The sequence below is a fragment of the Paenibacillus sp. FSL R5-0914 genome (assembly GCF_038004525.1).
Classification (GTDB): Bacteria; Bacillota; Bacilli; order Paenibacillales; family Paenibacillaceae; genus Paenibacillus_AQ.
This window is the reverse complement of sequence record NZ_JBBORH010000003.1, coordinates 922,743-980,413: the sequence shown is the minus strand read 5'-3', so window position 1 is coordinate 980,413 and position 57,671 is coordinate 922,743. Positions and strand designations below refer to the sequence as shown.

At 44.6% G+C, this 57,671-nt stretch carries 47 protein-coding genes, 1 riboswitch and 1 other annotated feature (2 of these 49 cut by a window edge); of the genes, 9 read left to right on the top strand and 38 right to left on the bottom strand.

Annotation, left to right across the window (positions count from 1 at the left end; genetic code table 11):
- From aroF to metA, 16 genes are all read right to left on the bottom strand, one after another.
- Positions 1 to 984, bottom strand: partial view of a 3-deoxy-7-phosphoheptulonate synthase gene (gene aroF / locus MKX60_RS27610; RefSeq protein ID WP_042186231.1) — the 5' portion only. Its footprint begins 63 nt before the window's first position; the window shows 984 of its 1,047 coding nt (coding positions 1-984); its start codon is at positions 982 to 984; its stop codon lies off the left edge, out of view.
- Between the two features lie 264 nt (positions 985 to 1,248).
- Positions 1,249 to 2,205, bottom strand: a complete 957-nt coding sequence (locus MKX60_RS27605) for a 4-hydroxy-3-methylbut-2-enyl diphosphate reductase (RefSeq protein WP_341061557.1) — start codon at positions 2,203 to 2,205, stop codon at positions 1,249 to 1,251.
- A gap of 60 nt (positions 2,206 to 2,265) precedes the next feature.
- On the bottom strand, positions 2,266 to 3,711 hold the full coding sequence (locus MKX60_RS27600; RefSeq protein WP_340968301.1) for a sensor histidine kinase: 1,446 nt from the start codon (positions 3,709 to 3,711) through the stop codon (positions 2,266 to 2,268).
- A 1-nt stretch (position 3,712) separates the two neighbouring features.
- The gene (locus MKX60_RS27595; protein WP_042125657.1) at positions 3,713 to 4,402 is read right to left on the bottom strand and encodes a response regulator transcription factor; all 690 of its coding nucleotides are present in this window, start codon (positions 4,400 to 4,402) and stop codon (positions 3,713 to 3,715) included.
- Positions 4,403 to 4,508: 106 nt separating this feature from the next.
- Positions 4,509 to 6,173, bottom strand: coding sequence for a S1C family serine protease (locus MKX60_RS27590; RefSeq protein ID WP_076284214.1), 1,665 nt, complete (start codon positions 6,171 to 6,173; stop codon positions 4,509 to 4,511).
- 652 nt (positions 6,174 to 6,825) lie between these two features.
- The gene (locus MKX60_RS27585; RefSeq protein ID WP_042186223.1) at positions 6,826 to 7,479 is read right to left on the bottom strand and encodes a response regulator; all 654 of its coding nucleotides are present in this window, start codon (positions 7,477 to 7,479) and stop codon (positions 6,826 to 6,828) included.
- A 3-nt stretch (positions 7,480 to 7,482) separates the two neighbouring features.
- Entirely contained in the window at positions 7,483 to 8,559 is a 1,077-nt protein-coding gene (locus MKX60_RS27580) for a HAMP domain-containing sensor histidine kinase (RefSeq protein ID WP_076284215.1), read from the bottom strand.
- Positions 8,560 to 9,639, bottom strand: a complete 1,080-nt coding sequence (gene liaF / locus MKX60_RS27575; protein ID WP_341061556.1) for a cell wall-active antibiotics response protein LiaF — start codon at positions 9,637 to 9,639, stop codon at positions 8,560 to 8,562.
- A gap of 246 nt (positions 9,640 to 9,885) precedes the next feature.
- Positions 9,886 to 10,029: a hypothetical protein gene (locus tag MKX60_RS27570; RefSeq protein WP_156114753.1), complete on the bottom strand. Its 144-nt coding sequence runs from the start codon at positions 10,027 to 10,029 to the stop codon at positions 9,886 to 9,888.
- A gap of 176 nt (positions 10,030 to 10,205) precedes the next feature.
- Entirely contained in the window at positions 10,206 to 10,772 is a 567-nt protein-coding gene (locus tag MKX60_RS27565) for a 3D domain-containing protein (protein ID WP_371915726.1), read from the bottom strand.
- Between the two features lie 415 nt (positions 10,773 to 11,187).
- On the bottom strand, positions 11,188 to 13,125 hold the full coding sequence (gene thrS, locus MKX60_RS27560; protein ID WP_076284419.1) for a threonine--tRNA ligase: 1,938 nt from the start codon (positions 13,123 to 13,125) through the stop codon (positions 11,188 to 11,190).
- Between the two features lie 498 nt (positions 13,126 to 13,623).
- Entirely contained in the window at positions 13,624 to 13,791 is a 168-nt protein-coding gene (locus tag MKX60_RS27555) for a toxin-antitoxin system HicB family antitoxin (RefSeq protein WP_042186214.1), read from the bottom strand.
- A gap of 11 nt (positions 13,792 to 13,802) precedes the next feature.
- A complete protein-coding gene (locus MKX60_RS27550) occupies positions 13,803 to 14,645 on the bottom strand; it encodes an SPFH domain-containing protein (protein WP_042186213.1) in 843 nt (280 codons plus the stop codon).
- Between the two features lie 206 nt (positions 14,646 to 14,851).
- Positions 14,852 to 15,988 carry a cyclic dehypoxanthinyl futalosine synthase gene (mqnC, locus tag MKX60_RS27545; RefSeq protein ID WP_042125644.1) on the bottom strand — a complete coding sequence of 379 codons (1,137 nt, stop codon included), beginning with the start codon at positions 15,986 to 15,988 and terminating at the stop codon, positions 14,852 to 14,854.
- A 267-nt stretch (positions 15,989 to 16,255) separates the two neighbouring features.
- Complete coding sequence (locus MKX60_RS27540; protein WP_076284218.1) at positions 16,256 to 17,428, bottom strand: aminotransferase class I/II-fold pyridoxal phosphate-dependent enzyme; 1,173 nt, start codon at positions 17,426 to 17,428, stop codon at positions 16,256 to 16,258.
- Between the two features lie 36 nt (positions 17,429 to 17,464).
- Positions 17,465 to 18,385, bottom strand: coding sequence for a homoserine O-acetyltransferase MetA (gene metA, locus MKX60_RS27535; RefSeq protein ID WP_076284219.1), 921 nt, complete (start codon positions 18,383 to 18,385; stop codon positions 17,465 to 17,467).
- A 113-nt stretch (positions 18,386 to 18,498) separates the two neighbouring features.
- Positions 18,499 to 18,629, bottom strand: a riboswitch (SAM riboswitch).
- A gap of 398 nt (positions 18,630 to 19,027) precedes the next feature.
- On the opposite strand from metA, the gene corA reads away from it, so the two are divergent.
- Positions 19,028 to 19,963, top strand: coding sequence for a magnesium/cobalt transporter CorA (gene corA / locus MKX60_RS27530; protein ID WP_042125638.1), 936 nt, complete (start codon positions 19,028 to 19,030; stop codon positions 19,961 to 19,963).
- Between the two features lie 82 nt (positions 19,964 to 20,045).
- Here the strand turns inward: corA and MKX60_RS27525 are convergent, their stop codons facing one another.
- The 11 genes from MKX60_RS27525 to MKX60_RS27475 form a co-directional block, all read right to left on the bottom strand.
- The gene (locus MKX60_RS27525) at positions 20,046 to 21,062 is read right to left on the bottom strand and encodes an HRDC domain-containing protein (protein ID WP_340974788.1); all 1,017 of its coding nucleotides are present in this window, start codon (positions 21,060 to 21,062) and stop codon (positions 20,046 to 20,048) included.
- A gap of 212 nt (positions 21,063 to 21,274) precedes the next feature.
- Positions 21,275 to 22,156 carry an ROK family protein gene (locus MKX60_RS27520; RefSeq protein WP_076284221.1) on the bottom strand — a complete coding sequence of 294 codons (882 nt, stop codon included), beginning with the start codon at positions 22,154 to 22,156 and terminating at the stop codon, positions 21,275 to 21,277.
- A gap of 264 nt (positions 22,157 to 22,420) precedes the next feature.
- Entirely contained in the window at positions 22,421 to 23,347 is a 927-nt protein-coding gene (locus MKX60_RS27515; protein WP_341061555.1) for a 5'-3' exonuclease, read from the bottom strand.
- 308 nt (positions 23,348 to 23,655) lie between these two features.
- Complete coding sequence (locus MKX60_RS27510; RefSeq protein WP_076284222.1) at positions 23,656 to 24,030, bottom strand: arsenate reductase family protein; 375 nt, start codon at positions 24,028 to 24,030, stop codon at positions 23,656 to 23,658.
- A gap of 179 nt (positions 24,031 to 24,209) precedes the next feature.
- Positions 24,210 to 25,199 carry an RluA family pseudouridine synthase gene (locus tag MKX60_RS27505; protein WP_341061554.1) on the bottom strand — a complete coding sequence of 330 codons (990 nt, stop codon included), beginning with the start codon at positions 25,197 to 25,199 and terminating at the stop codon, positions 24,210 to 24,212.
- 1 nt (position 25,200) lies between these two features.
- Positions 25,201 to 25,767 carry a cob(I)yrinic acid a,c-diamide adenosyltransferase gene (locus tag MKX60_RS27500; RefSeq protein ID WP_341061553.1) on the bottom strand — a complete coding sequence of 189 codons (567 nt, stop codon included), beginning with the start codon at positions 25,765 to 25,767 and terminating at the stop codon, positions 25,201 to 25,203.
- Positions 25,768 to 25,950: 183 nt separating this feature from the next.
- Entirely contained in the window at positions 25,951 to 26,139 is a 189-nt protein-coding gene (locus tag MKX60_RS27495; protein ID WP_262495626.1) for an aspartyl-phosphate phosphatase Spo0E family protein, read from the bottom strand.
- Between the two features lie 250 nt (positions 26,140 to 26,389).
- On the bottom strand, positions 26,390 to 27,610 hold the full coding sequence (locus MKX60_RS27490) for an aminotransferase class I/II-fold pyridoxal phosphate-dependent enzyme (protein WP_341061552.1): 1,221 nt from the start codon (positions 27,608 to 27,610) through the stop codon (positions 26,390 to 26,392).
- Between the two features lie 13 nt (positions 27,611 to 27,623).
- On the bottom strand, positions 27,624 to 28,124 hold the full coding sequence (locus tag MKX60_RS27485; protein WP_042125589.1) for an Lrp/AsnC family transcriptional regulator: 501 nt from the start codon (positions 28,122 to 28,124) through the stop codon (positions 27,624 to 27,626).
- Between the two features lie 259 nt (positions 28,125 to 28,383).
- Positions 28,384 to 28,773, bottom strand: coding sequence for a spore coat protein (locus tag MKX60_RS27480; RefSeq protein ID WP_076284224.1), 390 nt, complete (start codon positions 28,771 to 28,773; stop codon positions 28,384 to 28,386).
- Between the two features lie 30 nt (positions 28,774 to 28,803).
- Entirely contained in the window at positions 28,804 to 29,037 is a 234-nt protein-coding gene (locus MKX60_RS27475; protein WP_042186181.1) for a spore coat protein, read from the bottom strand.
- A gap of 177 nt (positions 29,038 to 29,214) precedes the next feature.
- Between MKX60_RS27475 and MKX60_RS27470 the strand changes: the two genes are divergently transcribed.
- Positions 29,215 to 30,438 (top strand): NAD(P)/FAD-dependent oxidoreductase, encoded by a 1,224-nt coding sequence (locus MKX60_RS27470; protein ID WP_341061550.1) that lies wholly within the window; start codon positions 29,215 to 29,217, stop codon positions 30,436 to 30,438.
- A 92-nt stretch (positions 30,439 to 30,530) separates the two neighbouring features.
- On the opposite strand, the gene MKX60_RS27465 is transcribed toward MKX60_RS27470, so the two are convergent.
- From MKX60_RS27465 to MKX60_RS27455, 3 genes are all read right to left on the bottom strand, one after another.
- A complete protein-coding gene (locus tag MKX60_RS27465; protein ID WP_341061549.1) occupies positions 30,531 to 31,073 on the bottom strand; it encodes a hypothetical protein in 543 nt (180 codons plus the stop codon).
- Positions 31,074 to 31,286: 213 nt separating this feature from the next.
- Entirely contained in the window at positions 31,287 to 31,706 is a 420-nt protein-coding gene (locus tag MKX60_RS27460) for a DUF350 domain-containing protein (protein WP_042125581.1), read from the bottom strand.
- Between the two features lie 31 nt (positions 31,707 to 31,737).
- Positions 31,738 to 34,104 (bottom strand): endonuclease MutS2, encoded by a 2,367-nt coding sequence (locus tag MKX60_RS27455; RefSeq protein ID WP_341061547.1) that lies wholly within the window; start codon positions 34,102 to 34,104, stop codon positions 31,738 to 31,740.
- A gap of 150 nt (positions 34,105 to 34,254) precedes the next feature.
- Here MKX60_RS27455 and MKX60_RS27450 point away from each other — a divergent pair, with 150 nt between their 5' ends.
- Positions 34,255 to 34,602, top strand: a complete 348-nt coding sequence (locus MKX60_RS27450) for a phage holin family protein (protein ID WP_341061546.1) — start codon at positions 34,255 to 34,257, stop codon at positions 34,600 to 34,602.
- Between the two features lie 75 nt (positions 34,603 to 34,677).
- Here the strand turns inward: MKX60_RS27450 and MKX60_RS27445 are convergent, their stop codons facing one another.
- Positions 34,678 to 35,739 carry a GGDEF domain-containing protein gene (locus MKX60_RS27445; RefSeq protein WP_341061545.1) on the bottom strand — a complete coding sequence of 354 codons (1,062 nt, stop codon included), beginning with the start codon at positions 35,737 to 35,739 and terminating at the stop codon, positions 34,678 to 34,680.
- A gap of 241 nt (positions 35,740 to 35,980) precedes the next feature.
- Between MKX60_RS27445 and MKX60_RS27440 the strand changes: the two genes are divergently transcribed.
- Positions 35,981 to 36,409, top strand: coding sequence for a cupredoxin domain-containing protein (locus MKX60_RS27440; RefSeq protein ID WP_256716343.1), 429 nt, complete (start codon positions 35,981 to 35,983; stop codon positions 36,407 to 36,409).
- A gap of 177 nt (positions 36,410 to 36,586) precedes the next feature.
- On the opposite strand, the gene MKX60_RS27435 is transcribed toward MKX60_RS27440, so the two are convergent.
- The 3 genes from MKX60_RS27435 to pheS form a co-directional block, all read right to left on the bottom strand.
- Positions 36,587 to 38,644 carry a hypothetical protein gene (locus MKX60_RS27435; RefSeq protein WP_076284229.1) on the bottom strand — a complete coding sequence of 686 codons (2,058 nt, stop codon included), beginning with the start codon at positions 38,642 to 38,644 and terminating at the stop codon, positions 36,587 to 36,589.
- A gap of 199 nt (positions 38,645 to 38,843) precedes the next feature.
- Positions 38,844 to 41,288 (bottom strand): phenylalanine--tRNA ligase subunit beta, encoded by a 2,445-nt coding sequence (pheT, locus tag MKX60_RS27430; RefSeq protein WP_076284230.1) that lies wholly within the window; start codon positions 41,286 to 41,288, stop codon positions 38,844 to 38,846.
- A gap of 343 nt (positions 41,289 to 41,631) precedes the next feature.
- Positions 41,632 to 42,666, bottom strand: coding sequence for a phenylalanine--tRNA ligase subunit alpha (pheS, locus tag MKX60_RS27425; protein ID WP_076300018.1), 1,035 nt, complete (start codon positions 42,664 to 42,666; stop codon positions 41,632 to 41,634).
- Between the two features lie 60 nt (positions 42,667 to 42,726).
- Positions 42,727 to 43,013 (bottom strand) — a binding site (T-box leader).
- Between the two features lie 269 nt (positions 43,014 to 43,282).
- Here pheS and MKX60_RS27420 point away from each other — a divergent pair.
- The 5 genes from MKX60_RS27420 (at position 43,283) to MKX60_RS27400 (ending at position 51,255) form a co-directional block, all read left to right on the top strand.
- Entirely contained in the window at positions 43,283 to 45,844 is a 2,562-nt protein-coding gene (locus MKX60_RS27420) for a hypothetical protein (RefSeq protein ID WP_341061544.1), read from the top strand.
- 58 nt (positions 45,845 to 45,902) lie between these two features.
- Positions 45,903 to 47,342 (top strand): efflux RND transporter periplasmic adaptor subunit, encoded by a 1,440-nt coding sequence (locus tag MKX60_RS27415; RefSeq protein WP_341061542.1) that lies wholly within the window; start codon positions 45,903 to 45,905, stop codon positions 47,340 to 47,342.
- Positions 47,339 to 48,037 (top strand): ABC transporter ATP-binding protein, encoded by a 699-nt coding sequence (locus tag MKX60_RS27410; protein WP_341061541.1) that lies wholly within the window; start codon positions 47,339 to 47,341, stop codon positions 48,035 to 48,037. Before MKX60_RS27415 ends, MKX60_RS27410 begins: the two co-directional genes overlap by 4 nt.
- The gene (locus MKX60_RS27405) at positions 48,034 to 49,206 is read left to right on the top strand and encodes an ABC transporter permease (protein ID WP_143764050.1); all 1,173 of its coding nucleotides are present in this window, start codon (positions 48,034 to 48,036) and stop codon (positions 49,204 to 49,206) included. The genes MKX60_RS27410 and MKX60_RS27405 overlap by 4 nt, the downstream gene beginning before the upstream one ends.
- A gap of 438 nt (positions 49,207 to 49,644) precedes the next feature.
- Positions 49,645 to 51,255: a diguanylate cyclase domain-containing protein gene (locus tag MKX60_RS27400; RefSeq protein WP_076284233.1), complete on the top strand. Its 1,611-nt coding sequence runs from the start codon at positions 49,645 to 49,647 to the stop codon at positions 51,253 to 51,255.
- 60 nt (positions 51,256 to 51,315) lie between these two features.
- Here MKX60_RS27400 and pulA read toward each other — a convergent pair whose 3' ends face one another.
- The 4 genes from pulA to ptsG all read right to left on the bottom strand — a co-directional run.
- Positions 51,316 to 53,655, bottom strand: coding sequence for a type I pullulanase (pulA, locus tag MKX60_RS27395; RefSeq protein ID WP_341061540.1), 2,340 nt, complete (start codon positions 53,653 to 53,655; stop codon positions 51,316 to 51,318).
- A gap of 414 nt (positions 53,656 to 54,069) precedes the next feature.
- Positions 54,070 to 55,782: a phosphoenolpyruvate--protein phosphotransferase gene (gene ptsP, locus MKX60_RS27390; RefSeq protein WP_149645821.1), complete on the bottom strand. Its 1,713-nt coding sequence runs from the start codon at positions 55,780 to 55,782 to the stop codon at positions 54,070 to 54,072.
- A complete protein-coding gene (locus tag MKX60_RS27385; RefSeq protein ID WP_042131974.1) occupies positions 55,775 to 56,050 on the bottom strand; it encodes an HPr family phosphocarrier protein in 276 nt (91 codons plus the stop codon). Before MKX60_RS27385 ends, ptsP begins: the two co-directional genes overlap by 8 nt.
- Positions 56,051 to 56,150: 100 nt before the next feature.
- Positions 56,151 to 57,671, bottom strand: the 3' portion of a protein-coding gene (gene ptsG, locus MKX60_RS27380) for a glucose-specific PTS transporter subunit IIBC (protein ID WP_341061727.1). The gene runs 543 nt beyond the window's last position; the window shows 1,521 of its 2,064 coding nt (coding positions 544-2,064); its start codon lies beyond the right edge, outside the window; its stop codon occupies positions 56,151 to 56,153.

Below are 57,671 nucleotides of genomic sequence, written 5' to 3'. Positions count from 1 at the left end.
TTCTAGATCCTTAAGCAGATTATCGAACTGCTCAGGGAATAACGATTGAACACCGTCACCTGTCATAGAATTGTCCGGATCTGTGTGCATTTCGATGATTAGACCATTTGCACCAGCTGCAACCGAAGCTTTAGCCATAGGTTCAACTAACTCACGACGTCCAGTGCCGTGACTTGGGTCAGAGATTACCGGAAGGTGGCTTAAGCTTTGTAGAACCGGAATAGCCGATAGATCCAGCGTATTGCGTGTGTAAGTCTCAAATGTACGAATACCACGCTCACAGAGCATTACATCCTTATTTCCGCCTGCCAAAATGTACTCCGCTGCATTGAGCAATTCATCATAGGTTGCACTGAAGCCGCGTTTCAGAAGGACAGGTCTTCCACAAGTACCCAGCTTGCGCAATAAATCAAAGTTCTGCATGTTCCGTGTACCGACCTGGAGGATGTCAGCATGCTCTGCACAAATATCCACATACTCTGGTGTCATAACCTCTGTAATGGTTAATAGGCCATGACGCTTTCCTGCTTCAGCCATCATAGTCAAACCTTCTACACCTACGCCTTGGAAGCTGTATGGACCTGTACGGGGCTTAAACGCGCCTCCACGCAGTACTTGAGCACCTGAAGCTTTAACCAGACGGGCAATCTCATCAATCTGCTCTGGAGACTCAACGGCGCATGGTCCGCCCATAATCACCAGATTCTCTCCACCAATCTTCACACCCTTGATATCGATAATGGTATCCTCTGGATGGAAATCACGGCTAGCTAGCTTATAAGACTTGGAGATCTTTACGACGTTCTCTACTCCCTTCATTTGCCGCAAATGCTCTGCAAGCTTAGGTGTGACACTTCCTACTAAACCGATAACAGTGTGATCTGCACCTTTAGAGAGATGTACCTGCAGACCCTCTTTTTCGATAACTGCAATAATATCTTTAACCTGCTCTTCTGGCGTTTGATTGGATGTAATGACGATCATTTTAATAACTTCCTCTCTACACTTAAAATTTATAATAATTCCGCTCAATACACTCACACTACGACGCGTGTTCGCTTTTAAGCTTTTAAGCTTTTATGCTTTTAACCGATAAAGCGATTTTACTCTAAAAATCCTTTACCGTCAATCCTATTTCCTGATTTATAATATGAACCCGCTTTTTCTAAATAGAAAAGCGCGTAACCTCGATAGACGAGGTTACGCGCTTTTGTCCTAACACAAATATATAAGTTCGCTTACAGCGCATTAAGTAGTGCTTGTGCTCTTATTCTTAACCGGAGGAAGTAATTTCGCCATATTCACAGTACGTTTGATCTCCCATGTCTCGGAATTCTCAGAATCGTACTGCTCCAAATAATTAATAACTTCTTTGGTAATAGGTGTAGGTGTAGACGCGCCAGAGGTAACCCCTACAATATTTACACCCTTCAGCCAGTCGGTGTTTAGTTCAGAGATATCAGAAATCCGATGAGCAGGCACACCTGCGATCTCTTCCGACACCTGTGCCAGACGATTAGAGTTGTTGCTTCGTGGATCGCCAACGACAATCACTAGATCGCATTGACCCGCCTGTTCCGCTACAGCCTCTTGACGCACCTGAGTAGCCATACATATCTCATTATGCACTTCAGCACCTGGGAAGGTCTCTAGTAGCTTTTTCATAATATTCTTAATGTCCCACTGGCTCATAGTGGTCTGATTCGTAATTACAATCCGTGAAGAAGGAATGGATAGAGTTGCAATCTCATCTTCTTTTTCAATTAAATGCACATGCTCTGGTGCAATGCCGACAGCACCTTCCGGTTCCGGATGGCCTTTCTTGCCGATATAAATAACCTCATAACCGTCATCGACTTTCTCCTGAATGAGATCATGCGTCTTTGTCACATCAGGACAGGTAGCATCGACCGTAGTCAATCCTTTATCCCTAGCCATCTTGCGTACCTCAGGTGAAACTCCGTGAGCAGTGAATATAACGGTTCCACTGTCTACTTTATCGAGAATATCCAGACGGTTATGACCGTCCAAGGTAATGATGCCATCGTCCTCAAACGAATTCGTGACATGACTATTATGAACAATCATGCCCAGTATATAAATCGGCCGGGGAAGATCGAGATTTTGCGCAGCCTGCCGTGCCATTACCATAGCATCGACTACTCCGTAACAATATCCCCGTGGAGAAATTTTAATGACTTCCATGACTTCACCAACTTTCTGCTTTCGTTGACTTCTGTAATAGGACACACTTTAAATTATACCCTATTCCAGCGGCGGAGCAAAGAGAAGCGGCAACCAGATCACAAAAGTAGTTCCTTCGCCTTGGCGTGTAACAACTTCCACAGACCCACCATGCTCGTCAATAATCCATTTAGCAATGGATAAACCAAGCCCAATTCCTTCTGTAATTCCACGTGATTCATCTGCACGATAGAAACGGTCGAAAATATATGGAACCTCATCTTTATCCATACCTATCCCCGTATCGGTGATCCGAATACCAACCTGATTCTGATAGAAAATCGTATCTAAACTTACTTCACCAGAAGGCGTGTACTTAAAAGCATTATCAATAAAAATAAATAACATTTGTTGTAAATAATCTTTATTACCCACAACATATTTTCCATTTAAGACGGACATATCCCCTGTAACCCACTCCGCTTGACGAGGCAGGAAGGATGCCCTACGCGCGATCTCAGTCATCATTGGTTCCAGTGCTACCGGCTCTATCTCGAAGGTTCGCCCTGTATCAGCACGCGCAAGAGAGAGCATATCTGCTACAAGTCGGCTCATTCGCTTAGACTCGTCCGCGATATCCTTCACCGATTCCATCGAGAGCTGGCGAATTTCAGCCTCGCTCATCTTCCCTTCGCCCGGCTCCAGCTCCCATACTTTTTGCAGCAGATCGATATTCCCACGAATGGTTGTTAGTGGAGTCCGCAGCTCATGTGATGCATCGGAAACGAATCGACGCTGAGCTGCATAAGAATCCTCTAACTCTGTGTAGAATCCTTCCATCCGCCCAAGCATGTTATTGACAGTCTCAATTAAACGACCTATTTCGTCCGGAGGTCCATCATATTCAATACGGGAGCTTAGGTCTGTCCCAGTCTGGATACCGTTTGCAGCTTCAATCACTTTCCCAATAGGACTCATCGCTTTACGTGCCAGGAATAAACCAAAGGTAAATGCCGCGATCAAGGTAGCAAAAGAACCGACAAGCAATATATTTTTCAAACGCTCCAATAGCTTATTCTGCTCATTCACATAGGCAGCGACTTGTAATACAGCCACTGGATTATTATTATAATGCTCTAGTTCGATAGGCATCTCGTAGATCAAAAACTGATTGCCGTCCACAACAACATTACGAAATCCTTTTGCAATTTTATCTTTAGCAGGATAATCAAACCGTAGGCCAAAGTTAATCATATTTGTCGATTGTGACAAGCTTTTGCTGCCATAAGTATAAATCTGCGTATATAAATTGGAGTTTTCAGGACCGACTCCGCCAAGTTTCAGCTCACCATTGTAGCGATCAACGCTAAATAAAAGTTTCGTTTGCTCAGATTGTACCTTCAGACGATCCTTCAAGTCCCCATACGTATTAAAATAGACAAAACCGTAAATTGCGGCTGATAAGGCCAGCAGCATAACGGCCAAAATCCCTGAATACCAAGCAGTCAGCCGCAATCTTATAGACATGTTAGTTGTCACCTCTTAGAATGTAACCGGCACCCCGGATCGTTTGAATGAGGCGTTTACCGCCATGCTCCTCCGTCTTTTGACGTAGCATAGCTATGTATACCTCAAGTACATTTGATTCACCGCTATAATCATAACCCCATATTTTATCCATGATCAGATCCCGCGAAAGCACCCGTTTCGGATTCTGCATAAAGAGATGTAGCAGCTCAAATTCCTTCGCTGTCAGCTCCAGTCTCTTGCCGGCGCGTGTCACTTCACGTGAATCCACATCCAAGGTAATATCCTCGTAAGTAACCGCTTGCTCACTGCCGCCACTTTGCTCACTCTTGCGCCGAAGCAATGCTCGCACACGCGCAAGTAACTCTTCCAGCGCAAATGGTTTAACTAGATAATCGTCCGCACCCAGATCAAGCCCTTTCACACGATGCTCAATTTCATCCTTGGCCGTAAGCATTAGAACAGGTACATTACTGCCCCCTTCTCGCAAACGACGACAGACTTCAAATCCGTCTACCTGAGGCATCATAACATCCAAAATCACCACATCCGGATCGCTGCTTAGGATTGCTCGTAAACCATCCGCTCCATTCACCGCTGTCTTCACATCGTAGCCTTCAAAAGCTAGCCCCCGGCGCAGCATGGAAATAATTTTTTCATCATCATCAATAATAAGAATATTCGGTCGCATCAAGCAGCCCCCATTGTTCATTTCTATTTATTTATATTGTAGCAGTCACACCATGATTAGACAAAAACGGAAGGGTTGCCCCTTCCGCGTTATTCACCGTCCGGTGTTATTGCTGCTGACTTTGTCCATTAGTCGTATCAAAATCATTTTTGTTGCCGATTGTTACGGAAAGATCCATGTTTTTACCATCGCGCACCACATTCAGCGTTACTTTGTCACCGACTTTTAACGTTTGAATGAAAGCGATCAGATCTTGATTTGTTGCATATTTTGTACCATTTGCACCTGTAATGATATCGTAAGGGCGCAAGTCAGCGGCATACGCTGGCGATTTAAAGATAATGTCTGCAACTACAGAACCTTCTTTAATATCCGTGCCCATTTGTTTAGCTACTTCATCTGTAATCGTCATAAGCGTTGCACCAATGAATGGTACGGGTTCTTTTGGAATCGCTTGGTTCGCTTCGAGTTTATCTACGACCTCTTTAATCGTATTCACAGCGATAGCAAAACCTATACCTTGGGAATCTGTGCTAACAGCTACGTTCATACCAATTACCTGTCCATTCATATTGAGCAACGGACCACCGGAGTTACCAGGGTTGATAGAAGCATCCGTTTGCAGCAGGTTTTTGTAGTTGCGTGTTCCACTACCGTCTTCTTCGTTGATATCGATGCTGCGTCCTTTTGCACTAAGAACACCAGAGGTTACTGTATGGTCGAAGCCTTGCGGGTTACCGATAGCAACCACTTCTGAGCCTACTTTCAAGCTATCCGAATCTCCCAGAGCAACTGTAGGGAAATCAGTATCTCCTTCAATCTTCAGTACTGCCAAATCCAGATCTTTGCTAGAACCTAGCAACTTTGCTTCGTATGGTTTGGTCACGCCATCCACTGTAACTTGGATGACATCAGCATTTTCAATGACGTGTTGATTGGTCAAAATATATCCAGATTTCTCATAAATGAAGCCTGTTCCAATTCCATAAGGGATGAGCTGCGATGAAGAATTTGAACCTGACTTCGAGTCCTGTTCATTTTGTGAAGAACCACTTCCACCGTATTGATCCCCAAAGAAAAATTGAGAGAACGGATCACTCAAATTCGGACTGGATGAACTTCCATTACGTGAACCGGATTTCACTAGCGTCTCAATCTTGACGACTGCTGGTCCAACCGCATCAACTACGCCAGTCACATCACGAGATCCTTTCACCAATGATGTGGTGGTAGTATTAGGTGTAGTACTAGCACTCTCATTCGTCGTCTTCGCCGTTCCATTTGATCCTGAGCTTGCAATGGTTGTTGCGTCCCCTGTGAACCAGTTGCCTCGATCTGCCATGAACATAGAACCTGAGAGAACGACCATACCCGCTAAGAAGGAAACAAATATTGTTTTCACTGAGCTTTTTGGCTTTTTATTAAATTGCCAGCCACCGCCACCTTCAGAACCGCCTCCGCCGTTTCCTCCACGTCCACCGCCATTACCATCAAAGCCTGTACTGCGATATGAACTGTTATATGGAAGTTGTTTTACAGGCTGTGGAGGTGTAATCTCGACCCGCTCCGGCTCCATCCGGTTGTAATGCTGAGCACTTCCGTCTACGTTACTTTCATCTTTGTTCAATGATTTAAATGGTCCATAAGAATAGTAGTATGATGATCCGGATTCGGATGACTGATTATTATTGCTATTATGGTTATTATTGTCCCAATCCCGATCTGGTGCTGGTCCATTGTCTCGATTAAAGTTGTTTTTGTTATCGTCCATGTTTATTTACCTCCTGCATCCTGTCGCCTGACAAGGATTAATTTGTTTTCTTGTTTCTTATTTTGTACTTTAAACCTTAAGGTCACATTAAAAACAATTTAAGCGGAGATAAAAGATATAGGCGAATAGACGGGATTTGGTTCAAAAGGCGCACGCTGTTGGTCGGGAATGGGTTTCAGGCTACACCGCTGTTGAAATCATGTTCCTATGAATTGACCCTGCGGGTGGAACATGATTTCAAGGGCGGACGTAAACTTTTCGCTCTGATACCCAATCCCTAGGCAGGGAAGTAAAAAAGAAGCTCGGGCGCGGATAACAACGTGGCCCGAACTTCCAACATACAACCTAGAACAAAACCCTAGAGAACGACGTCCGTGAACGAAGTCCAAGAACAAGGAACAAACAACGATCAATAATTATAGGGATAAACTCCCTATAATTTACCAAAAATCACAAGAAATCAAGATTTAAAGGGAATACATCCCTATAATTCTCAGCAATATAGCTATTTATGAGAAAAACAAGGAATTTATACGGAGGATTTCCCTATAATCCTGTATACAAGCGTAAAACTCAAGTTTAAAGGGACGTTTTCCCTATAACTTACTTTTAAGCACCCATAAACTACCCCAAATCATCTTGAACAACAAACCTAACCCTGAGCCCAACCCTTCCGATGAGCATAAATAGCCAACTGGGTTCGATCATCCAGCTCGCATTTCATCAGTAGGTTACTGACATGCGTCTTCACTGTCTTGATGCTGATATGTAGTTCCTCGCCGATATCCTTATTGGTCTTGCCCTCAGCAATGAGCAGTAAGACCTCCTTCTCACGCTCCGTCAAGCCTGAGGAATCCCCTTGCACGGTACGCTGGCGAATGCCGCGTGTCAGCGCTTGCGATACATCACCAGTCATAACTGGCATACCGCGAAATGCGCCTTGCAGTGCGTAGATCAGTTCCTCTGCCGATACGGTTTTGAGCACATAGCTGACTGCTCCAGCTTCTATAGCATCCACGACGAGGTCATCCTCTAAGAAGCTGGTCAAGATAACGATTTTGAGACCAGGAAATTCCGATAGCACTGCACGAGTAGTCTCCACACCATTCATCACAGGCATCATCAGATCCATTAGCACGAGATCGGGTAAGCCTTCATGTCCGCCAGCACGCAGCATCTCCAGCGCTTCCTGTCCATTTGCTGCTTCTCCTATAACCTCAAACGTCGGCTCCAGCATCAGATATGTTTTAAGACCCATCCGCACCATATCATGATCATCCACGAGCAACACTCTTATGACGCTCATGCTCTATTCCTCCTCGTCCTCTGTATCTGTTCCTAATGCTCTTTTTTCCTCTAACTCAGAGTTCCCTTGCACAAACTTAGGGATATGTACGCGTATGGTCGTTCCCGCACCCTTACGGCTAATAATCTCCACTTGTCCACCCAGTTTCTCCGCACGTTCGCGCATGGTGATAAGACCATACGAACCCTGTTTTTGCTGTATATGTTCAAAACCTTGACCGTCGTCGCTAATACTCAGCACAACCTGTCTTGACCCTTCACGCAGTGATAAACTGACCAGTCTAGCTTCAGCATGCTTCACAATATTCGCCATAGCCTCCTGGATAATCAAGAATAACTGATGTTCAATAGCCTCAGATAATTCTCCTTGCAGCTCAAGCTCCTTCATTCCTTTTAAGCCGTTCTGGCGGCAATAATCAGGGAACCATTTTTCCAGTGCTTCGAAAAGATTCCTGCCTTCCAGCTCCACCGGTCGCAACTGTGCAATAAGTGCTCTCATCTGCTTTTGTGCCATCTGTGACATTGCAATTAACTGATCCATTACCAATTGACCTTGAGCTTCATTAACCTTCAGCACTTTAGGCAGCGAAGAAGCCGACATATGGATGGCAAAAAGCTGTTGGCTCACCGTATCATGCAAATCCCGGGCCATACGTCTTCTTTCCTCCAACACCGCACTCTCCGCTGCCTGTTCCTTCTCAATAACCTCTTGTTCACCTAAACGCTGCAGAAGCTGCATCTTGTTCTCGACCGTATCCATCATGACATTAAATTCATGGTACACTCTCGCAAAAGACTGGTCATCACTCTCTGGCATACGTACGGACAGATTCCCTTTTGCCACCTGCAGCATATTTAGATCCAGATGATCAATCCGGCGCTGAATGCGCTGACCTGCCATATAGCCGATTACAACAGTGAACAACACGATCCCCAGACATAAGTACAGCCACATGCGATAATCCATTACTTCGATATACCCAAGGCAAGTGCCTGCATACATCAACCCGGCGCTTACGGCTCCAGTGAGCAAAAAGTAAAACAACAACAACCATTTGGTATTACTAAAGATTGTTCCCATCTAACCCACCGTTTTAACTTTAATGTCACCTATAAAAGCACTTACGTTAATGCGGACTTTTTTGCCCGCTTCTTTATAATAAGGCGTCTTGCATTGAACACTGCTCATAAATCCACTCCGAGACTGATCCAGAACTTCCATATCGCCGATAAATGAACTACTGTTCACTGAGATCCCAAGATCCATATCATTCGGAATGTACACCTTGATGTCGCCTATAAAAGCGGAGATATTAATTTTCGTTTCTCCATAAGCAATTTGCGCGTTCGTCAGATCCAGTACAGTATCACCTATAAACTGCGAGACATTTGTGTTCTTCAGTTGGAAATGCTCGCGACCCATGTGGACATCCCCAATAAAAGCAGAGCGATTGGTTGACTCCTTATTGTTACTCTCTGTCTTATGGAACTCCTCATGCCATTCCCCATGTCTTCTAGCGTGCCGCTCATGACGTTCCTGACGTCTGCGCTCATGACGCTCCTGTTTCTCCTGCCAACGTGATTCAGCGGTGGATTTAAAAGCTCCAGTTCCGTCCTCATCCTCTTCTTCATCTTTTTGCAGATTAATATTCCAGTCTCGCCCTCCAGAAGATTTACCGAATTTCTGCTCGAATTGTTCATCTAGCGTGGAATCCAGCGGTTTTGGCGGCTCCACATCTAGCGAGCTTTTTCCTGGAGGAAAGTAATCAGGTGGTGATGGTGGCGCAGGTGGCACTGGCGGTACTGAACCTCGTGGTTTAAAAATCACATAAAGACCGCCACCAATAAGCATGATTGGAATGAACATTTTGAAAAAATCCCCGGCTGAAATATCGAACCAGTCCAAATTTCGTCCAAGGAAGAACACTCCGATCGCCAGAAAGAAAAAACCGCCGATAGGTGAAGATCCACCTTTTTGATGTTCGTCTCCCGTACCCAGGAGTCGCTTTATCCCCATGAGGATCAAGATAACAGGCCAATAATTTGAGATTAAATAACCTAAGCTGAAATCGGTGTAACCCAACTGTCTAAGTAGAAACATGGCTCCAATCCCTATCAGGATCAAGCCGCCAAAAATCTGACTTGTGAACCTTCTTTTCATATTCCATTTCCCCTTTAAATTAGTGGAACGCTCTCTTCTTCAATCTTATAGCCTTAGTCTACAGGAAGGAAGCGCTCATAAACAGCGGCGAGAGAAGGAACTTCCACTCAGTCTCTAGACCGAGACGAATGGGTTAATATTCCATTTACTTCATTATATATGAAATATAAAAAAAAGACTGTCCCTCAGTTATAAACTGATTTGGGACAGTCTCTTTATTCAGCAGTCTTCTGCTTCAGTAGCGCATTATTGTTGCGGTTTCTGAGCTGGTTTAGAAGTATTTCCACTTTGCTTAGTTGTGCCGTCATTCTCAACAGCAAACTCAGCATTGTATTTTTCATTCGGTGTTTTGTAGTTTTCTTGAACTTTAGACTTTTTATTATTAGCCACGGAATTCACCTCCCTTATCCCTTATGCAGCATAGATAATGCTTACTAAGAGAACATCTCGGATGAGGCTATTGCTCTGCCCCAGTCCGTATTATGGCAAGGTGATGTCACTATTATGCATGACCAAGTGAAATTAAGTTCAATCCACCAAATTCATTGAAATATAACCGCTATATCTTAAATGGATTCTTCCAGCAGGGATTGCGGTACAGCATTGTAAGTCTCAATCGCCTGAGTAAGCTTCTTCAGCATCACTTCTGTACATGTACCGTTTCCTCGCTTAATGAGCTGAACTACAACTGATTTTTTGCCCCATTCCTTATACACCTGTTTCGTAGTAGCAAAATACAAATCAATCTTCCGCCCTTTAATGGCAGATCCTGTATCAGCGACGATGCCGTATCCATAACCAGGTATATAAAGTATACTCCCTAACGGGATTACCTTAGGGTCAGCAGCAATAGTCGAGACTGTGTTCTTATCTCTACGTACTTTAACACCTGAATAGGTAATTCCGTATTCGGGATGTTTAGATGTTTTACCTGTAGATTCATAACCCGCAGTATAACCCGTCGCCATCACTTTCATTGAAGTAATAATTTGGTCAGGAGCTGGCGCAGCTACGGGAATAGAATTCGGCGATTTTGAAGAGCCTGTACCCCCACTCCCTTTGGTAGTTGGAGCTTTAGTGCTCTGTGGTGACTTTGTAGCTACTGGTTTATTTTTTGTTGTCGCAGGAACGATCGGTACGCTGGAATATGGCTCGTTTGATAACAAGGTAGCACGGCCAGTGGTGAGAATAGCTTGTTGATCTTTGGTTCTCATTGAACCTGAGTTAGCCTGAGTATGTTGCAATTCGTTCGAAAGCGTTTTGCTAATATCTGTGTGCTGTAATGTGTCTTCTGTCCCATTGGCCACAACTGCTTGATGCTTGGATTCAGGAATGATACCTGCAGCAGTCAACAGTAGGACTATTGTGACGAAAAGACACCAAAACCTCTGAAATATGCCCATTTTGTTCATGTGATAAACCTCCCCCTTATTAGCGAAGGTTTCCCGATTCACAAAATTTTATACATAAAGATCAATTTTCGATCCTTACGGGCATATGACAGAGGTCGTTATTAGACGTACTTTTGGTGTTGATTATTACAAGTAATTAGGAGATTACACGGTCAGCAATTTCCTGAGCCAGCAGCTCAATAACTTCTTGAAGCGGCTTAGCTCCCATATCGCCTTCTCCACGCTTACGGATGGAAACTGTCTCGGCATTCATCTCATTCTCGCCAACTACGAACATGTATGGTAGCTTCTCCAGCTGAGCTTCACGGATCTTATAGCCAAGCTTCTCATTACGTAAATCTGCCTCAGCAGAGATACCACGGCGACGCAGCTTGTCTGTAACTTCCTTAGCATAATCGTCGAAGGCAGTCGAAACAGGAATAACTTTAACCTGCTGTGGAGACAGCCAAAGCGGCAGTGATCCTGCAAAGTTCTCTAACAAGAAAGCAACAAAGCGCTCCATAGTACCTAAAATACCGCGGTGTAGAACAACTGGACGGTGTTTCTGACCATCGTCACCGATATATTCCAATTCAAAGCGTTCAGGCAGCAAGAAGTCGATCTGTACAGTGGAGAGAGTTTCTTCTTTGCCTAGTACAGTCTTGATCTGCACATCCAGCTTAGGACCGTAGAAAGCAGCTTCGCCTTCTGCTTCGTAGAATGGCAGACCAGCTTCTTCTACAACTTCACGCAACATACGCTGTGCAGTTTCCCACATTTCGTCATTAGCGTAATATTTCTCAGTATCCTTAGGATCACGATAAGACAACCGGAAACGGTAGTCATTAATACCAAAGTCACTGTATACCTGTTTAATCAACTCGATTACACGAATGAACTCGCCTTTAATTTGATCCAGACGGCAGAAAATATGGGAGTCATTAAGAGTCATCGAACGCACACGGTGCAAGCCAGTCAATGCTCCTGACATTTCATAACGGTGCTGGATACCCAGTTCAGCAATACGGATCGGCAGATCACGATAGCTGTGCATGGAGCTCTTATAAATCATCATGTGATGCGGGCAGTTCATTGGGCGGAGAACAAATTCTTCATTATCAATAGTCATTTTAGGGAACATGTCCTCTTGATAGTGCTCCCAGTGTCCAGAAGTTTTATATAGTTCAACATTACCAAGAACCGGAGTATATACATGCTGGTATCCTAGACTTGCTTCCAGATCCACAATGTAACGTTCCAGAATACTGCGCAGTTTAGCACCCTTAGGCAGCCAGATCGGCAAGCCTTGGCCTACCAATTGATTAAATGTGAAGATTTCAAGCTCTTTACCCAGCTTACGGTGGTCGCGTTTCTTCGCTTCTTCAAGCAGACGAAGATGCTCATCGAGCTGCGCTTTTTTAATCCAAGCTGTACCGTATACGCGTTGAAGCATTTTATTCTTGCTATCGCCGCGCCAGTAAGCACCAGCTACATTCATCAATTTAAAGACTTTGATCTTAGAAGTCGACGGTAAGTGTGGTCCCCGGCACAAGTCGAAGAATTCGCCTTGTTCATAGATCGAAATCACACTATCTTCAGGCAATGCTTCAATTAGTTCAAGTTTGTAAGGATCGCCTAGCTCACCGAATATTTCCAACGCTTCCTTACGGCTAACTTCCTTACGTACGATTGGAAGGTTCTCAGAGATAATGCGATCCATTTCCTTTTCAATCTTTAGCAGATCCTCAGGATTAAGCGGATGTTCCAAATCCATATCGTAGTAGAAGCCATCTTCGATAACAGGACCTACACCAAGCTTAACTTCCTTTGTTCCATATAAACGTCTTACAGCTTGCGCCATCAAGTGGGCAGTACTGTGACGCATAACTTCCAAGCCTTCTGGTGAATCCAAAGTTACGATTTCTATCAATGCGCCTTCCTCTAGCGGAGTGGACAGATCCACGACAATACCATTCAATTTCCCTGCCACCGCATTCTTGCGAAGTCCACTACTAATAGAAGCCGCTACATCATCAATATTACTACCTTCTGCGTATTCCCGAACGGAACCGTCCGGAAGTTTAATACTTACCATTTTAATTTCCTCCTTCATTTCCTTAAGTCAAACAACAATTTTAAATTTTTCGAAACGGAAATATCCACGCATACAAAAAACGCCCGTCCCGCAAAGGGACGAGCGATTGCACCCGTGGTTCCACCCAAATTCGATTCTCTCAATCTGCTCTTAAAGCAGAGTCGAGTCAGAATCCTTCGTAAGCATGGAATAACGACCATGAACCGGCGGTTCTTACTATCCCATTTCAGGGAATTCATAACCGCAGCTACAAAGGGGTAAATCGATAGTAGGATACCGGAGGAAATTACAGCCTATGTTCCCTCTCTCTGATACGGTCCAGAACAATCCATTCATATCTTTGTCAAAGCTGTTAACGTGAATTATGGAGTAATTATAAATCTGTCCTCTCTGACAGTCAAGTCTGTAGAGGGGGCAAAATTTTGTAAACCGCGGAAACAGTCACCTACACGGACAGTTCTGCAGCCAGGAAATAGCGCTAGAACTGTCCTTAACAGGTTACTCTTCTCGGCGTTTCCCAGGTAAGCGGCCTGCACGTTTCAAAGACTCACGCAGCAAGTATTCGATATGTCCGTTTACACTGCGAAATTCCTCTCCCGCCCAACGTTCCAACGCCTCATGCAGATCCGGATCGATCCGCAATGGAAAGCTTTTCTTGGCCGCCATGATGCACCGCCTTAATACAACGAGCCGGCGTTAATGACCGGACTCGCTCCGCGCTCCGACACGATCGCCACCATCAGATTATTAATCATGGCCGCTTTACGTTCTTCATCAAGCTCCACTACACCGCTCTCTTTAAGCTGTTTAATCGCCATATCGACCATGCCAACTGCACCTTCAACAATGATTTGACGAGCAGACAGAATGGCAGAAGCTTGCTGCCGCTGCAACATGGTGCTGGCGATTTCTGTTGAATAAGCCAAATGTGTAAGCCGGGCTTCAATGACTTCTACACCAGATAAGGACAAACGCTCTTGAAGCTCAGTCGCTAACTCTTTAGCAATTTCATCTGCATTGGCACGCAAGGACATCCCAGATTCATTGAAGTTATCATAAGGGTATTTGCTGGCTACATGACGCAGCGCCGTTTCACTCTGAATCTCTACGAAAGCCATGTATTTATCTACATCAAAGAGGGCTTTAGCGGAGTTAATCACCTTAAAGACGATAACTGCAGCAATTTCAATTGGATTACCTTCAACATCATTGACCTTGAGCTTCACACTGTTAAAGTTACGAACGCGTAGGGAAACCGTCTTACGTACGCTGAACGGAATAACTGCGAACAGTCCACTCGTTGCAATAGTCCCTACATATTTGCCGAAAAAGGTGACTACAACCGACTTATTAGGTTGTACAACCGTAATACTCGTACATAGTATTGCTGATACAACGAACAGAATGACCGGTACTGCAATATACTCCTGAACAGCACCATAGATTCCACCAGCCAAACAAACTGCAATTAATGCGATAACCCAAAATCCGCTGACAGGACGAAGCGTCTTCTCCTTCATAAAAAGCACCCCCATAAGATATTCTTTTGATATGATTATGATATCACTTTTGGATAATAATGTGTATACAAAAATGTAATAAAATAATGAATTTATGTTCACAGGTAAAATAAACCTTCGAAATCTTAACCATACAAAAAAACGCTTGCTGCTCAATCATCCACAAAACGGATTAACGAGCAACAAGCGCTGAATTAATTTATATATTAGTTCTGCATGATGAAATCATTATCAATCTTCGCATTAGCATCATCGAACACGCGCAGAATATCGTAGCGTGTATTCCGCTGTGCCGGGATTTTGCCTGCTTCGCGGATCAGCTGAGTAATTGATTCGATATTGACCTTGTAGGTCGCGCCCGCAGAAGATACTACATTTTCTTCAATCATTGTACTGCCGAAATCGTTGCAGCCATATTGAAGGGAAAGCTTGCCGACCTCTGGTCCCATTGTTACCCAAGAGGACTGGAAGTTCTTAATGTTGTCTAGAACAAGGCGACTAATGGCTACCGTCTTCAGATATTCTTCAGGCGTTTGTCTATCCAGCTTCAGGTTAGTATTGTCCGGTTGGAAGGTCCAAGAGATAAAGGCCAAGAAACCCTCTGAATCGTATTTGTTGGCAATACACTCGTCCTGAGCCTCACGCACACGAAGTAAGTGTAATGCCCGTTCTTCCATACTCTCACCAAGTCCAATGACCATCGTAGCTGTCGTATTCATACCGATCTTATGCGCTGTCTGCATTACGTCCATCCACTCGCGCCATGAGCCTTTAAGTCGGCTGATCTTGCGGCGTGTGCGATCATCGAGAATTTCCGCTCCCCCACCTGGTAGTGAATCCAGGCCAGCAGCATGGATTTCACGCACAACTTCCTCGAGCGATAATCCAGATACTTCTTTCATCTTCATAATCTCAGCAGGAGAGAAGGAATGCATTGTAATCTCAGGAAAACGTTGCTTAATTCCGCGAAGTATATCGGTATAATAGCTGAAAGGAAGATTTGGGTTCGTACCGCCTTGCATCAGTATTTCTGTACCATTTACAGCGATAGTCTCAGCGATTTTTTGGTAAATCGTCTCATCCGGCAATACATAACCCTCATCAGAGCCCGGTCTGCGATAAAATGCGCAGAAACGGCAGTAGACATCACATACATTCGTATAGTTAATATTACGACCAATTACAAACGTGGCCATCGGGTCTGGATGCCAGCGTTCCATTATGGTGTTTGCGGCTGCACCCATTTTCTCAATTTCGTTGCTCTCGAACAGTCGGATGGTATCTTCCAATTGGAGACGTTCACCCCGTAGGGCTTTGTCCAAAATAAGATCTATCGCACTCATCGTTCGCATCCTCCTTCTAAACCCTTAGGGGTATGGTAGAATCACAAAATTACAGGAAGAAAAAACGTTGTCTCTTTTTCAAGGTGACAACCCTTTCTCATACAATTGAACAGTTCATTTCCTCATCGTATCACAATCTGAACAGCTTGAAAAATGCTTTTACATTCTTCGCAAATTCCTATCGAGAAGAAAAGCAGCATCGCACTAAGCGATACTGCTAGTTATACTCTATTTCTCCACTAACACTCGATTGAACATTTCTTCCTGTTACTTGGACTCAATTTCTGCCCTAGCGGCCTCTAGTGCTTGGCCAAGATCAGCAATCAAATCCTCTGCATGTTCAATACCGACGGAGAAGCGCAGCAAACGATCATCTACACCCACAGCATTTCGAATCTCCACAGGAATATCAGCATGTGTTTGTACAGCCGGATAAGTCATAAGTGACTCTACGCCGCCCAAGCTTTCTGCGAATGCAATAAGACGAATATGACGAAGAAGCGGCTCTACGTATCTGGCATCTTTTAATTTGAAAGAAAAAATACCGGTATTGCCTGAAGATTGGCGATTCTGGATTTCATGTCCTGGATGATCAGGCAATCCTGGATGGAACACTTCCGCAATCGCTGGATGCTCTAATAAGTAGTGAGCGATCGCTAGTGCATTGCTTTCGTGACGCTCCATACGCAGCGCCAATGTCTTCAAGCCTCTCATCAACTGATAACTGTCTGTTGGTCCGAGCACGGCGCCAATAGAGTTATGTAGAATAGCTAATTCAGCTGATAATTCTACACCCTTGGATACAATCAGGCCTGCCAGTACATCATTATGACCACCCAAATACTTAGTAGCGCTATGAACTACAATATCCGCACCTAATTCTATAGGCCGTTGGAAGAATGGAGTCAGCAGCGTATTATCTACAATGCTAAGTAACCCATGGTGACGTGCCCAAGTGCACACGGCTTCAATATCCGTGATCATCATAAGTGGATTCGTTGGCGTTTCAATAAATACAGCTTTCGTATTTGGACGACGGGAAGCTTCCAGTGCATCCAAATCATTCGTGTCTACATAAGAAGCAGTGATTCCAAACTTGGACATAATCCGTTCCAACAAACGATAGGTACCGCCGTAAAGATCCAGCGAAACGATCAGATGGTCGCCTTGAGCGAACAAGGTAAGCACTGTTTGTATCGCTGCCATCCCTGAGCTACAAGCAAATCCTGCATCTCCAGATTCCAGTTCCGCAGCTGCATTCTCAAGCACTGAACGGGTCGGACTCTTGGTGCGGCTATAATCAAACCCTGTGCTTTGACCGAGTTTTGGATGACGAAATGCCGTTGCATTATAAATTGGAAAATTAATTGCTCCTGTGGCAGGATCTTCTTGAGAACCTATTTGAGCCAGTCTACTTTCAATCCTAAGTTTGTCATCCATGATTAATGCCTCCTAATTTATATTGTAGCGCTATTATTAATAAACAATCGGGTCGATATCATAAGGCGTTTCTTGATATACATAGTAATTGAGCCAGTTAGAGAATAATAAATTGGCATGCGCACGCCACACTGCTGGAGGTGTACGTTCTGGATCATCTTTAGGGAAGTAATGTTTCGGCAAAGCCATCTCCATCCCTCTAGACACATCACGGTCATATTCCCATTTCAAGGATAGAGGATCATATTCGGAATGTCCGGTCACAAATATTTGTTTACCGTCGTTTGTAGCCACTAGATACATACCAGCTTCTTCGGATTCCGCCAGAATCTGCAGATCTGGGTTATTCTCAATATCTTCACGGGAGACATCGGTATGACGAGAGTGTGGTACATGGAATACCTCGTCAAAGCCGCGCAACAATTTAATGTTATTTTGATTAATCGTATGAGCGAAGACGCCAAAGCATTTCTCAGGCAATGCCACTTTACGAACACCAAAATGATGATATAAGCCTGCCTGTGCCGCCCAACAAATATGCATGGTTGAAGTCACATTGTCCTTGCTCCATTCAAAAATCTCTTTCAGTTCTTCCCAATACGATACTTCCTCGAACTCCATTTGTTCTACAGGAGCACCTGTAACGATTAAACCATCCAAACGGCGGTGGCTGATCTCGTCAAAGGTTTTGTAAAAGCTCTTCAAATGTTCAGCAGAAGTATTCTTGGAAATATGGGAACGCGGATGCAATAAAGTAACATCAACTTGTAGTGGCGAATTTCCAATTAAACGCAGCAATTGAGTCTCTGTCGTCTCTTTAGTCGGCATGAGGTTCAGAATAGCAATCCGTAGTGGACGGATATCCTGATGGAAAGCCTGACTTTCGTCCATCACAAAAATATTTTCTCCGGATAGTACTTCTTTCGCCGGTAAACTGTCGGGAATTTTAATTGGCATTGTCTTTCCACTCCTTAGCTGAATTTAGTTATTTTGCCGCACTGCGGCTTGCTGAACATAAAAAGACCTTCCTCGGAAATCGAGAAAGGTCATATCTACAGTCATATGTGCCTCTCTCATCTGCCAGAATGTTCCTGAAGACGATTAGACGTCTGCAGAAATTCCGCAAGAATTAGCACCGTGCGTTTACACGCCGGTTGCCGGGTTTCATAGGGCTAGTCCCTCCACCTGCTCTTGATAAGATTTAGCTGTATTCAATTAAATTACTTTAAAATTCACTTTAAATCATGAACCTCCTTTTCGTCAAGTCCATACAATGCTGAAGAAGCCTCAAAATCACAATAAATTTGCTTGAAAGAGGCATACTCCGTTGTTATACTAGACAAGTATTTCATACCTAAACGAAAAGAAGAGGTGAGAAGAAGGATGGAAGGCGACCCGAGCTCGCAAATATGTGTACAGAATGAGCAACCACACAGGATAATCATCAGCTTGCCGGCGGCGGGAGCAGTTCTTCTTCATGCCCTCGAAACGTCATTTGGCCCTATGTATTGATTGTACCGCCGGCCAAGCTGATTTTTTTCTCTGTGCTTAATTTAGCAGTCCCTAGTGAAGACCTGGGGATAGGAGGAGTGAAATCAGATGAAAATCCGGCTGGTAAATGCAGGGGTTTTTACACCTATTGATGAAATTGATGAAACACTAACACCCCCAACGGAAGGGTTCTATTGGATTGACGCCGATGTTGAGGATTTGGAGCTGCTTCAGCCCTTGTTCAACCTACATGATCTTGCTGTTGAGGATTGCCTTAGCGAAGAGGATCAGCGTCCAAAGATCGAAATATACGAAAGTCACTACTTTATAGTTGTAAATAGCATCCGCTTTGACGATGAAGAAATTTTCCTACGGGCGCTCAATGTATTCCTTGGAAGACATTACATCATCACTGTCACGAAACAAAAGATCAATGAACTACGAATCCTGAAGCCTATGCTCTGGGAGCAAGAAGTAAGTGAACCGGATATGTTCCTTTACTTGCTAATTGACCTTGTAGTTGATAACTATTTCTCCGTCGGCGACCGAATTGAAGCTCGGATCGAGAAGCTGGAAGAAGATATCCTCATGCATACCAAGAAGTCACATCTCAGTGAAATTATCGGTCTGCGAAGTGAAATTCTATGGTTGAAGAAAATGCTGGGGCCACAAAAAGAAGTGATCAATACCCTAAATAAAAAAGACCTCCGTCTGATTGATGATCAGCTGCAGAAATATTTTAGCGACATTTATGAAAATGCGGTTAAAATATCTGAAACCTTTGAGACGTATCGCGATCTCATGGGCAACTTACGAGAGGCATACCAATCCAGTATCGCCAACCGCGCGAATGAAATTATGAGAGTCTTTACTGCGATCACAACAATATTCATGCCCCTGACCGTAATTACCGGAATCTACGGTATGAACTTTGATCATATGCCCGAGCTTCATACGAAATATGGCTATTATGGCGTTATAGGCGTCATGTTGACTTTAGGCTGTGGGATGCTCTATGTTTTCCGCAAGAAGGAATGGCTATGAAACGAACCGGACGAATAAGCAAGACGAAGGCCCTGTAACCGTAAGGTATAAGGAAGCCTTCGTCTTTTTGGTATGCGCAAATTTAAAAGCTGGTCGCCATGCCCACTTTATGCGTCTGCTCTCGACGGAAACGGATGCGTATCAATCGCAGACGCTCATAATAAATATCCAATCCTTCAGCAGCGGAAAAATCGTCACCATACACCTTATGTAACACCGGTTTTAGGAAAAGATCCCCGAGCTCCACATAGGCATTCCATATCGCATCCTGCTCACTCTGCGGCATATTGCCAAGCTCTACATGGATCAGCTTCTCGACAGAATAACCTTCTCTTTCTAGCTCCTCTACCGCTTCAATCAGTTCACGCCGGTTCACTCCACTATTCACCTTAAGCTGTTCCAAGCCCAACCCATTCTCGATCCCCTGTAGCAAAATCCTCCGCAAGCGCAGTCGTTCTAGTTGCTTCTTATATTTGACTTCTTTCTGTTTATAAAGCCAAGAGACGAAAGACTCCTCTTCAATTACTTCATGCACCCAATTTAGAGGGAAGGAATGTTCCCTTGCCACCGCAGTAGTTATAGCCAGCCAATCAGCCCCAAACTGCGCTATCTTGCCTTCTCCCACACCCGGAATTTGCATCAGTTCCTCTGGCGTATGCGGTAGAAATGTACTTAACAAGCGCAACAGACGATTACTGGCGAGAATATAGGGCGCCTTCCGTTCACTCGAAGCCTTACCACGGCGCCAAGCACATAACTCTTCATAAATGGCTTCATTCCCATAATGTTCGCTGTAATATTGAAGCTTCAGCTGCTCCTGATTACGCCCAGTAAGACTATCCTCCTCGTGGAATATCCCATCGATTAAGGGTCGATAGCCATCTCCCATCTTCACTGCTAGCTCATGCCTGTATACACAGAGCATCTCATTCCATGAACCACCTTCATACCACAAATTCTCAATGTAATTCTCCCCACCTGAAAAATCACGCCAGCCCAAACTCCAGATCCCCTCTTCCTCTCCAATCCACAGCTGGGCGTACACCTCTTGATCCACTCCAGATATTCTGGATAAACGGTTCATAAACACAATTTGCATATTCATCCCTACCTTTCTCAACATTACAGTAAGCACAATAACCTTCCGGGAAGAGCCTCCTTCGGAGCGAACAAATCCTTTCTCAATCAGACCCCGAACGCAAAAAAAGCACCTCTCTCACGATAAACGCGAAAGAGGTGCTCCCTCATTAAATGCTATACTGTTAGATCCTAGAATACCATATATTACCGAACAGTCAATGTCTTTTTATACTAGTTTCTAGCTAGAGCTAATGTAGCCAATCCAATCGCTCCAGCAAGCCCTGCATTGTCTCCAAGACCTGGTGAGACAACATAATTATCGATGTCAATATTAAGCGATGGATGCTGAACATATCCGCTCAATAACTCTTGCAGCTTAGTGCGAATTAACGGGAACAGGTGGCTTTGCTTCATAACACCACCGCCCATTACGATTTTTTGAGGAGACAGAATCAGCACATAGTTCATGAGTGCATGTGCAAGATAGTGAGCTTCCATTTCCCATGCCGGATGGTCCACTGGTAGCTCTCCTGCCGGTTGTCCCCAGCGTTTGCCGATCCCCGGACCTGCGGCTAATCCTTCAAGACAATCGCCATGATAAGGACAGTAACCCTCAAACGTATCCTCTGGATGTCTACGAACTAGAATATGTCCCATCTCAGGATGTGACAATCCATGGACCATCTGGCCGCCAACAACCGCTCCTGCTCCAATGCCTGTCCCAACCGTAATATAAAGACAGCTGTCCAGACCTTTAGCCGCTCCCCATTTACTTTCCGCAAGCGCTGCACCATTCACATCCGTGTCAAAGCCGATCGGAACGTTAAATTGCTCAGCCATTGTGCCTACCAGATTATATTGTCCCCAGTGAGGTTTTGGTGTCGTTGTTATGTAACCATAAGTAGGGCTGTCCAGTACGGGATCAATCGGTCCAAAAGATCCGATTCCGAATGCTTCTACATTCTTCTCTTTAAAATAGTCTATTACTAGTCCCATCGTTTCTTCCGGTGTTGTTGTCGGAAAGCTAACTCGGTCAACAATGGTACCGTCCTCATAACCAATCCCACATACAAACTTTGTTCCGCCTGCTTCAATCGCTCCCAATAGCTTCACAGCAATTATCTCCCTTTCTCTAGTTAGAAGTTGAAACGCTACCCATACACAAATGAATAATATCATAAAAAAAAGCAATCACCAGCCCTAATTATACGTCGAATGAAGCGCTATCACAACAAGTATAAACGCCTTTTGCGTCCTTATAAGGACGCAAAAGGCGTTTAAGAGAGAAAGATAAGGATAATGTATAGTGTGAAACTTATACGTTCTTATAGTTTAACAAACACCCTCCATGCATCTTTGCATGAAGGGTGTCTGATCTTAACCCAAATCGCCTAACTCAATCTGTACAATTCCCCGTTCGTCCTGCACCTCAGCAATCAAATGCATCAAGCTGCCGAACTCTAGCTCCTGAAATTTGCGCGCAGCTGTTTCCCGCTGTAGTTGCCACAAGGCTTCCGTCAGCTCGCAGACCACTGGTACATCGCAACGGATTTCCGCTAACTCTCGCGATAAATGCAGCATATCCAGATCTGCTTCGATTTTGGTACGCACACCTTTAGGGAGCAGATGCATATTCTCAATTACACCTTCAACTGTTCTGTATTCGGTCAGCAGTTTCAGCGCAGTCTTCTCACCAATCCCTTTTACGCCGGGATAATTATCACTGGTATCGCCCATAAAGCCTTTCAAGTCAATCACTTGTCTAGGGGTTAGACCCTTTTCCTCCAGCAATTCTGCAAGGTCATACACTTTATAGTTAGAGCGTCCCTTTTTCATAATGACGACCTTAACATTCTCATCAATGAGCTGAAGCATATCATGGTCACCCGTCAAAATATATACCTCAGAGTTCTCACTGTAACAAGAAGCCAGCGTACCAATGCAATCATCCGCTTCATAACCTGCAAGTCCAATATTCGGCACCCCAAGCTCAGCTACTACATCTTTTACTAGATCGAACTGTGGAATAAGCTCTAACGGGGCTTCAATCCGATTCGATTTGTATCCATCGTATTTCTCGGTGCGGAACGTTCCTTTGCCCATATCCCAGCAGCATACGACGTGAGAAGGCTCAAATGTGCTTACCGCATCGAAAAAATACTGCAAAAAACCATACACCGCATTCGTCGGCAATCCAGCTTTTGTCTTGCGAATATATCCTCCATAAGAGGTCGCATAAAAGGCCCGGAACAGCAGAGCCATTCCATCTACAAGCATTACACGGCCCGTTGTTTCTGCTGTCATGTATAAACCTCTCCCTTAATCGTTCATTGTATTGTTATTAAGCGCTTGTCCATGTTATTGCACAAAGAGTATTCTATCAGAAAATACTTGATCTGATAAGGGATCATATAGTTACACATATGGGAGCTTATTCTTATCCTTTGAAATTAACAAGTAAAAACACCATCAGTGCCCTTGCAAGGGCGGTGAGCTTAAGCGAGAAATATAAGTATATTATAGAATCATGGTCTTTTGTGATTTTCCTAGATATCCAAAAAGGGATGTCCCAACAGCCATGAAATGACTGTTGGGACATCCCCTTTACGGATTTATACTTTGGAAGTATTGGTCCAAGCTTCAGCATATTGCTCTTCTTTAAAGCCTACCGTGACTTTAACACCATCAGTGACAATCGGACGTTTATTTAGCATACCATGGCTCGCGAGCAGCTCAAGCTTCTCCTGCTCACTAAGCTGTGCCATTTTGTCCTTAAGACCCAATGCTTTATAGACTTCACCACTTGTATTAAAAAACTTTTTCAGTTCAAGTCCGCTATTGGCCAGCAATTCACGCAGCTCCTCAACGGTAGGCGGCTGTTCTGCGATGTTTTGAAGCTCTAGCTCATGACCTTGAGCTTGTAGCCATTTTACTGCACTGCGGCAGGTGCTGCATTTTGGATATTGATATACTTTTAGTTTGCTCATGTTGTTCTCCTTTAATGGTAGTGATGAGTGCGCTACGCTGGCAAATTATTCTTCCGATCGCTGTTATCCTCAGATTTCTTGATTTAGTCCGCTTGTTGCGGATGAAATCCGAGGATAAAGGCGAAACTCCGTTTCTCCAGAACCAATTCGCCCTCTCGCTAACATCACTAAGATAATTTTTACCTCAAATTCGCTTTCAAGCCTTGCTCCAGTATTTCCTCCAAAGCCGCCATATCAGGCGGCAAAGGAGCTTCAAAGATCATTTCCTGCAGCAGCACCGGATGCTTGAACGTCAGACGCACCGCGTGCAGTGCTTGACGCGGTATGGAGGCATCTAGTGCTGCAACGGACTCCAACTGTTCACTTTGTGTTAAAGTCAATTCCGGTAGATTATACAGCTCATGACGATACATGCTGTCACCAATCAAAGGACAGCCGATAGAGGTCATATGGACCCGAATCTGATGAGTACGACCACTCTCCAGCTTCAGTTCAACTTTTGAACCTTGTGCGTATACGGTTTTAACCTCATACCGAGTCAGAGAAGGATAACCATCCGGTGTCACGATACGCCGATGCGGCTCCTCAGGATCACGGTCAATAGGTCCGTCGATATCGCCGAAAGGATCCACAGGAGCCCCATGAACAAATGCAGCATAACGTTTGTCCACTGTACCCGCAATCATCTGCTCAGAAATATGCTGATGGCTATACGGATTCTTGGCGATGACTAACACACCGGAGGTTTCCTGGTCCAGACGATGAACGGGTCGAAAGCGGAAACGTTCATTTTTTTGCGCCCAATAATGAACTACTCCGTTAGCCAGCGTGTCAGTGTAATGTCCGTGTGTGGGATGCACGATGATCCCTGCTGCCTTGTTTACTACGAGCAGATGCTCATCTTCAAATAGAATTTCAAAGGGAATCGGCTGCGGTAAAATATCATCCGAAGTCTCTGTTTCCATGCGAATCTGTACAATATCGCCTGCCTTAACCTGTACGCTGATATAAACACGCTCTCCATTTAATGTAATCCCTTGTTCTGTTTGCTTAAGGCGTGACAACAATTTACGTGAGACATCCATCCGTTTATGCAGGATCGTCTTCAGCAACCAGTCATCCTCTTCTGGCGGTATAATGTAAGTAATTGGTGAATAATAGCTAGTCATATTAGTCTCGGAACACCTTTTTACTGCGAATGTATTCTACATCAGTAATCCCTGCCCGTGTATTAGCCGTCCTAGCCAGCGCAAAGAAATAATCGGATAACCGGTTCAAATAAATAACTGCTTCCGGGTTAATGTCTGCATTTCTTCCAAGTGTAACTGCCCGGCGTTCCGCCCGGCGGCAAACCGTACGGCACACATGTAGAACCGAAACCAACGGACTGCCCCCAGGGAGGATGAATTTTTCTAGTGGTGGATTCTCTGCTTGAAGCTCATCAATCCAGCCCTCCAACCGTTTAGCCATCTCACTTGTTACCATATATTGACCACCATCACCTAGCTTAATAAAAGCCAGATCGGTTCCGCAATCGAATAGCTCATGCTGAATTTCCAGCAGCTGCTCGCGTACATCATCAAACTGATCGTCCTCCATCAGGCTCCTTGCCTGACCTACAAAGCAATTCAGTTCATCGATCGTTCCGTAAGCTTCAACTCGGACATCGTCCTTACCAACCCGGCCACCAATCACTGAAGTTTGACCCGCATCACCCGTGCGTGTATAGATCACCATGGCTTACTCCTCCTATCCATTCTTCAAATCACATAATGCTAGTTTAAGCTTTCTTATATAAAAATGGCAAATGAAGAGTATAGGCATATTCTCTCCAAGTGTGACTGCAATGTTGCGATGTGTGAGCTTAAAGGAACAACAAAAAGAGGACCCTAGGGTCCTCTTCAACAGCATGTAGCGACGTTATTTTCCAACTGGACGCCCCTTCATGTATTCATTTATCTTGAGATCCAGTAAACTGCTAATTTCAATCACATTATCTGAAGTGAATGATTTTTCCTGCAAAAAAAGCTGCTCCATTTTGCTACGGAGTATTCTAATTTCATCTTCCAGAGAGAGCATGCGAGCAGAAGCATCACCCTTGGGGGACAGTTTCCCACTTCCAGAAAAACACTGCCCTCCATAGGAAGGTAAGTAATAATCGGCACTAAGCACAATCATCCCTCCTAAAAGTATTATTGAGCGCGTGCCACAAAATGTCATTAAAGTAATAAAAGCAACTTCAAAGCAACGCTTAATTCCAGAGTAAAATACGTCCTTGTTAGTTCTATTATAGGGGTTAATTACTCTCAAAGTAAAATAATACCATAGGATTATAGGATAGGCTATAGTCCAATTTTCTCTATTCCATTCTCTCTCGTTCCAGTTGTGTGACAAAAGCACCAATGCGTTCAATAGCTTCATTCAGTTGAGCTACTGATGTAGCATAGGAGCAGCGTAAGTAACCTTCACCACCTAAACCAAAGACACTTCCAGGTACAGCTGCCACCTTATATTCAAGCAATAATCGCTGTGCAAACTGATCAGATGTCAGTCCTGTTTTGCGCACGCTTGGAAAAACATAAAATGCACCTTGTGGTTCATGGCACTCCAGTCCCGCATCACGCAAACCCTTAACAATCAGCCTCCGCCGTTGGTTATAAGAATCGACCATTCGATCCTTCTCTTCCATCCCATTGGTCAGTGCCTCAAGTGCAGCCACCTGGCCCATAGAAGGAGCGCACATCACAGTGTACTGGTGAATCTTAAGCATAGCGGAGATCAAATCAGGGTGACCACAAGCATAACCCATTCTCCATCCAGTCATGGCAAAAGCCTTGGAGAAACCGCTGACCAAAATCGTACGGTCCATCATACCTGGCAATGAGGCAAAGCTGACATGATTAATTCCATACGTCAATTCCGCATAGATCTCATCCGAAATTACAATTAGATCGTGCTTCTCTACAACCTTGGCGATCGGCTCCCAATCCTCTCGGGTCATAACACTTCCCGTTGGGTTGCTCGGGTAGCACAGAATTAGAACTTTGGAGCGTGGAGTAATCTTCGCTTCCAAACTCTCTGCAGTAAGTTTAAAGTCATTCTCTCCGATGGTTTCGATACCTACAGGAATACCTCCGCCAATAGCCGTTATCGGCGAATAAGAAATATAGCAAGGTTCTGGTATGAGGATCTCATCGCCCGGCGTGATCAAAGCGCGCAGAGCCAGATCGATAGCCTCACTTCCGCCGACCGTTGCTATAATTTGATTGGCAGGATCATACTCCACTGCAAAACGGGTGTGCAAATAGTTCGCAATACCCTCCCTTAGTTCAGGCATTCCTGCGTTTGATGTATAGCCTGTAAATCCTCTTTCCAGCGAATAGACACAAGCTTCTCTGACATGCCACGGGGTCTTGAAATCAGGTTCCCCGACTCCGAGTGATATGATATCCTTGCTGCCTGCAGCCAGATCAAAAAACTTACGAATACCCGAAGGCTGAATTTGCTGTACCAGCGGGGCCAAATAAGAATTCATTGATTTGCTGTCTTCTCCAGTTAGCTGCGTTTTGTTCGTGATCATATGATTACTTCCTTTATGGAGAGATCATCAGACGGTTGTCTTCCTCATGCTCCTCGAAGATGATCCCATCCTGTTTGTATTTTTTAAGGGTAAAATTCGTTTTAGTTGAGAGTACTGAATCAATTGGAGACAGCTTCTCGGATACAAAATTGGCCACTTCACGTAAGTTTCGGCCTTCCACTTCTACCAGAAGATCGTAAGCACCTGACATCAGATAAACGGATTTCACTTGTGGATACAGGTAGATTCTCTCGGCAATGCCTTCAAATCCGCGACCCCGTTCGGGTGTAATCTGTACCTCAATCAGCGCTGTCACTTTCTCGTCATCGACTTTATCCCAGTTTACAACGGCTGCATACTTAACAATTACATGGTCCTTCTCTAATTGCCCAATCGCCGTCTTTACGTCTTCTTCTTCCTCGCCAAGCAGCGTAGCTAAGAGTGCAGTAGATCTTCTCGCGTCCTCTTTAAGCAGTTCCAGCACTTTCCTCTTTAGTTCGTTCATTTCCTTCATGCCTTCCCTCCGGATAGTTCGCAAATGACGTTGCGCTATTCATGCGTCGCCCCGCGAAAAGAGTTTAATACTAATATGACATGAATTGAGCATCTCTGCAAACAAAATAACCCCATATGATATCCGCATAGAAGACTAGGTTTACTCAGCTAAATGGATTTTTATACAAAAAACGCCCGTTTATACCGGAGCTCTCGGTATAAACGGGCGTCAGCCTTAAGGTTATGTGGCAGGATGCTTCATCCGCTAACCATCTTGGTTACATTAAATGAGACGGTTGATGTTGTCCATTCGAATGAAGGTGGCTGTTCGCATTGTGAGCAATAGATCCAGTTTGTCCTGTTTTTTGCTGCACGAACTGACCTGATTTTTGTTGCAATTGCTGTGCAGTTTGAAGCTGCTTGTCCACATCTTGGCGCAATGCTTTTGCAGGCTCAGGATACATATTCATTTGGGACATATGCGTATACAGATCGCCCTGAAGTCGAAGCGTGTTCATAGTCATCTCATTAAAGACCCGGCGAACCGCTGGACATGCCGATTCCGTAGCAGCTGTCGCATACTCACGAACCGTCCGCTTCAAATCACACAAAATGGTGTTCATTAAATCCTCATCTGGCATAAATGCTGCTGGATTCTGTGCGTTCATTTTATAACCTCCTTAAGATTAATAATGCAATTATTGTGGGCTTGTTGGTGCGTACTGTTGATGCTGCTGGAGTAACTGAGTGAGTGTATCCATGTGCTGCGTGTGATTTTGGATATGCTGCAAACAAACTTGTCGGACCTGCTCGTTCTGCGTTGTCGCGGCGGTAGCCGCACATTGCTTAAGAAGCAAGTCCTCATTAGAGATGGAGTCTGCGATATATTCCAATTCTTTTCCACTTAGTGCCTGCATTTGCATTGATTGCATGAGTTGTAGTCCCTCCTTGTAGTTGATCCAAACAGGCTTTAGTATACCGCCAAAGCACACCATTTATTTGCCCAACAGCACTAGAGAGTTATGACAAAAATAAGAACATGCTGCGAATGAGACGGTAAAATGCCGCCCATACTAAATAATGGAACAAATGAAGGAGCGATCATTTTCATGAGACTAAATAGCGGCACCCCACCTTGGAGAAGTACTTTACAAGACCCACCAACTTATCCTGCGCTAGAGGATACCATTCACTGTGATTGCCTGGTTGTAGGGGCTGGAATGGGTGGAGCAATGGCATCCTATCGCTTGTCTTTAAGCGGAGCTGAGGCTGTTCTGATCGAAAAAAGACGCGTCGGAAGCGGAAGCTCACATGCCAATACTGGTTTACTTCAGATATCTAACGACAAATCGTTAACCTCATGTATGAACACTTTTGGAGAAAAGAACGGCTTGCTCTTTTATCAGTTATCCCAAGCAGGGGTTAGAAATATTTTGGATCTGCCAGCCAAGCTCGATATCGATCCCCAGATTATTCCTCGCAGCAGCCTTCTATATGCCAGTACACCAGAGGATGTACCTGCTCTGCGAGAAGAATATAAGAACCTCGTTGCTCACGGATTCGATTCTGATTTCTGGGAAGAGGATAAAATTGCTTCGGTGTATTCTTTTTCTAAACCTGCTGCACTTTATTCACGCAGTGATGCAGAAGCGAACCCTTTCCGGACAGTTCACAGCCTGATCGCCAAGGCAGCAATGAATGGTGTACACGTTTATGAGCAGACCGAGGCTAAACAGTATGAGTTTACCGAAGATGGAGTAATTTGCCACACAGAGAACGGACGTATTATTGCGAAGAAGGTTATTTTTGCAATGGGTTATGAAACGCAGGAGTTTAAAAAAGACCGAGGCGCTGAGCTGATCAATACGTATGCAGTGATGACCAAACCTCTGAAGGAATTCCCCAAGTGGCATGAGCGGAGCCTCATCTGGGAAACCGCCCGACCGTATTTGTATTTTCGGACAACACCGGAGGGACGTATTATTGCAGGAGGTAAAGATGAACCGTTGACAGATCCAGAGCGCCGTGATATCAGAGTGATTTCACAAAGTCAAAGGTTATTGGAAGAGCTGGAAGCTTTATTTCCTGAAATCAAAGGCATTGAGATAGAATACTCCTGGGGTGCTGTATTCGGCTCTACGCGTGATGGGCTTCCTTATATCGGCCCTCATCCCAAGTTCCCTCATTGCTACTTCATCGAGGGTTATGGGGGCAATGGGACGGTGTACAGCATGATTGCTGCGGAGTTATTAACAGATACGATTGCGGGTAAACATCGGCCGGAGCTTGATCTATTCTCATTGACACGATCAGCCAAACCTTCTCCTTCTTAGAAAACGGATGTGAATAAGCAATATTGAGGTTTTTTAAAAAAAGCTTAGTCCCCTTATGTTCATTAAGAGGACTAAGCTTTTTATGAGGATGCTTATGCTTTCTCGGTACTCAGATTACGTACGAGCTGAATACGGTCTTCCTGCGCTAGACTGTGCTGTACATGGAAACAAGACGGGCACACATACACATTAAGGGAGAATGGAGATGTTAGTACAGGTCCACCTAGTGTAGCCGGTGCAGACGGCTCGAAGTTGCTAACAAGCTGTTTACCAGCAAGGATAGTTAACTCATGGCATTGTGTACATTCCGGAGCTTCTTCCTGAATCGCTAAGATGCCCGATACACGCTCTTCATACTTATTCAAATCATAATCGTCACCGAATTGGTTGAGCGTGTTGTAAATAGGAACTACACTGTCTTTGTCGACGTCTCCCCAAAGATCATCATCATTAATAACCTCTTGTTTAGGTTCTTCTACAACTTCTTCTTCCTCTTCTTCAATGCCGTCTATCCCTACAGTAACTGTACGATATCCGTTAAGTTCATTGTTGCAGTGAGGGCAATTTTCCTCGGGTCCGAATTCCTCGTCCCATACGATTTCGGTATGACACCAAGGGCATACAGTTGTTTCCATCTTAATAATCTCCTTCATAATCCACGTTTAAATTTAGTTCATCATTAAATAAATAATACCGGCTGCTATAAAAGCAATAGCTGACACAAACAGAACTCGGGTAAGAATCTTCATGATATCCTCCTAATACTCCACAAAGTGGAGCTGCTCATTTCAAAGCTTGTCCAGCTTCATCTGGAATCCTTTGTAGGGAGGTGCAAAACTTTCTATTTTTTAAAATATAGCTGCACCGATCACATAAGACAACGAAACCGAGATCAGCATCGCTATTAGCCCAACAGCACGGTTATCTGCAGCGATCTCCTCATCAATAGAGAACACTGGGGTTAGGAATTCAAATAAAAAATAGGCAAGCAGCAGCAGCAAAAAACCGACGACCGACCACTTCATCGTCTCATAAATCGAAACACCTGATTCAATGCTGAAACGCAGTACGTTGCAAATTCCGAAGATTTTGCCACCAGTAGCCATGGCTACTGCCAAGTTCCCCTTGCGAATTTCTTCCCAGCAATTATATTTCGTTACCATTTCAAAAATAGACAGAAATACAACAAGCCCAAGAATTGCTACTGCAAAGTAACCAAGCAAGGCACCTAGCGGATGACCCAGCAAAAGATCAATATCTCCTTGCACACTTTTCCCTTCTTTCTGCCGGGCAATCCCGCTATTGCAGCTCAGCCACGGTTACGCCTGCGCCGCCTTCATTATAATTTCCAAGCCTATAGCTCTTAACATGTCTGTGCTTACGCAAATATTCTTGAATTCCTGTGCGGAGCACACCTGTGCCTTTACCATGAATAATAGAAATTTGGCCCAGATTTCCTAAGAAGGCTTCATCAATAAAACGATCCGTCTCCATAATCGCTTCTTCCAAATTCGTACCTCGCAAATCCAATTCTCTACGAATGTTCTCATCACGGGAGCGTTTAACGGTTGTCGCCTGCCGAAGGGGCGTTGGTACAGAGGCCGCTTTCGAAGAGAGCAGTTCCAAATCATCCAGGCTTACCTTCATCTTCATGATCCCAAACTGTACTAAAGCCTCTTTAGAGCCGCTTAATTCCACTACAAAACCTTTTTGGTTTAAGCTATCTACTTTCACTTCATCACCAGGACCAATCGTCCGCGGAGTCTTAGCAGGCTTACGAGTAGCGGCTTTCTTACGCGGTGAAGGTTCGGCTTCGTCTAGACGTCTCCGTGCTTCAATCAGCTTATGCTCTTTGACTGAAGCGCCTTCTTCCATAGCTAAGCGGCGTAAATCACTGATAATTTCCTCAGCTTCTTTACGCGCTTTCTCCAAGATTGCGCTGGCATCTTTCTCCGCTTTCTCCAGTCGTTTGTCTCGCTGACTTTCCAGCTTCTCCAGCTCTTGCTGATGTCTGCTGCGTAATTCCTCTACTTCGCGACGGATACTCTCTGCTCGCTCATGTTCCTGTTCCGCTCCAAGTCGATTCTCTTCGAGAGAGGCAATCATATGCTCTACACGTAGATCCTCTTCCTTCACTTCGCCGCGTGCATGCTCCAGAATCGCACCTGGCAGACCTAATCGCTCTGCAATTGCAAAGGCGTTGCTTCGTCCAGGAACACCAATCAGCAAACGATAGGTAGGGCTGAGACTTTGGACATCGAATTCCATGCTGGCATTGATGACCCCTTTACGCTCATAAGCGTAAGCTTTCAATTCGCTATAATGCGTGGTAGCGACCATACGGCATTCAGTCCGGTGAATATGTTCCAGAATGGCAATCGCCAGCGCGGACCCTTCTGCCGGATCCGTTCCTGCACCCACTTCATCAAGCAGAATAAGACTCTTGGGAGTCATTCTCCGCAGAATGGAAATAATATTCGTCATATGACTGGAGAATGTACTCAGACTCTGCTCAATGCTCTGTTCATCGCCTATATCTGCATAAATGGCATCAAACACACACATTTGACTGCCTTCTTCTGCAGGGATGAACAACCCAGACATCGACATGAGACTCAACAGTCCAATGGTCTTGAGTGTAACGGTTTTACCACCCGTATTCGGTCCGGTTACAATAATGGAGCTATATTGGTTGCCGAGCTCCACATCCAGAGGAACCACATGCTCCGCGGGAATAAGCGGATGGCGTCCTTTGCGCAGCTTCAAATACCCGCGATCGTTCATACGAGGCTGTGTAGCCTTCATATCTCGGGCAAGACGCGCCTTGGAGAAGATAAAGTCAAGCTCGCCAAGAATATCGATATCATAAGTCATTTCTTCGGCTATATCAGCTACAAGCGCTGTCAACCTATGCAATATGATCTCAATCTCCCGTTCTTCACGCAGCCGTGTTTCACGCAGCTTATTATTCATGGCCACAATGGACTCAGGCTCGATAAATAAAGTGGCTCCTGATCCGGACTGGTCATGTACAATGCCACCGAAATGCGCACGATACTCCGCTTTTACAGGAATAACAAACCGATCTCCACGAATGGTTACCAGCTGATCCTGCAGCATTTTAGCAACGGAAGAAGAACGAATCATGGAATCCAGCTTCTCACGAATTCGGGTCTCTCCTCCGCGCAATTCACGGCGAATCGTAGCTAATTCAGAGCTAGCTGTGTCAAGTACATCTGCGTTCTCGTCTATACATAAACGGATGGCATCTTCTACATGTTTTTGCTCCGATAAAACATCGCTGAGTGAAAATAGGAATTCAATCTTTTCCTCCTCATGCATAGCTGCCAGGAATCGTTTGACTCTTCGTGCGCCGCCAATGGTAGTTCCCACTGCCAACAGTTCAGTTGTTCCCAACATTCCACCTATAGAGGCACGTTTTAGTGCTGCTCGAATATCGCTTATCCCGCCGAATGAAGGAATACCCTTCAGACGATCTACATTAGCCGCTTCGTCCGTGGCTTGAAGTAGCTTCTTCACACCTTCAAAATCACCAGACGGTCTTAGTTGCTCCGCAGTCATTCGCCCCATTGAGGTTTGCGTATATTGCATTAATTTATTTAAAATCTTGCGATATTCAAGCGTATGCAAAATTTTGTCGTCCAATTACAGTCACAGCTCCCTTCATAGATGTTTCCATTATACAGAATTCAAGCCAATTTCGCTATTTGGTATCGGTTAAAGCATAAAAACAAGTATTAAGGTCACAATAAGAACTGCACATATCCTTAGCTTGGGCCAAAGGAGGTTAGTACAGTGAATTTCTTGAGTCATGTGGGTCGTTTTATTGTAGCAGCGCTTGTTCTGATGGTCGTTAGTTGGATTGTTCCACAGTTCACGGTTGGTGGCTTCTGGAGCGCTCTAATCCTTGCACTGGTGATTGCGTTACTCGGCTGGGTTGTCGAAGGAATCTTCGGCAAAAAAGCAACGCCCTTCGGGCGTGGTATCGTCGGTTTCATCGTTAGTGCATTAGTCATCTGGGTCGCTCAATTCGTAGTGAGTGGGGTCAGTGTTTCCATTCTAGGAGCTATCCTGGCGGCGTTGGTCATCGGTATTGTCGATTTATTTTTGCCGGTATCCACGCCGTTTGAGGCAGCAAAGTAACGAAAGCTATTCATAACACAGAACCCCTATTTCCGGTTCTTTTCCGGTAATAAGGGTTCTGTGTTGTTTTTATCCTTATGACACAATCTCCGCTTCATGACTCTCAACACAATTGACCACTCTGTTCTTACCTTGCTTTTTAGCGGTATAGAGCGCTTTGTCCGTTTTACGAAAAAGAAGCTCTTTCCCATCCCCAAGCTGATAATCACAAATTCCAATGCTGACAGTAATCGGCTTATTTCCAGCCTGCAAATGCTCGATTTGAGCAATATTGATCCGTAATTTTTCTACAGCCTCATAAGACTCTGAAAAACTTTTGTCTGTAAAAATCACAGCGAATTCTTCACCGCCATACCTAGCCGCAAAATCATTTAACTCAATCATACCGCCCACCTTGTCCGCAATTACCTTAAGAACAAGGTCCCCAACCCTATGTCCGTAGGTATCATTAACTTGCTTAAAATTATCTATATCGAAGAGCGCCAGCTGTAGTTGAAGGTTGTTGCTTTCACATTGCTCCAATAATGAATCCAAATATTCATGAAAGGTTTTATGATTATATAGTCCAGTGAGTGCATCTATCTTCAGCAGCTTATCCGAAATAGCCCTCTCCACCATTAGATCTTGGCCTTCCTTCGTTAATCTCTCCAGATTTACACGCGCTTCCCGCGCACGAATAATTACAGCAAGAGCCATCCCTACAAATATTATAAACACACACTCTACTATTAAGAATTCAAGCAGCGGTTTATGTAGGAATGGCCGTTCCAACCCGAAATATACTCCCGCATAAAACACAATACTAAATAGTCCCATTAGATACAGGAGCTTACGATCAAAATAAATAAGAGCGACCATAATCGGCATCATGAGCGTCATCTGAGCACCATCGACAAAAGGCTCTAATACAAAATACATAAGGTAGGACACTAAAAACCCACAACTAACCACCCCATATTTAGGGGATTGTTTACTATAACGAAGCCACAGCTCCGCAGTAATCATAAGGACCACAATTAGTAAATTACAAGCAATAAATAAGTGCCATAGATTCGTGTCCATGGTTGTTTTTATTTGAAGTCGGTCAATATTCGACAAAAACAGCAACTGTGAGAACAATAAAAGAATAACTACCATCCAATAACCTTTTAAGATTCTACGGTGCCAAACCTCCGTATTTAGCGTATCGTTAGTGCTTGAAATATGTATCCCCTACTTTTGTACGTTAATGTAATAGCTTTCATTATAATAAATTTTAGTTATATTTTCATCATTTATTTGCAATTTACGACAAAGTTTGAACAGTCTCCCTTGTTCACGGATTTTTCACATTTAATCAAAGCGCTTACTTAAATTTTAAGTTATGATGTCTACATAATTGTCACATTTTCACTATGCTTGGACTTCTTGGGAGGAGGTTTGGATCATTAAAAAATTTGCAATTCTACTTTCAATTGTGTTCGTTATAGCACTTACAGCCTGTGGAAACAGCAATGATAGTGCTGCTGGCAATGCTAACACATCGGAGCCGGAGATCGAGGCAGAAACAGAACTTACAATTACAGCTACGAATTACAGTTTTGATCAGGAAGAATATCATCTAAAAAAAGGTGTACCCGTCAAAATTATTTTTAAAAATGATAGCGGCAATCACGGTATCCTTATCCCTGAATTTGAACTCCAGCTTAATAGCAAAAAGTCCTCGAAAGTAATTGTTCCAGAGGAAGCCGGCACATTCGAAATGACCTGTTCGATTATGTGTGGATCCGGACATAGCGGCATGAACGCAAAAATCATTGTGGAATAGATGAATCATTAAAAAGCCGATCGTTAGGGAATTGCCCTGACGATCGGCTTTTTAATGAAGTGAGAAATATAAGACATGGTGTGAATCTTATTCTTTCGAATATATTAAACAAAGAGGGCTGACCTGAAATAGATCTCTCTACACATCAGGTACAGCCCTCTTTCTTGCATCCGACATTCAACTGTCCTGTTCGATCAGTTGAATCCATTCATTATATTCATTCTGAAGCTTGGCATATTCCTCTTGAAGATTACGATGCTCATCCGTCATCTTCTGTAGCTCATTTTGATGCATCTCAAACTGGACCTGTAGCAGACGAAGTTGTCCTTGGGCCAATTCATAGTTCTCGCCGACTTCACCAAGCTGCTGAAGCACCTCACTGCGTTCACGTTCAATAGATTTCTGCTTAGCCTCAGCCTCACCGGCCTCCTGCTGCCAAATATCTATCTCTTCACGCAGCTTCGCTTCCAAATCACTCCACTGCTGCTGTCGCTCGAATAATTCCTCGTACTTTTGCTTCCATGAAGCGCCGTACGCCTCTGCTTCCCTCAGAACATCCTGCTGCTCTGCAACCGTAGCAGCGGCCTCAAGGCTAGCTTCAGACAATTCCTCTAAGCGTCGAGCTGTCTCTTCGCCTTCTTCTTGCAGCAGTTGATATCTTTCCTGTAGACGTTCTCCATCTTGCAGCACTTCATCATATTGAGAGATCAGTTCCTCATAGCGTTCACGAAGTGCAGACAGTTCCTTCTGAACCTGTCCACCTTGTTCACGGAGTGCTGCAGTTTCGTGTTCTGCATCTGTACGAAGCTGAGCTTCCCGATCTAACTGTTGTACTAAACCATCCGCTTGACCACGAAGGATCTCAATCTCCTTTTGAAGCGCCAAAGATTTCTCTTCGGTCTCCAGTAGGTTCATTTCAAGCTCACTAATATCTTCCATCCGTTTATCCGAGAGCTCCTGCCAATTTGCTGCCTCCGCCATAGATCCAGCGAGTTCTTCCTGAACACGGTGCAGATTGTCATTCGTTTCCTGTAGTGACTTCCGCAGCTCTGATGCTTCATTCTGAGACTGCTGATAACGCTGGCGCAATTCTTCCAGATCTTCATTCAACAGCGTGCCTAGCTCAGTAGCAGTACGCAGCTCCTCACTGAGCTGTTCTTCACGTTTAACCACCGCTTCATATTGTCCGAGCAGCGTCTGACGAGCATCTCGTTCACTCTTAAGACTGGCTTCAGCCGAACGGAGTCTAGACTGAAGTTGTCCTGTTCCACCACGAAGCTCAGCCAGCTGTTTCTCGAGCTCTTGAATGTTTTGCTTATGTCTATGTTCCTGAGTACCTTGTGACTGACGAAGTTCCTTATTCTTAGCAAGCTCCCGTTGTAAAGCTTCCCGTTCTTCAGCCAATTCCTTGCTTAGCTTCGTTGTCGTGCTCTCAAGCTCCTTACCCAGTGTCAACTTCGTCTTCTCGAGTTCCTTACCTAATGTTGATTTGGTTTCCTCAAGCTGTTTCTCTAAGGTTGACCTGGTCTCGGTTAACTCAAGCTCTAGAGCAGACAAGGAGTCTGAATTCTCCTTAGTCAGCGTCTCACGGATGTTCTCCAGCTCTTGCAAATGCGCTGCCTTCTGCTCTTCCAACTGCTGTAGACGGATGGCTTCTGCATTCGCTAGTTCCTCTCGATGATTCTCACGCATAGCAGACTGTTCAGCCTCATAACTTGCCCGCAGTTCCTGCAACTCCAGCTCACGCGCAAGCAGCTCCTCTTCCAGCTTCTCTCGTGCGGCTTCAGCCGCTTGGGTTGCCTCTTGCAGCTGGTTAGCATGTACTTTACGCTCATTCTCCTGAATTTCCAGATGACGCTTGCGCTCTTCTTCAACCGCAGCAATCAGTCGTGTAGCTTCTTCTTTAGCCGCCGCTTCAAGGCGTTCATATTCTTCTTGTCGCTCCCGCTGAACCTCCAGCAGGCGAGATACTTCCAATCGCAGTTCACTGCGTTCACCTGTCATCATGTTGAGTTCATTTTTAAAATCCTGAACCTGAATAGCCTGCTCCGCCATATGTACTGCTGCAAGCACCGCTATGCGCGGCGTATCCAGTCTGTTGTGTGATTTAGAAATCGTGCGCATATGTTCGTCAACATAACGGGCCACTTGTTTCATATATTCAGTGCTGCTTCCGACGAGTTTATAGGAAGTTCCGTATATCTCCACGGCGACACGTGTCCGGTCCATAGCCACAGTTGTGCCCTCCTTTGTATGTGTGCGGATTCTAAGTTAGTCTTACTGTTTCTATTGTAGCTTTTTTCTTAAGCATTTGGCAAAATCCCTTGTAATCAATAGATTCTCGCTGATATCCTCCGCATTTCACTCTACCCAGAAAAAGCCGCAGCGAATCTCAGTTTCTAAATGGATTCGCTGCGGCTTTACACAATTCCTGCTATTTTCTTAATTCTGCACCAAAAGTTTGTTGAAGGACTGATAATAGCTTATCATGCACCTCTCCAACCTCTTCATCTGTCAATGTATGTTCACCGTGACGATACAGCAGTGAGATCGCAATACTCTTCTTTCCACTCTCTAACTTGCCACCAGTGTACACGTCGAATACCTGTACGGATTGCAGCAAAGTTCCTCCGTTTGCACGGATGGAAGCTAGCAGATCGCCTGCTGGTACAGTTGAATCTACAACCACTGCAATATCCCGTTCCATACCTGGGAAACGTGGAAGCTCATTATATTGCAGACGGCTTTGCGTGTTATCATACAGCGGCTGCAATAGAATCTCAGCTACATAAGTATCCACTAGATCAAGCTCTCTTTGCAGTTCCGGATGAAGCTGGCCCATAGTTCCAATCTTCACACGACCCTCGTCTCCGACTAAATATACCGATGCGGAACGTCCAGGATGATACCCTTCTGGACTATCTCCCTCGTAGATAATTCTGTCTGTAAGACCCAAATAAGCAAATACAGATTCCAGCGCACCCTTCAAATCAAAGAAATCTACAGGCTGTGCAGAAACGTTCCATTGCTTCACGGTTAGGCTACCGCTAAGCAACAACCCCAGCACCGGCAGTTCACGCGGCTGACGAGTCAACTGTTCTTCATCTGTGAAGAAGACATTGCCGATTTCAAACAACGCTAGATCGCTTTGACGACGGTTGGTATTATAGCTAGCAATATCCAATAGTTGTGGCAGAAGGCTAGTACGCAGTACACTGCGTTCTTCACTCATTGGCATAGCCAATTTAACCGCTTGTGAGCCTTCTGATAACTCAGGGAACATTTTGCTTTGTTTCGGCTGGATGAAGGAGTAACCCATCACTTCCTGATAACCGCCATGTGACAACAGGCGACGCAGTTCACGGCGGAGTGATTGCTTATGCGTCAATGCGCCTGGCGTTGTAACACCTTCAATCAGAGTCGTTGGAATATTGTCATACCCGTACAAACGAGCAATTTCTTCGATAAGGTCAACATCATAGCTGATATCGCCACGTCTAGTTGGCACCTGAACTTCGATCAATCCTTGTGCAGTATCCCCGCATTTGAAATGTAGACGACCAAACAAAGTCTTCACTTCTAGCAAGGACAGATCTGTTCCGAGATAACGGTTCAGCTTCTCCAAGGACAAAGTAAGTACCTTCTCTTCTCCTGCGACTGTTCCTGCTTGCACAATTCCTTCATGCACAGATCCGCCAGCATAACGTGCAATAAGTACTGCAGCGCGATTCAATGCAGGGATCACTGCATTTGGATCCACTTCTTTCTCGAAACGAAGCGATGCTTCCGAGCGAAGTCCCAGTTGACGCGAGGTTTTACGAACGGTTCCTCCGTCAAACTTAGCAGATTCCAGAACGAGATTTACCGTCTCAGCAGTAACTTCCGTATCCTGACCTCCCATTACTCCAGCCAGAGCTACAGCCTTAGCTCCATCAGCGATAACGAGCATATGTGGCTCAAGCTTCCGTTCTTGGCCATCAAGTGTAGTCAGGACTTCACCTTCGTGAGCAAGACGAACGCCGAGTTCTCCGCCTTCTATTTTATCTGCATCAAAAGCATGAAGCGGCTGTCCGTATTCGAGCATCACATAGTTAGTGATGTCAACGATGTTGTTAATTGGACGAATCCCTGCCGCCATCAGACGATTCTGAATCCACAGCGGGGATGCTGCAGGTTTAACACCTGAGATATAACGAACTGCGTAATGACTGCAATGTTCTTCATTCTCAATCTTAACGGAAATAGATTGAGCAGCTGCTCCGCTGATCTCAATCATTTCACTCGCAGGATCTGGTAATTTGATGTCACGTCCAAGAATCGCGCTCACTTCATAAGCAGCACCAATCATACTTAGACAGTCTGAACGGTTCGGAGTCAGATCGAATTCCAGAATTTCATCATCTAGACCCAGCAACTTTGAAATATCTTGACCGATCTCTGTACCTTCAGGAAGTACAAGAATTCCTTCTTGCTGCTCTTTAGGAAGCAATTTATCATTGAGTCCCAATTCTTTAGCCGAGCAGATCATCCCTTGTGATAATACCCCGCGCAGCTTCGCTTTTTTGATATCCAGCCCTGGCAGCTTAGCGCCAACAAGAGCTACAGGAACGGTTTGTCCCGCAGCTACATTCTTTGCGCCACAGACGATTTGCAGATCTTCACCTTGACCTGCATCCACGATACATACGTTCAGTTTATCCGCATCAGGATGCTTTTCTTTCGATTTCACATAGCCGGTTACGATGCCGGAAATCCCTTTATTGCGGCGCTCTACTCCGTCAATTTCAATGCCGGCAGCGGTAATCTTCTCCGCTAGCTTATCGGCGGTTACTCCTTCAATCGATGTATAATCAGCCAACCATCCGGTTGATACTTTCATGTCCGCTCACTTCCTTTATGTTTCAGATGTATTTATCTACTTGCCGTTCGATCTGCTTCCTGTGGGAGTAGTACAATTTAGGATTACTCGATCAAAGCTTCATAACCGTCCTATTTAGAGCAGTCACTACGAAAAATATTGGACTTCCGATCACTGTTATCCTCAGATTTCCTGATTAAAACCACTTCTCGCGGTAGAAATCCGAGGATAAAGGCGAACGCTGGCGCTTCTACAGTTCCAAAATTTCTCTCCGTTCCTTCTATTAATAGTCTTTTATTAAGCAAGATCAGTAACCCAATTGCTACTTACTCCTAACCCGTCAGCCAGCTCGCCCACCAAAAATCTAAACGCCCTTGAACTGCTTTACAAAACTCATATCGTTGTTATAGAAATGACGGATGTCATCGATGCCGTATTTAAGCATAGCAATCCGTTCAACACCCATACCAAATGCGAAGCCGCTATACTTAGCAGGATCATAGCCACCCATTTTCAGAACATTTGGATGCACCATGCCGGCGCCAAGGATTTCTAACCATCCGCTTTGCTTGCACAGTCTGCAGCCATCGCCGCCACATTTGAAGCAGCTTACGTCCACTTCAACGCTTGGCTCGGTGAATGGGAAGAAGCTCGGACGAAGACGAATGTCTGTATTCGGGCCGAACATTTCTTGTACGAATTGCTGCAAGGTGCCTTTCAGATCACTCATCCGAATGTTGCTTCCAATAACCAAACCTTCAATTTGATGGAACTGGAAGGAATGCGTTGCATCGTCATCATCGCGGCGGAATACTTTACCCGGGCAAATGATTTTAACTGGAACTTCACCGTTCATAGCCTGCATAGTACGAATCTGTACCGGAGACGTTTGAGTACGCATAAGCAGGTCATCCGTTAAATAAAAGGAATCCTGCATATCACGTGCCGGGTGATTTTTAGGCAGATTTAGGGCTTCAAAGTTATAATAATCGGTCTCCACTTCCGGGCCTTCAGCCACACGGTAACCCATACCAATGAAAATATCCTCAATTTCCTGAACCACTCTGCTAAGCGGGTGAACGCCCCCTTGCTGCATGCGGCGACCTGGCAATGTTACGTCTACTTTTTCAGCCTGTAGACGTTGCTGAGTCTCTTGCTGTTGAAAAGTCTCTTGCTTCGCTCCAATAATCTCCTCAATGGCACTACGCACCTGATTCGCTACTTGCCCGATAACCGGACGCTCCTCAGCACTAAGTCCTCCCATACCACGTAGAACTTCTGTAAGCTCGCCTTTTTTACCGAGATATTTCACTCTTAGGTCATTCAAAACCTGTGGATCCATAACCTCCTGCAACTTAGCCAGCGCTTCAACCTTCAATGCTTCCAACTTCTCTTTCATGGCCGTGTACAGCCCCCTTCAATCATTGTCTAGTTCAACAAAAAAAGGCCTTTCCTCCCGGTAAGGGACGAAAAGACCGTGGTACCACCCTTGTTAGACAAGCTGATCTGTTCCCCTTAAGAGCTTCATTCCCTCTTTTAGCTGGACAGATACCTATCTCACTTTATACAGAAATAACGGTCTGTGACCGGTTTCCCCTACGCTTCCTTACAAGGCAATCTTAAGGAATTCAAGGAACTGCTCCGGAGTGAACTTCGACAGCTCTGTATCCTAGAAACGCTCTCAATCACCGGCGTCTCCTCCCTGTAAGTCAGGCACTGTGTACTCTTCTCCATCACTGCATTTCACAATTCAATCTAATTGTCAGGTATCTCTTTTATGCAAGAGATATGTCTGTTTATTATATGCAAGATCTGTCGTTTTGACAAGTTCAAGCATAATTAGGGCAATTTTTATCTGGCTTTAAGCTGGCTTTAAGGTTCAGAGCCATTTTGGGGACTTTTTTTCAGCTAACGTTCAGCGGAGCTTGATAATTTCCATTATTAAGAAGGCATGGTTGTACTCAATCATAAATCACCTTCAAAATACAAGGACTTTCATACCGGGAGGGAATTACATGCATGCACGAAGAACAAAAGTAGCTGTGATCATACTTAGCGCAGCAGTTCTGAGTCAAGCTTCAGCGTATGGAGCATACGCGGCATCAACTACTACTTCATCCACCAAAACAGCAACTGCCACCACTGTATCCACTCTGGATAAACTCGGCTCGATAGCTTTAAAGAGTAACTTTAGTGTGAAGCTGACCGATGTTGGCTTTTTGACTCAGGATGGCGGCAATATTCTTACATACACCCTCAGCTATAACAATGGGAGCGGAAACAGCATCAATCTTGTGGACTATTTCTCTAAAGTAACTACTGCAGGAGGAACCGTTATCCAAGGAAGCCCAGTAACCAGCAGTGCAACCATCAAATCTATCCCCTCCAAAAGCAGTCAATCCGTAACCTATTACGCAAACGTCGGTAAATCCACATCTTTAAATGGAGTGAAGATTTCAGTATTCGGTTGGGATTTCAGCAGTACTGATTATCAAAAAAAGCTGGGGACCTTCACCTTGCCTGTGGCTTTTTCACAAGCGGTCGCTAGAGGCCAAAGTAAAAAGATAACCTTGAATAATCAGCCCGTAACAACCAAAACAGAAAGTCTGCAAATTTACAAATATAACGGTAAGGTATACGCCAAAGTAGGTGTGAGCTTAACCAATCAAGGAACCAAAGTGCTAAGTGATCCTGGACTTAAGGGATACCTCGCATCTGCAGGAGGATCTGTATTTGAATTAACGCTTGATGATACGAGCAGTAACTACAAAGTACAGCCACAGGAAAAAAAGACGATCTACTACATGACGGAAATTCCCTCTTATATGAAGACAGACAATATGATTCTGCAGTTTGCTGGAGAAGATACCTCATTAAAAATTGCTTTGCCCATCGTCACCTATAACCTTCCCGCTGCTACCACACCAGATCTTGTCGTAGCTAGCAATGTCATCAAGAAGCTTACGATCAACAATAATACTGTCGAGACGCAGTTAAAAAGCGCCAATGTCTATGCCGACAACGGCACCGCGAAGTGGACGCTGCAATTTCGAGTAAAAAATAGCGGCAACAAGGCGATTACTTTGCCTGCTTATGAGTTTACCGTTAAAGCCGCTGAAGGATATAGCTTTCCGTTGGACACGAAGGCTTTCGCAAACCTTACACTCAAACCCCTTGAAGAAAAAATAATTGAGCTCAGTGCAGAAGTTCCGCTAACGATAGCTCAAGGAACGCTACAGCTGCAAATGACTGAACCCGCTGTAGAGGGTAAGATCATTTTTCCTACAGCCTATTATCAGATTCCTTACACACTCCAAACTAACAATTGGCAGGATACAGAATACGCGGTGGAGAACAGTTACGGCACATTTGCTGTCAAGCTTGAGAACATCCAGCGGCTACCTTGGGCAGACAAAGATCAGCTTGTAGCTAAAATCAATATTCGCAACACGAAATCGACCTCTGTGCAGCTTCCTGCATTTACAAGTGTCATTAAAGCTGGTGAGAGTGATATTAGCAGCACTTCCCAAGTCGTCACAGAAAGCACGCAAACCATACTCGGGCCAAATGAATCCGCAGACGTTTATGTCGTGGCCAATGTTCCTTACACCTACCAGTTCAATCAATTAAAAATAACGCTGAAAGAAACCTCCGGCGAAAGCAAAATTAATTTTCTTTCTTTAAGTACAAATCAGTTGGACAGCCGTGTTCAGGAAGTTGCAGCACTAAGTTCCTTCCAAATTGACCTTGAAAGTAAAAAAGCAGAAGTGTTAGAGCGCCGGACAACGGTTTATCAGGGTGCAAGCTCCAATATCATGTACACAGAACTGGAAATGAACAGTGAGGAAACACGTAAATCGGAGCAGGCTCAACTCGTAGCTTATTACAAAACGCCTGACAATCAATATTACGAAGCCGAGGTCAACCAGTCTACCACTTCCACGAGCCCTAACGGAAAAAATCTGGTTACCGTCTGGACTAAGCTTCCACTTGGAGTAGATCCTTCTCAGCTTGTTCTTTATGTCGGTGAAGGGGTATCCGAAGGAAAACTTACGGCTCCTGGCGGGAAATCAACGGGTTATATCAATACGGTGTCACTGGGTCTAAATAATGTTGCGGTGGAGTCAAAAAGTAATCTTTTGGATGTAGAATCGTTCCCTTATAACCTATCCGTTACAAATGCAGTCGCCACCGTCACTGGTGGAAAAGATACGCTAAGCACTGTCCTAACCTACAACCTGTCGAGCAGCACGCTTTACGAATCGGGTACCTATGAGCACAAGCTTGTACTAGAGCTGATCGACCCCTTCGGACAAACGATGGAGAAGACATTAACACTGGGCACAGATCTACCATTAGGGAACTTCAAGTCATACACCACAACATTCACAAGCAATCTTTACAAAACTCTAGGTGGCGGCGCGATCCGATTGAATGTATACGACGAATTCCAAGGTCATCGAAATTTGCTGGGAACTGGGACCTATGTTGTCACTTATCAGGCAGCGTCAACGACTTCAAACAACAATTCCACTTCAAACACCGATTCTAGTGCTAACAATCCATCCGACACTTAGTAAGAGTACGAGGGGTGGCCTAAGTTAAAAGAAATTTGATGATCTATGGAGGAAAGAAATGAAGAAGAAAAAAGTGTTGCTCTGGACCATCGGAGTAGTAGCTGTAGTAACAGCCGGATTGTTGGTGTATACATTTTTACCTGATAAGAGCAGTCAGGCTGCTGAAGTGCCCGTTAATACAGCCACGGTTACGAAGGGCGATATCGTAGTAAATGTATCTGGAGCAGGCTCCGTCACGGCCACTGAAACAGGAAAAGTGAAAACGAAGGACGCTGGAACCGTAGCTGAGGTGCTTGTCAAAGAAGGCGACAATGTGAAAAAAGGTCAGACATTAATTACCTTCGAAGGCGATGATTTGAGCGACAATCTCAAGCAGGAACAAACCTCTCTTACCTCGCTTGAAGAGGATCTTCAGGACAAGCAGGAGCAGTATAAGAAGCTTGCCGTGGCAGGTGCCTCCGAGGATGAATTAGCCAGTGCCAAACGTTCGATTGAAAAAGCGAAAACGGATATCGCTTCTCAAATCGAAAAAATCGCAGCTGTACAAGAGGATATGATCCCTCCAGATCCCCTAACCGCCCCTATTGACGGAACTGTTACAGCAGTTAACATAGCCAGCGGTGAAAAAGCGATGGATGGCTCTGAACTCATCGATATCACCGATTATGCTAATTTAAGCGTCATAGTGCAGGTGGATGAGCTTGATATTCCTACAGTGAAAATAGGGATGCCTGCTACCATTTCATTGGATGCCCTGCCCGACACTGAATTCAAGGGGAGTGTTACTAAGATTGCCAAGGAAGGCACCGTCTCGAACGGAGTCTCCCTCTTCGATGTTACCGTTGGCTTAACCACCTCCGAAGGCGCCCTTGTAGGGATGTCGGCAGAAGTTTCAGTTACAACAGCTGAGAAAAAAGATGTATTAACCGTACCTATTGAAGCTGTTCAAGAAAGAAATGGCAAGTACACAGTTTCTCTCCCTTTAACAGCGGGTTCAGCGGGTTCAGCGGGTTCAGCGGGTTCAGCGGGTTCAGCGGGTTCAGCGGGTTCAGCGGGTTCAGCGGGTTCAACCGATTCCTCAAAAGCCTCTAGTGAGGGCCAAGCACCGATGCCTAGCGGGGCTCCTGATGCTCGCGATGGCGCTATGCCTAGTGGAGCGCCTGATGCTCGCGGCGGTACTATGCCTAACGGAGCAGCTGGCACAAGAAACCGTGGAAATAGTAATCAGCGAACAGTTTCCGTCGAAGTGGGCATCCATGATGAGAGCAGTATTGAAATTGTCAGTGGGCTTAATGAAGGAGACAAAGTGATCATCCCTACTGTCATCTCTACCAAAACAGGTACAACTAGTACTGAGATGCAAATGCAAGGTGGCATGGGCGGTATGGGTGGCACCGGTTTCGGCGGTGGCGGTTTTAGTGGCGGTGGTGGCTTCAATGGAGGTGGTACTGGTGGCACGGGCGGAGCACCTGGTGGTGGCGGAGGTGGCAGTAGATGAGTGCTTTAACACCACTGATCCAAGTCCAGAATATGACCCATGGCTATACTATGGCCGGAGAAACTATGACAGTTCTAAAAAATCTTTCCTTTACAATCGACTTCGGAGAGTTCGTAGCGATTATAGGTCCTTCCGGTTCTGGTAAATCAACACTAATGAACATGCTCGGATGCCTGGATGTATCGGATGAAGGAAGCTATCTCCTAGACGGACAAGAGATTCGTAAGTTATCCGACAACAAGCTGGCAGTTATCCGGAATGAGAAGATCGGCTTTATCTTTCAAAACTTCAATCTCCTCCCCAAGTTGTCTGCTGTCGAGAATGTGGAGCTTCCGCTAATATACCGCGGCCTCTCACATCGAGAACGCAGAGAAACAGCGCAGCAAGCACTCCTTAAAGTTGGTTTGGAGGAGAGAATGCATCACCGACCTTCTGAGCTTTCAGGGGGACAGCAGCAGCGTGTAGCGATTGCGCGAGCTATGGCTGGATCTCCCCCGATTCTACTTGCAGATGAACCTACCGGGGCGCTTGATACGCGAACTGGACAAGAGGTCATGCAGATGATACGAGAATTAAATGAGCAGGGTCATACAATCATCCTAATCACACATGACCTCGAAATTGCAAAGCAAGCTAAGCGGATCATTCGTATTCAGGATGGCAACCTCGTAGAAGATCGGAGGAATGCGAGGTGAAATTATTTCAAAGTATGCGGATGGCTCTAAAAAGTATTTACAGCAGTAAAGTAAGAGCTTTTTTAACGATGCTGGGTATTATTATTGGTGTATCATCCGTTATCATCCTCGTTTCTGTGGGGCAGGGAACTACTTCTCAGATTACGGAGCAGCTTAATGGACTCGGAACAAATCAACTGACGGTAAACATCACTGGCCGTGGGGCTACCACCTCCCTCACCTATGAAGAAGCCTTGGCACTAGGAGATATAGAGGGGATAGAAAATGTAGCTCCTGTGATCAGTGGCAACGTTACAGCCAAGCATAATACTGAGAATGTTAGCGTTACAGTTGAGGGCATTACACCTTCTTATGAGGACGTTAAGGATTTTCATGTACAGTCAGGACGTTTCCTGCTTGATATTGATACGGAGTACCGGCAGAAGGTAGCGCTAATCGGCACAGGTACGGCTGAGGATTTATTCGGCACAGATGATCCAGTAGGCCAAAAGGTACAGCTAAACGGGATCAGCTATAAAATCGTCGGTCTTTTGGAAGCGAAAGGCTCTAGTCTAAGTGGTTCCAACGATGATATCTTATTGATCCCTATAGCTACTGCAGAACGTCAGTTAAAAAGCAAAGGCGTACGTTCCATCACAATTGCGACGACTTCAGCAGACACTGTAGCTACCGTAAAAGATAAACTAGAGAGTACACTGGATGCTAAATTTAATTATGCGGATAATGCTTTTAGTGTCTTTGACTCTCAAGAGATGCTGGAAACTGTAAATTCTACGACAGCTACGCTTTCAATGGCACTTGCGGGAATTGCCGGCATTTCTCTGTTTGTCGGGGGGATCGGCATTATGAATATTATGATCGTATCCGTTAATGAAAGAACAAGAGAAATTGGTATCCGCAAAGCAATCGGCGCCAAAAAGCTCGATATTCTCGCTCAATTCATGATCGAATCCATTGTGCTTAGCGGATTGGGTGGGGTGATCGGTGTTGGCATTGGAGTCGCTGGTAGTTGGTTACTAGGAAAGTACACTTCACTTACAGTATCCATTGCTTGGGATATGGTACTGATATCTTTTGTTTTCTCCTTGCTTATCGGCGTGATTTTCGGAATGATGCCTGCGAACAAAGCCGCACGGCTTCGCCCCATTCATGCACTACGTAACGAATAGTAACTTCAAGTCAGCTGCCACAGTCATTATTATGACTAGGCAGCTTTTTTAACATAACAGAACGCATATTTTTGGGGCTGAGCTGGGTATCATTTACGAAGGCGTTGGGTATTAGGATTTATGGATTTGAATATAGATAAGGCAATAGGCCCATACCATAATCATTTAAATTTTTTATTATTGATATTTATTTGAGGAAGCGATTGCTCTATAAGTAGGACGTCCTATATACTTGTTGTACTACAAACTGCGATCCACACACAATTTATCTTTCCCATGCCTCAATTCCCACTATGTTACAACACCTCTTTTTTTTACATAATTACTCTCAACATCTTTGCCTGAAAATAAAACACGCCTGCCACAAATGGAAGTTCCGCAGGTTATAGTTAGCAGCAATAAGATTTGTTAAACATCTTATGCGGGGAGAAGATGACCGTGGCTGGATTTTTCGATATCAAAGTAACACGCAAACTAATCTTTATTTTCGCTGCGATCTCCATTCTACTGGTTGGAATTAGTGTAGCTTCTTTACTCTATCTAAATCACACCATTAACAGAATGTCAGATTCTTTATATGAAGATGTATTTGAGAACTCTGAGCTCATACTGAGCGCTGATCGTGATCTGCATCAAGCCGCAATCGCTCTCCACTCCTCCATGAGCTCGAACCTCACTGACGCTGAACGTGATCAGTTCATTCAGGAATTTAAGGACAATAATCAACAAGCACAAGAACGGGTAGGCCTAGCAAGTTCAGACATCAAATCTATCAACAAACCCTACAGTGATTTGAAACAGGCAAATATACTTACTGAATTAGAGAACGAGCTCCATGCCTTCGAAACATCCCTAGTCCTATGGAAGAGTACAGGAAGTAAATTGATAGCTGAACGGATGCAAATCGGATGGGACCCTGCTTCATATCATGCTGTAAGTCTGAACATGCAGTTAAATGAAGTCAGAACTCATCTAGATCAATCAGAAGACCTGATAGACACCTACGCTTTACAAGTAACAGATGGGTTCCAAGATAAAAAGAGTGCACTCTTTGCGCTATACTCATTGGTCTTCTTTATTCTGCTTCTAGTTATTATTTATCTGGGTCGCAAAATCATTTGGCTCAAAAATGAAATGCTGGAGGAACAAACACTCTATCAGCTAATCGGTGAAACCATGTCTGACTTTATTATTTTGACTGATCCTAACGGGTTGATACTATATAGCTCCCCTTCACATTCAAGTATTCTCGGCTATGTTCCTAAAAAGGGTGACCCACTCTCCAACTACATTCGTGAACCGGAAATTGCTTGGGCTAAACTAAAGAGTGTCGTTCAAGGAACCCCTCGTATCTCAGAGCTACGAATGCGTGGAGCTGAAGGGCAATGGGTATGGCTGGAAACGAAGGTGTCGCCTGTTCGGGGAAGCAATAATTTCCCAGCACAATTTATGTTAGTGTCCCGTGAAATTACACAACGGAAGCAATACGAAGAACGATTACATAAGCTAGCCTTCTATGATCATTTAACCGCGATTCCCAACCGTGCTCATTTCAAAATGTACATGGAGAATCTCATCAACCAACCCGAGGAACGAAGAAAGAATATTGCACTCGCATTGCTGGATTGTGACAGATTCAAGCAGTTAAACGATACCTTAGGACATCTGGCTGGAGACGAATTTCTCCAACTGCTCTCTCGAGAGCTTTTGCAAACGGTTAAAGGTGTAGGCCAGGCGTTCCGGATTGGCGGTGATGAATTCGCGGTGGTACTGCACCGATTTACCTCTCCAGAAATGTTAGATGAAATGCTACAACGGTTGCTTAAGTTATTCAACAAATCTTGGTCTATTGACAATGGATCTAGCTTCCACACCTCCGCAAGTATTGGTGTAGCCCTATTTCCTGAGCATGGAGGCAGTATTAATGAACTTCTGCGTGCCGCTGATCTAGCTATGTACCTTTCCAAAGATCATGGAGGGAATGAAGCTAATCTCTACTACGAGCTTTTAGATGTAGGTTTATCCAACCAGATCATCGGAAAACCATAAGATCAACAAAAAGAGCTGTTCCGGGGTACAACTAACCCTGAAGCAGCTCTTTTTTATTTTTCAACTGGTTAACTGCAAATGATCATCTGAGATCCCATCATTCTCCTGATCACGATCTATAACCATGACCTTGATCAGCTCGTCATCCTTGGAACAATCAATGAAGCGATCGCCATCCCCATCTTTCTCTTCCCAGTCATTAAGTCGTAATATATACCCGATAGAATCGGTATCTGGCAACACCTCAATTCGTGCGACTGCACGCCCATCCTCCATATACCGAAAGTCGCATTGTCCATCCTGAATTCCTGTATCCCAAACCCAAAGATTCCAGCCTTGATATTTCCCATCTGGCCGTTCATAGTGTACTTCGATAATTTTGGACCGCGGTGCTGGCTCACCACATTCATCATAGAGCACCATCATCGACAAGCCTTCAATTTCCACCTCGCTACCTGCGACCTTCCGGAATGCTTCTGTCCCCGCTCGGGTATGATCCACTACCACGTTCCAACCGTTATTAGCTTCAGGAAGAGATAGCTTTACTCGATCATTATTGGCATTAAAGATGACTGTTATATTGTTCCAGAAGTCGCCTCCTGCATGATTTCTAAGCAGGTACGACACGATCCCCCCATCACAGCGCAGAAATTCCAGCGAACGCTCAATTTCCTGCCGACCATGTAGACGAAATGCCGGATGTGTACGCCGCAGTTCGATCAAACCTTTATAATATTGAAATACAGGCTTAAACATACTCTTCATGTTCCAGCGGATCGCGTTAATCGTATCACCGCTACGATAGCTATTATGATCTCCAAATTTACTGCGCAGTAGCTCATCACCGGCATGCAGGAATGGAATCCCTTGCGAGGTCAGGATGATTCCATTTGCAAGTAGGGATCGGCGCACGGTCTCATTGCTAAGAATATTCTCCAGATCTACATTCACGTAAGGATTAGCCCGTGAAACGGCATCCTGAAATCCCCCTTGAACGGTAAGCACCTTATCCCATAAATTCAAATTGTCATGGGCCGTTACATAGTTCACCGATTCCACTGGGGAGTCTGTAAATTCGTGGATGGCTCCTTTGATTCCGGCTGCAATAGCCCCTTCTTTGCCGTATTCCCCTGTAATGAATCCCCGTCCCCATCCATCACTATCACCTTTGATCGCGGAACGAAAGTTATCATTGAAGACAGCATATCCTTTCCCCCGCTGCACACCTTTTAGCGTCTTTGTTGCCAGTGGAGAATCTCCACCTGTCCAAGGTTCGCCATATAACAGCAGATTAGGATTCACCTCAAGTCGAAGCTCTTCCGTTATTTCACGCATGGTCACACTATCCATCAGACCCATAAGATCAAATCTGAAGCCATCAATATGATACTCCGTAGCCCAGTAGGACAACGAATCCTTAATATATTTGCGTACCATCGGACGCTCTGTAGCCAGCTCGTTACCAACTCCCGAGCCATTAGATAAACGTCCCAAGAAATCACGGCGATAGAAGTAATCTGGGACAAGCGGCTCGAAGGGGCCCTTCTCCACAGCGTACGTGTGGTTGTAAACCACATCCATAATCACTGAAATCCCACGACTATGCAAAGCCTGAACCATTTCTTTAAATTCCCGGATCCGTAGACCTGGATCGGTAGGATCAGTGCTATATGATCCTTCCGGTACATTATAATGCTGAGGATCATATCCCCAATTGTAGTCGGTATGTTCAATGGACGAACCACGCTTTATTACACTTAACTCATCTACGGTCTGGAAATCAAACACGGGCATCAGATGTACATGGGTGATACCCAATTCAACAAGATGATCAATACCTATTGCATTTCCTTCCGGATCTCTTAAGCCAAATTCGGTAAATGCTTTGAATTTGCCCTTATAGTACATGCCAGAGCTCTCATGTGAGGAGAAGTCACGCACATGCAGCTCATAAATAACCGCGTCTGCAGGATGCTGCAATGGAGGAGAAACGTCCTTCTCCCAATGCTCTGGATGGGTCCTACGCAAATCAACGATTGCTGTTCTTAAACCATTTGCCGATACGGCTGTTGCATAAGGATCTACTGCTTCCGTCACATTTCCATCAGCAAATACAGCACGGTACATATAATATTTCCCTTTTAAATCACCTGATAACTTAGTCTGCCAGACTCCGCCGTTCTGACGCTGCATATATATAATACGCCCACTATCTGTAGAGCTCGGATCAAATCCAATGTTACGTTGATTTCCATCTGTTTCGTACATAACTAGAGATACAGCAAAAGCAGTAGGTGCCCAAACTTTAAATACACTGTACTCCACCGAGTACGTCAAGCCCAGGTCTTTACCTTCATAGACCTCTAACATTAATTCTGTATTTATAACATTTTTACTCATGAGTTAACACCATCCTATGGCTCCCTGGCTAACTTATAGGGATGCTTATAAGTCCAAATATTTCCAATTTAGATCATATTAATACTTGCACAGCTCTGCAAGTCGGTAAAGGAGTATAAACTTTCTATGGATTCATACTATTATTATATGTAAGACATATTTACAGGTTTGGGTTCCTTACCGACTTTATACTCATCACTATTACTATCGGCATAGACATCTGTGCAATAAAGCAAATAAAAAGTGAATTTAATTATTCTAAATTGAGTATAACGCTCACGTATGAACTTAAGCCAACGTAAGAAATAAAATTATCGATATACACACAAAAAAACCGACCTCCAAACATCGGAAGTCGGTAATAGTAGTTGGAACGTTATAAAACGTTTAACGGAGTAATGCATATGGAAATAGTTAGTTAGTGATGCTTTGAACAAGTGCAGCTACTTCTTCAGCAGTGCCAAGTTGCAATGCTTTTGCAGCCAGTTCCTTCATGTCGGCAGCCGACAATTTAGAAATTTGACTACGTGCTGGTAGAATTGACGTTGCACTCATACTGAATTCATCAAGGCCAAGACCTAGTAAGAGTGGAATCGCTGTTGCGTCCCCAGCCATCTCACCGCACATTCCTGTCCATTTACCTTCTGCATGCGCTGCATCAATTACATTCTTGACCAGACGCAGGATGGCCGGATTGTATGGCTGATACAGGTAAGACACCCGTTCATTCATACGGTCAGCAGCCATTGTATATTGAATAAGGTCATTCGTACCAATACTGAAGAAATCAACTTCCTTTGCGAACTGGTCAGCCAGTACAGCAGTGGAAGGAATCTCAACCATAATGCCGAGCTGAATGTTGTCAGATACTTCCTTGCCTTCTTCACGAAGCTTCGCTTTCTCTTCAAGCAGAAGATCACGAGCTGCACGGAATTCACCAAGTGTTGCGATCATAGGGAACATAATGCGAAGATCCCCATGAACACTTGCTCTCAGTAAAGCACGCAGTTGCGTACGGAAAATATCTTGACGATCCAGACAAAGACGAATCGCACGGAATCCTAAGAAAGGATTCATTTCCTTTGGAAGATCCAGATACGGAAGTTCTTTGTCGCCACCGATATCAAGTGTACGTACGACTACCGGTTTGCCTTTCATATTCTCAAGCACAGTACGATAGGCGTTATATTGAATTTCCTCAGAAGGCAGCTTATCGCGGCCCATGTATAGAAACTCAGTACGATACAAGCCTACACCTTCGCCACCATTCTCAATTACACCATTGACATCGTTTGGTGTACCAATGTTAGCCGCCAGCTCCACGTGCTTACCGTCTGCAGAAATCGTTGGTTTATCACGAAGTTTCTTCCACTCTGCAATTTGCAAGTCGTAAGCTTCCTGCTTGCGAACGTACTCTGCCACTTCTGCTTCACTAGGATTAATAAGAACGTCACCGTTCAGACCATCGACAATCACTAGATCCCCAGAATTCACTTCTGTCATGACATTCTTAGTTCCAACTACCGCTGGAATTTCCAAAGAACGTGCCATAATCGCGGAGTGTGACGTACGTCCACCAATGTTTGTTGTGAAGCCTTTAACATACTTGCGATTTAGCTGTGCTGTGTCAGAAGGTGTTAAATCCTCAGCGATAACAATAACCTCTTCATTGATTTCTGCAGGACTAACATAATGAATACCCAGCAAGTGGTTCAGCAGGCGTTTGGTCACATCACGCATGTCAGCTGCACGTTCTTGTAAGTAAGCACTCTTCATGTTTTCGAACATTTCAATGAATTGTGTAGCTACTTCGTTTAGTGCATAGTCCGCGTTAACCGATTCCTGACGAATTTTATCAATTACGGGATTAATCAGCTCAGGGTCCTCAAGAATCAGCAGATGGGATGCAAAAATCTCTGCTTTCTTCTCTCCTAGTTCTGCTAAAGTACGCTCTTTAATGGTCTGCAGTTCAGCACTTGATTTAGCAAGTGCGTCATTCAACTTGGCGACTTCTGCTTCAGGATCACTGATACTAGTTTTTGTAATTGTATAATCCGGATGTTTCAGGATAAAAGCACGGGCTACTGCAATCCCTGCTGAAGCCGCGATTCCTGAAATTTTATTCATGGATTTCCCCTAGCCCTTCTTTAATCATTACATCAGAAAGTGCGCTCAGAGCTTCAGCTTCTTCGCTACCTTCAGTAATCAGAGACAAAGTGTCTCCAGCTTCTAGACCCAATGACAATACGCCAAGGATAGATTTCAATGTAACTTTTTTGCCTTTTGCTTCTGCATAAGCTTCTGTACCTTTGAATTTCGTAGCTGTATTTACCAAGGCAGTTGCCGGACGTGCGTGAATTCCATCTTCATCGATAATTCTGAATGTTGTTTGCATAATATTATCCAACTCGCTTTCTTTTAATAGAATATTTTTAAATTTATAGTGAAGGCTTCGCTCCCTTTAATGTTTAAAGGAAGCGTCCACCCTTGCACTTTTACTGAATGGTAATAATATCCTTATCACCAATAGATACCTTACCTGGCTTCTTCAAGGTTACGGAAGAGCCTTCTGGTAAATTGGAGAAAATAACAGGAGACATTACTGATGGTGCATGTGCTTTTACATATTCTAAATCCACTTCCATGATCGGCTGTCCAGCAGCTACAAGGTCGCCCTCTTCGACTAGAACTGTAAAGCCTTGACCTTTAAGCTTAACTGTATTAACCCCTATATGAACGAGCACTTCCTTACCTCCATCGGACATAATGCCGATCGCATGCTTGCTCGGGAACACATTAAACACTTTACCGTAGACCGGTGAAGCAATCTTTCCATCATCGGATAAGAAAGCAAAGCCATCACCCGTCATTTTTTGGGAGAATACTGCATCGGGAACCTCAATGATATCCACTAGTTCACCATTTACCGGAGAGACGATATCTTCTTTGATAATCGCTTCACCAGCTTCACCTGCCTGCTGTTCTTCTTCAGGCTGTGGCGTAGCCGCTACCGGCGTTGGTGCAGGTGTCTTCCCGCTAATTACATCTTGAATCTGAGATTTAATGGTATCGGAACGTGTGCCGAAGATCGCTTGAATGTTATTACCCACCTCAAGCACACCTGATGCACCTAACTTCTTCAGACGAGTCTTATCCACACCTGATTTATCTTTAACCTCCACACGAAGGCGGGTAATACAAGCATCCAGATGAGCGATGTTCTCTTTACCACCCAACGCAGACAAGATGTTTCGTGGTAAATCATCACCCGTTTTAGAAACGGCTTCTGTGTTAGTATCTTCAACCTCACCCGTATCCTCTTCACGACCCGGTGTCATCAGATTGAACTTCCGAATAACAAAGCGGAACCCGAAGTAGTAAATTACGGCAAGGGCAAGACCTACTGGAATTACGAGCCACCAAGCCGTACGGTTCGGGATAATACCAAAGAGCACGTAATCAATAAAACCTCCAGAGAAGGTCATACCAATCTTGACATTAAGAATATGCATGGTCATAAAGGACAAACCTGCAAAAACAGCATGTACTGCGAACAGCAATGGAGCTACGAACAAGAATGAGAATTCAAGCGGCTCTGTAATCCCTGTCAGGAATGAAGTCAATGCTGCGGAAAGCATCAAACCTCCGACAAGTTTTTTATTATGAGGTTTAGCTTCATGATAAATGGCCAAAGCAGCTGCTGGAAGACCGAACATCATGAAAGGATACTTACCTGTTGTAAATGTTCCTGCTGTGAATTCTACGCCATCACGAAGCTGCTGCATGAAGATCCGTTGGTCACCACGAACCAATTCCCCAGCTTTATCTACGTAGGTACCAAATTCATACCAGAACGGAGAATAGAAGATGTGATGCAGACCAAAAGGAATAAGCGAGCGTTCGATTGTTCCGAAGATAAACGCTGCGAGCGTTTTATTCGTATCAATCATACTTTGTGATACATAGTTCAGACCGTGTTGAATTGGCGGCCAAACTAAGGTCAATGCCAGACCAAG

What these genes read in the sequence shown, in the direction of transcription:
- MKX60_RS27410 (WP_341061541.1), top strand. Translation starts at nt 47,339, where the DNA reads ATGAGTGCTTTAACACCACTGATCCAAGTCCAGAATATGACCCATGGC.
- MKX60_RS27470 (WP_341061550.1), top strand. Translation starts at nt 29,215, where the DNA reads ATGAGACTAAATAGCGGCACCCCACCTTGGAGAAGTACTTTACAAGAC.
- MKX60_RS27555 (WP_042186214.1), bottom strand. Translation starts at nt 13,791, where the DNA reads ATGGCGGCCAAGAAAAGCTTTCCATTGCGGATCGATCCGGATCTGCAT.
- MKX60_RS27605 (WP_341061557.1), bottom strand. Translation starts at nt 2,205, where the DNA reads ATGGAAGTCATTAAAATTTCTCCACGGGGATATTGTTACGGAGTAGTC.
- liaF (WP_341061556.1), bottom strand. Translation starts at nt 9,639, where the DNA reads ATGAAAAGAAGGTTCACAAGTCAGATTTTTGGCGGCTTGATCCTGATA.
- MKX60_RS27505 (WP_341061554.1), bottom strand. Translation starts at nt 25,199, where the DNA reads ATGACTAGCTATTATTCACCAATTACTTACATTATACCGCCAGAAGAG.
- MKX60_RS27515 (WP_341061555.1), bottom strand. Translation starts at nt 23,347, where the DNA reads ATGACAGCAGAAACAACGGGCCGTGTAATGCTTGTAGATGGAATGGCT.
- MKX60_RS27385 (WP_042131974.1), bottom strand. Translation starts at nt 56,050, where the DNA reads ATGCAAACAACATTCAGAATTATCGATGAAGATGGAATTCACGCACGT.
- MKX60_RS27595 (WP_042125657.1), bottom strand. Translation starts at nt 4,402, where the DNA reads ATGCGACCGAATATTCTTATTATTGATGATGATGAAAAAATTATTTCC.
- MKX60_RS27500 (WP_341061553.1), bottom strand. Translation starts at nt 25,767, where the DNA reads ATGGTGATCTATACACGCACGGGTGATGCGGGTCAAACTTCAGTGATT.
- corA (WP_042125638.1), top strand. Translation starts at nt 19,028, where the DNA reads ATGAAAATCCGGCTGGTAAATGCAGGGGTTTTTACACCTATTGATGAA.
- MKX60_RS27465 (WP_341061549.1), bottom strand. Translation starts at nt 31,073, where the DNA reads ATGGAAACAACTGTATGCCCTTGGTGTCATACCGAAATCGTATGGGAC.
- MKX60_RS27525 (WP_340974788.1), bottom strand. Translation starts at nt 21,062, where the DNA reads ATGCAAATTGTGTTTATGAACCGTTTATCCAGAATATCTGGAGTGGAT.
- mqnC (WP_042125644.1), bottom strand. Translation starts at nt 15,988, where the DNA reads ATGAGTGCGATAGATCTTATTTTGGACAAAGCCCTACGGGGTGAACGT.
- pheT (WP_076284230.1), bottom strand. Translation starts at nt 41,288, where the DNA reads ATGAAAGTATCAACCGGATGGTTGGCTGATTATACATCGATTGAAGGA.
- MKX60_RS27550 (WP_042186213.1), bottom strand. Translation starts at nt 14,645, where the DNA reads ATGAAGGAGAAGACGCTTCGTCCTGTCAGCGGATTTTGGGTTATCGCA.
- MKX60_RS27600 (WP_340968301.1), bottom strand. Translation starts at nt 3,711, where the DNA reads ATGTCTATAAGATTGCGGCTGACTGCTTGGTATTCAGGGATTTTGGCC.
- MKX60_RS27475 (WP_042186181.1), bottom strand. Translation starts at nt 29,037, where the DNA reads ATGCAATCAATGCAAATGCAGGCACTAAGTGGAAAAGAATTGGAATAT.
- pheS (WP_076300018.1), bottom strand. Translation starts at nt 42,666, where the DNA reads ATGAAAGAGAAGTTGGAAGCATTGAAGGTTGAAGCGCTGGCTAAGTTG.
- metA (WP_076284219.1), bottom strand. Translation starts at nt 18,385, where the DNA reads ATGCCAATTAAAATTCCCGACAGTTTACCGGCGAAAGAAGTACTATCC.
- MKX60_RS27540 (WP_076284218.1), bottom strand. Translation starts at nt 17,428, where the DNA reads ATGGATGACAAACTTAGGATTGAAAGTAGACTGGCTCAAATAGGTTCT.
- MKX60_RS27415 (WP_341061542.1), top strand. Translation starts at nt 45,903, where the DNA reads ATGAAGAAGAAAAAAGTGTTGCTCTGGACCATCGGAGTAGTAGCTGTA.
- thrS (WP_076284419.1), bottom strand. Translation starts at nt 13,125, where the DNA reads ATGGTAAGTATTAAACTTCCGGACGGTTCCGTTCGGGAATACGCAGAA.
- MKX60_RS27420 (WP_341061544.1), top strand. Translation starts at nt 43,283, where the DNA reads ATGCATGCACGAAGAACAAAAGTAGCTGTGATCATACTTAGCGCAGCA.
- MKX60_RS27490 (WP_341061552.1), bottom strand. Translation starts at nt 27,610, where the DNA reads ATGATCACGAACAAAACGCAGCTAACTGGAGAAGACAGCAAATCAATG.
- ptsP (WP_149645821.1), bottom strand. Translation starts at nt 55,782, where the DNA reads ATGAATAAAATTTCAGGAATCGCGGCTTCAGCAGGGATTGCAGTAGCC.
- MKX60_RS27590 (WP_076284214.1), bottom strand. Translation starts at nt 6,173, where the DNA reads ATGGACGATAACAAAAACAACTTTAATCGAGACAATGGACCAGCACCA.
- MKX60_RS27445 (WP_341061545.1), bottom strand. Translation starts at nt 35,739, where the DNA reads ATGGTAGTTATTCTTTTATTGTTCTCACAGTTGCTGTTTTTGTCGAAT.
- MKX60_RS27485 (WP_042125589.1), bottom strand. Translation starts at nt 28,124, where the DNA reads ATGAAGGAAATGAACGAACTAAAGAGGAAAGTGCTGGAACTGCTTAAA.
- MKX60_RS27585 (WP_042186223.1), bottom strand. Translation starts at nt 7,479, where the DNA reads ATGAGCGTCATAAGAGTGTTGCTCGTGGATGATCATGATATGGTGCGG.
- pulA (WP_341061540.1), bottom strand. Translation starts at nt 53,655, where the DNA reads ATGAGTAAAAATGTTATAAATACAGAATTAATGTTAGAGGTCTATGAA.
- MKX60_RS27510 (WP_076284222.1), bottom strand. Translation starts at nt 24,030, where the DNA reads ATGAGCAAACTAAAAGTATATCAATATCCAAAATGCAGCACCTGCCGC.
- MKX60_RS27580 (WP_076284215.1), bottom strand. Translation starts at nt 8,559, where the DNA reads ATGGGAACAATCTTTAGTAATACCAAATGGTTGTTGTTGTTTTACTTT.
- MKX60_RS27480 (WP_076284224.1), bottom strand. Translation starts at nt 28,773, where the DNA reads ATGAACGCACAGAATCCAGCAGCATTTATGCCAGATGAGGATTTAATG.